Below are 57,671 nucleotides of genomic sequence, written 5' to 3'. Positions count from 1 at the left end.
CGCCCTCGCGCCGAGGCCCCACGGTTCGAAGGCGGGGTCCGAGCCGGTGTCGATGACCTGGACCGGGCGGTGCGTCAGAAAAGCTCGGCTCGACGGCGCCTGCGTCTCGCCCTCGCGCAGCACGATGGGGTGCTGGGCGTTGACGTTGGCGATGTACTCCGCCGAGAGGCCGTGCGACCCCTCGATGAGCAGGGCGCTTCGGTCGGCATCGGCCAGCAGCACACCGCAGAAGTCGAAGCCCATGAGACGGCAGGCCGTCTCAGCCACCAGGTTCAGCAGTGCGGGCAGGGATACCGGCTGGTTGACAGCGGACGCGATCTCGGCGACGCCGTGCAGCCAGTCCTGAAGTTCGAGGCGAGGGATCGACACGATCGGCACTGTGCCACGCCCCACGGAGCGCCCTCAACACAGTGACACTAGCCAGGCGGCGTCGACCGCGGGGTGTGGCGTGACACAGTCTGATCCCCCGACACAGTGGCGGCATCCATTGGTGTAGGTCCAACGTCCCGGCAGAGTGGCGTCCTAATCGGTTGTGCGCCGAGAAGGTTCTCGGTGGGTGTTTGTCTGAAGGAGAGCGATGAAGCCCCCCGCACTGGCTTACGGCGGCTCTGCTGTCGAGGCCACCGACGCCCGGAAACCTGGCCCCTGCCGCAAAGGAGCGCGATGAAGCCGTCGGCCTTCGCCTACTACGATCCCGAGACGCTCGACGAGGCGGCCGCGCTCAAGCGTGAGCACGGCTCCGACGCCCTGATCCTCGCCGGCGGGCTCAGTCTCATGCCGCTCATCAGCATGCGCATCACCCGGCCCAGGGTGCTCATCGACATCAACCGAATCGCCGAGCTGCAGAGGGTCGGACGGAACGACGGTCACATGGAGATCGGTGCGGGCGTGCGCCAGCACGCCGTCGAGGTCGACGCCGAGGTCAGGGAGCAGCTTCCCCTGGTGGCGGAGATGGTGACCTACATCGGGCACCCCGAGATCCGCCACCGCGGCACCGTGGGCGGGAGCCTCTCCTTCGCCGACCCCGCCACCGAGCTGCCCTGTGCCTCCGTCACGCTCGACGCCGAGATGGTCGTGGCAGGCCCTACAGGCACCCGCATCGTGAAGGCGAGCGACTTCTTCGTCGGCGCGATGGCCAACGCCATCGGCCCCGACGAGCTGCTCGTCGCCGTGCGGATCCCCGCCGAGCCGCCCGGCCGGCACGGATTCGTCGAGGTCTCCCGCCGCGTGGGCGACCGGCCGCTCGCTGCGGCCGCCGCGCAGATCGCGCTCGACGACGACGGCCGGGTCGTCTCGGCCGCCGTCGGCGTGGCGAATATCGCCGACCGCCCGCTGCGCGCCACGGCCGTCGAGCAGGCCCTGCTCGGTCAGGTGCCCACGGACGAGCTCATCACCGAGGCGGCGCAGACGGTCGCTGAGCAGGTGAGCAACGGCGACGACATCCACGCCACACGGGCGTACCGGAAGCACGTCGCCGCGGTCATCACCGCGCGCTCGATCAGGGCTGCGGTCACCCGCGGCACGAGAGGAGACCAGTCATGACGACGCAGTCCACCGCCCCCGACAGGGCCTACCGCCGCCAGATCACCGCCACAGTCAACGGCCGCGACGTCACCCGCGACGTCGACACCCGCACCACGCTCGCCGACTGGCTCCGTGACGACCTCGACCTGGTCAGCGTGCACCTGGGCTGTGAGCAGGGCGCGTGCGGCTCCTGCAACGTCCTGCTGGACGGGCAGTCCGTCCGGTCCTGCCTCATGCTCGCCGTCCAGGCCGAGGGTCACGAGATCGAGACCGTCGAGAGCCTGTCCGCCAACCCGCAGGACCTGCACCCCATCCAGGAGGCATTCCACGAGGAGCACGGCCTCCAGTGCGGGTTCTGCACGCCGGCGATGGTCCTGCGGGCCAAGGAGATGCTCACCGAGCGGCGCGACCGCACCGACGCGGAGGTGCGCGACGGCATCTCCGGCATCCTGTGCCGCTGCACCGGGTACCAGAACATCGTCAACGCCGTGCAGTGCGCTGCCCGAAAGCTCGCCGCCGACGGACCGGCGCCGATGGCGGCCGGAGTGGGCACGGGCGGCCCGCGTCCCGACCAGGATGGGAAGGCCTGAGACATGACCGAGACGACCCAGGTGACCAGCACGAGCCGGGAGTACCGCAGCGGCACCGAGAGCGTGCCCGCCCCGCCCGGCAGCAAGCACAAGTACATCGGGCGCAGCATGAAGCGGGTCGAGGATCCGCGCCTGCTCGTCGGGCGCGGCGGATTCATCTCCGACCTGCGCCTCCCCGGGCTCAAGCACGCGGCCGTGTACCGCAGTCCCGTCGCCCACGGTCGGATCGTCTCCATCGACGCCACCGAGGCGCTGAACATCCCCGGCGTCGTCGCCGTTGTCACGGGCGAGGACTGCAAGGCGCAGATGAACCCCTGCATGAACTTCGGTCCCACCACGATCCCGCAGTACCCGCTCGCCGTCGACAAGGTCCGCTACTACGGCGAGGCGGTGGTCGCCGTGATCGCCGACAGCCGCTACATAGCCGAGGACGGCGTCGACGCGCTCAAGGTGGAGATTGAGGAGCTGCCTCCGGTGGTCGACCCGATGGCCGCCCTCGAGCCGGACTCACCGCTGCTGCACGAGGAGCACGGCTCCAACCTCGCCTACGAGCGGACCTTCACCTTCGGCGAGGTGGACAAGGAGTTCGCGGAAGCGGACATCGTCGTCTCCGATCGGCTGCACTGGGGCCGCTCGGCCGGCACCCCCATGGAGACCACGGGCGCCATCGCGCGTCCTGGCCTCAATGGGGTGCTGGAGATCTACTGCAACTCCATCAACTTCACCTATTTCTCCTGGCTCATCGCCACGGCCCTGAAGCTGCCGAGCAACCGCATCACCCTGCACCCGGTGCCGGCGGGCGGCAGCTTCGGCTCCAAGTTCACGGCGCACAAGGTGCCGACGCTGGCCGGGTTCCTCGCCCTGCAGGTGAACCAGCCGGTGGCGTACATCGAGGACCGCCTCGACCACACGATGAACTCCGACCACCACGCCTCGGACAGGTACTACGACGCCAGCCTGGCGCTGAAGGCCGACGGCACGTTCGTGGCGCTCGACATCGACGTCATCGACGACTACGGCGCGTACCTGCAGTTCGGCGTTGGGACCCACGGCAACGCGCTCTCGCAGTCCGTCGGGCCGTACCGGATCGGGAACCTGCGCTACCACCTGCGCGCGGTCGTGACGAACAAGTGCCAGCAGGGCGCCTACCGCGGTTTCGGGTCGGAGGTACAGAACTGGGTCCTCGAGCGGCTCGTCGACCTCGCCGCCAAGGAGACCGGCCTGAAGCCCGAGGAGATCCGCCGAAAGAACTTCATCCAGCCCGAGCAGTTCCCTCATAAGATCCCTGGCGGCAACCTCTACGACTCCGGCAACTACGACGCCGTGCTCGACGAGGCGCTGTCGCTCGTCGACCTGGACCACTGGCGTCAGGAGAAGGAGCGGCTGCGCGAGGAGGAGGGCCGCTACATCGGCATCGGCCTGGTTTCCACCCAGGAGCGCAGCGTGTTCAGCTCCACCGAGTTCTGGTACTGGTTCGACGAACCCGGCTTCCCGGTGACCTCCAGCCCGGAGAGCGCGACCGTATCGATCGATCCCACCGGCGAGTTCCAGGTAGTGCTGCACTCGCAAGCCATGTGGGGCAACAGCCCGGAGACCGTCGCGGCCATGGTCGTCGCGGAGGAGTTCGGCGTCGACCCGGCCAAGGTCAACATCCGCTACGCCGACTCCGCCCACGCCCTGCCCGGCACCGGGCCCGGCGGCAGCCGCTTCACCGTCATGGTCACCGGAGCCATCCGCGGCGCGTCGAGGAAGCTGCAGAAGAAGGTGATCGAGATCGCCGCGCACACCCTCGAGGTGCCGCCGGAGGACATGGAGATCACCGACGGACGCGTGCAGGTCAAGGGCGCACCCGAGGTGGGGCAGGCGCTCGCCGAGGTGGCCGCCACCGCGTACTTCTTCGCGCTCAACCTCCCGCCGGGCGTGACGAGCGGCCTGGAGGAGCAGTACACCTACGACCACCCGATCACGACGATGCCGGCGCCGGACCGCAGTGACCTGGGCATCTTCTACCCGATCATGGGGCACAACTGCCACATCGCCGTCGTCGAGGTCGACCCAGACACCGGGATCATCAAGATCCTTGACTACGCCGCCGTCCACGACGCCGGCACGATCGTCAACCCGATCACGTTGGGTGGGCACGTCACCGGCGGCACCGCCCAGGGCATCGGCACCGCCCTGCTCGAGGAGCTCCCGTACGACGAGAACGGGCAATTCCAAGCCACCTCCTTCCGCGACTACCTCGTCCCGACGGCGCACGAGGTGCCGCCCATCAAGCTCGGCCACGTCGAGACGCCCTCGCCCTACACCGAGTTCGGTATCAAGGGCGGCGGTGAGGGCGGCCGGATGGCGACACCCGGGGTGCTGTCGGCGGCCATCGACGATGCGCTGGCAGAGTTCGGCATGCGGGTGCGCGAGCTGCCGATCAAACCGTCGGCGATCGTCTCGACCGTGGTCGAGTCGAGGGCCCAGCAGTAGGGGATTGAGGCAATGACAGAAGCTCTCGGCCCGGCCGCACGCGCGGGCGTTCCCGCCACCGCGGCAGAGCTGCAGGCGAGCCTGCGCGGCGTCGGGTATCTCGCCGGCGACGACCTCGCGATGGCGGCCTTCCTGGCGCTCCGGCTGGGCCGACCCCTTCTCCTCGAGGGGGAGAACGGGGTGGGCAAGACCGAGATCGCCCACGCGTTCTCCCGGCTCCTCGGCCGGGAGCTCGTCCGTCTGCAGTGCTACGAGGGCATCGACGCCAGCCAAGCGCTCTACGACTGGCACTACCCCCGGCAGCTCTTGGCGGTGCGGGAAGGTCAGGGGCACCGCGACGTCTTCACGCGGGAGTTCTTGGTTGCCCGACCCTTGCTCCGGGCGCTGGAGCAAGGAGCGGGCGCCGTCCTGCTCATCGACGAGCTCGACCGGGCCGACGATGAGTTCGAGGCGTTCCTGCTCGAGCTGCTCTCTGACTTCGCGGTCACGATCCCGGAGGTAGGGCAGGTCCGGGCAGCGGAGCCCCCGCTCGTCATCCTCACGTCCAACCGCACCCGCGAGCTGCACAACGCGGTCCGCCGGCGTTGCCTGTACAGCTGGGTGGCCCACCCGGACCCCGAACGCGAGCTGGAGATCCTCAGGCTCCGGGCGCCGGAGGTGCCAGAGCCGCTCGCGGTCGAGGTCAGCGACGCCGTCGCGCGGATCCGTGGCCTCGACCTTGCTCACCGTCCGGGTGTCGGCGAGGCGCTGGACTGGGCGAGCGCGCTGCACATGCTGGACGTCATGTCGCTGGACCGCGAGACGGCGCGCTCGACCTTGGCGGCGCTCGTCAAGGACGTCGACGACCAGCAGACGGTGCTCGACAACCTCGAGAGCGTCCTCCCCGCGGAGACGTAGATGGTCGGGCTGGTCGCGGAGAACGGCCGACACGAGGGGGATGCGACACGAGCGGGCACGGCTCAGATGTGCGCGGACCTCTCCGCGGCGCTGCGCCGGTATGGCGTCGAGGTGGGTACGGCGCAGAGCTTGACCTTCTACGCGGCCGTCCACGAGCTGGGTGACTTCTCCCTCGCCGAGCTGTTCTGGGCCGGCCGGGCCGTCCTCGCCTCAGATCCCGCCGCCTACGCGCCGTACGCGCTGGCGTTCGCCGAATGCTTCTCTGGCGTGGGGGCGGGGGAGGACTTGCCACCGGCCGCCCGCCCACCCCTGGCCGTCTTCGCCGAGGAGGCGGACCAGAGTGGCCGGCCCCCCAGGACGCTGGCGGTCGGCGAGGAGGTGCTCGAGCTCCCCGAGGAGGCCCGCGTTATCGCCAGCGCGGCCGAACGCCTGCGCGCGAAGTCGTTCGCGGCGATGACCGCGGAGGAACGCCGCGAGGCCGCGAGGATGATCCGGGAGATGCGGCTGCGTCTCGACCGCCGGCCGAGCCGGCGGCGGACCACGGCACGGACCGGCCCCTTCCTCGACATGCGCGGGACACTGCGGCTGCTGCTGTCCACGGACGGCGAACCGACGCGGCTGGGGCGACGCCGTCGGCGCATCCGGCAGCGGCCCGTCACCTTCCTGGTTGACGTCTCCGGGTCGATGGCGGCCTACGGGCAGGCGATCTTGCGGTTCGCCCACGCGCTGATGCGCGTGGGCGAGCGGGTGGAGGTCTTCACGGTGGGGGTGCGCCTGCACCGGGTCACCGACGCGCTCCGGTCCTCCTCCGCGGACCGGGCGCTGGAGCGCGCGGGCCAGGCCGTCAGCGACTGGGACGGCGGCACCCGCCTGGCCAGCTCGTTCTCCGCGCTGCTCCGCCGCCGTCACGGTCAGAACGCCCTGCGCGGCGCCGTCGTCGTGATCTGCTCCGACGGGCTCGACCACGACGACCCCGTCGAGCTCGCCGCGGCGATGGCTCGCTTCCAGCGCCTATCCCACCGGCTGGTGTGGCTCAACCCGCTCAAGGCGGACCCGCGCTACCGGCCGCTGGCACGCGGCATGGCCGCGGCACTTCCCTACATCGACGACTTCCGCGCCGGCCACAACATCGCCAGCCTCGAGGGGCTGACCCAGGTGCTGGCCGGTCGCGGCTCGAGCAGCAAGAAAGGCGGCCGTCCGTGAGAGACATCCTTGACGAGGTGACTGCTTGGTACCGCGCGGGCACACGGTTCGCGCTGGCGACGGTGGTGCAGACCTGGCACTCCTCGCCAAGGTCCGCGGGCGCGGCCATGGCCGTGTCCGAATCCGGCGAGGTCGTCGGGAGCGTCTCCGGAGGATGCGTCGAGGGCGCCGTCTTCGAGCTCGCCCAGGAGGTCATCGCCACCGGCGTCCCGGCCCGGGAGACGTACGGGGTGTCCGACGGTGACGCCTTCGCCGTCGGGCTGATGTGCGGCGGCACGCTCGAGGTCTTCGTCGAGCTGGTCACCGTGGACCGGTTTCCCGATCTCCTCGACGTGGCCGACGCCGTGAGCCGCCGGAGTGCGATGGCCGTCGCCACCGTCATCGGCGCCCCCGGCGCCGTCGGTGCGCACATCGTTCTCACCGAGGACGCCGCGACGGGGTCCGCGGGAGCAGCGGCCCTCGACCACAGCATCGCGGAGATGGGACGCGGAATGCTCGCCCAGGGCCGCAACGGCGTCATCCATCTCGGCATGAACGGTGAGCACAGGATGGACGACGTCAGCGTCTTCGTCGAGTCCTTCGCCCCATCACCGGAGATGATCGTCTTCGGCGCCATCGACTTCGCTGCCGCCGTGGTACGCATCGGCAAGTTCCTCGGCTATCACGTCACCGTCTGCGACGCCCGCCCGGTGTTCGCGACGCGGCGGAGGTTTCCCGACGCCGACGAGATCGTCGTCGAGTGGCCGCACCAGTACCTCGCGCGCCGGACGGTCGACGAGCGAACCGTCCTGTGCGTCCTGACCCACGACCCGAAGTTCGACGTCCCGCTGCTGGTGCAGGCCCTGGGGACGAAGGCGGGCTACATCGGGGCGATGGGGAGCAGGCGCACCCACCTGGACCGACTCGAGAAGCTTCGGGAGGCCGGGGTGGGGGAGGCAGCGCTCGCCCGGCTCGCGTCCCCGATCGGCCTAGACCTGCGGGGCCGGACGCCGGAGGAGACAGCGGTGTCCATCGCGGCGGAGATCATCGCCTTGCAGTGGGGCGGCACCGGAAAGCGGCTGACGGAGCTGTCGACGCCCATTCACGCCTGATGCGACGTCTGGGCGGTCGCGCGGACAGGGGAGGGACTTTGGATCAGGTGGACCACGCTGAGTGCTGCTCCGATGAGATCGGACAGCAGTACACGATGATGCGCAAGCCCGCGCTCAGCTGGAGCCCGCCGTCCCACCAGCACACCCCAGATCGGGCCTGCACCGGGGAGCCGCTCTCGTGAGCGGCGGAGACCTGGTTGGCACGGCGGGAATCGTGCTCGCGGCTGGCGCCGGCACGCGGTACGGCTGTCCGAAGATCCTCGTCCCGGGCTTCCTCGATGCCGCGCTCGGAGCGTTCGACGGCGCCGGGGTGACGAACGTCCGCGTCGTAACTGGGGCCGCCCGTATTGATCTGCCGTTCGACGTCGGCGAAGTCTTCTGTCCGCGTTGGCACCGTGGCATGGGTGCCTCCCTGCGCGCCGGCCTCGAGGCTGTGGAGCCGGAGGTTGATCGCGTCCTCGTCCACGTCGTCGACTGCCCAGATGTCGACGCACGCGTAGTGGCCCGTGTCTTGGCGCAGGACGCCACCCTACCGGCCAGAGCCGTCTTCGAGGGGCGGCCGGGACACCCGGTGTCTCTGCCTCGGCATCACGTCGCCGCGCTGCTGGCGGTCCTCGACGACGCGGCCGGTGCCGGCCGCTACCTCGCTGCTCTGCCAGACCTTGTGCGTGTCGAGTGCGCAGATCTGGCATCCGGCCGCGACATCGACGTTCCGACGGCGGGCGCGCCGATGTGGCGCAACTAGGTCGCTCTCGTCGACGACACGCTTACCGGGCTGCCCTTGCGCCACTTTGCGGACCCAACTGAAGAGGGTCCGTGGCTGCGGACGACCCGTGCTCTGTAGAGATTCCGGATGGTGGGTGCTTGCCCACCCGAGATCAAGACGTGACCGTCAGGGTCTCGCCACCTTCAACTCGGCGGGGGAGCGCGCAGGCGTCCTCATTCCCAATGGTGGTTCCCCGCAGCCTCCGGGCTCACGACGATTCTGCAGGTCCGGGTGAGTTCGAACAGTTCAACGTCTGACTCGCTCGGGGGAAGCCTCGCGCTGAGTGGAGTCCACGCGAGTTCCACGCGTGAGCCCAGATTCCACGCGAGTTCCACGCGTCTGCCGCCACCGGATGACCGCGATTGACGATGTTCACGAGCGGTGCGACCCTGGAGTCGGCCCGCTGAGAACCGTTGATATTCCGCTAATTGTGGAGGTCACGATGTCGGCAATGGGCGTTTCAGACAACGGACTCCGGGAGTGCCGGGACTTGTGAACCAGCGGGAGAAGGTCGGGGGTTCGAATCCCCCTAGCTCCACTTCCGGAAGGTCCTTGACCGGGTGAAAGCCCAGGTCAGGGACCTTTCCGATTTCCGGAGGGCACCGACGCGGAAGCCGGTGACCAGGTGTCCTCACGAATGTCCTCACGAATGCGCAGCCTCACGGTGGCCACGGTTGGGATCGGGTGCCTCGCTCTCGAGGTGGGCCCGGCACACCTGAGGGGCATGGAACCCACCTCGGAACCCCCTTTGGACCACGTGCCGCTGTGGACGATGGACGACCTGGCGGAGAAGCTGCGGATCTCCAAGGCGACCATCCACACCTGGCGCAAGCGCGGCACCGCCCCCAGGGCGTACCGCATCGGCCGGCACCTGATGTTCGCCGAGGCCGACGTGCGCGCCTGGCTCGCCGAGCAGGAGGCGACCCAGGTCGAGCAGCGTGGCACCGACTCGGGCTGGTGATCGCGATGCAGCCCCTCAAGCCCGGCCAGCAGGGCGCCATCTCCTACCGCGCCACGAAGTCCGGCGGCTGGGAGGCTCGGGCACGGCTGAAGCTGTTCAGCGGCGCCGAGACGCAGATCTCCCGGACCCGGAAGACCAAGGCGGCCGCCCGGCTCGCCCTGCAGGACGCCGTCGCCGAGCAGCTGCAGGCCCCCACCGGCTCGGCCGAGCTGAAGTCCGACAGCCGGGTCGGGCTCGCCGCGCGGCAGTGGATCAACGAGCTGCGCGCGCAGTCGGAATGGCCCAACCCGCCCATCCGCGCGCAGACCATCGACGAGTACGAGCGCCTCCTCGGCAACCACCTCGTGCCCGCGCTGGGCAAACGGCGGCTCCACGAGCTCTCCCCGTCGGTGTGCCAGGCCTGGGTCAACTCCATCGTCGCGGCCGGCAAGGGCCGCAAGCGCGACATGGTCGTCACCGCCAACCAGGCCGGCGCCGTGTTCAGGCGAGTGCTCGACCGCGCCGTCGTCCACGACGCGCTGCGCATCAACCCCATGCTCGCGGTCAAGCTGCCCCAGCCCGCCTCCCCGGTGCCCCGGGCGCTGACGGCGATCACGGTCTACCGGCTGCGGCGGGCGGTGCGGGACTGGGAGGCATCCCGGGCCGACAGCCGGGGCCGAGGCCCACCGGCATCCTGCCCGCCGCGGTCGACGTCATGCTCGGCACCGGGCTGCGTATCGGCGAGGTGCTCGCGTTGTTGTGGGAGAACGTCGACCTCGATGCCGTCCGGCCCACGGTGACCGTCGAGGCCACCCTGGTCGACGTCAAGGGCAGGGGCACGCTGCGGCAGGAACGGCCCAAGACGGCCGCGGGGGAGCGGACGATCATCATTCCGCCGTTCACCGTTCAGGCGCTGCTCGCGCTGCGACCGGCCGGGGGGGGGGGGGGGGGGGGGGGGGGGGGGGGGGGGGGGGGGGGGGGCCCCTATCGGGTTCGTCAAGCGGCGAGCGGTTGGGGTGCGTCGTAGAGGGTGCCGTCGCGGAGCATGGCGAACAGGACGTCACAGCGGCGGCGGGCGAGGGCGATGAGGGCCTGGTTGTGTCTCTTGCCCTCGGCGCGTTTGCGGTCGTAGTAGCGCCGGGAGATGGGGTCGCTGAGCGAGGCGAAGGCGGCGAGGAAGAGCGCGCGTTTGAGGACCTTGTTGCCGGCCCGGTTCGGGTGCTCGCCGCGGATGGAGGTGCCCGAGCGGCGGGTCACCGGGGCCAGGCCGGCGTAGGAGGCCAGGTGGGCGGCGGAGGTGAAGTCCTTGCCGGCGAGCTCGGTCAGGAGCCGTGCGGTGGTCCTGATGCCGTTGCCCGGCATCGACATCAGGACCTGGTGAAGAGGGTGGTCACGCACCAGTTCCTCGACCTTCAAGGCGACGTCGGCGCGCTGGGCGCGCAGCTCGGCGAGCTGGGCGGCCAGGCGGGGCAGCACGATCCCGGCGGCGGAGGTGCCGGCGACGACCACGGTCTGCTCGGCCAGGGCGGCGGTGATCTCCTCGGCCAGACGCTTGCCCAGGCGCGGGGCGCGCTTGGTCAGGCGTGCCGCGATCCGCTTGGTCCCGGCGGCCTTGAGGTCGGCCGGGGTGGGCCAGGTCTGGATTAGGTCCAGCACGGCCGGGTGGTCCAGGTGCCTGCCGAGCACCCGCTCGAGGGCGGGGTGGATCTGCGTCAGCAGCCCGCGCAGGCGGTTAGAGGTGGCGGTGATCTGCCCGCGCAGGTCGTCGTCGAACCCGCAGAGCATGGTCAGCTCGGCGACCTGCTCGTCGGCCAGCTCGATCGAGCGCAGCGTGTGGGGCATCGTCCGGGCGGCCTCGGCGATGATCAGCGCGTCGCGGGCGTCGGTCTTGGCCTGGCCTGGGTGCAGGTCCGCGATCCGCCGCATCGACAGCCCGGGCAGGTATCCCACCAGGGCGCCGGCGTCCCGGGCGACCGCCACGGGCAGGGCGCCGATCGTGGCCGGCTGGTCCACGACCACCAGCACCGGCCCGTGCGCGGCGAGCTCGGCGAGGATCGTCCGCAGCTTCGCCTCATCGTTGGGCAGCGCCTTGTCGAACAGGACCTTTCCGGCCCGGTCCAGGGCGACCGCGTGGTGCTCGCTCTTGCCGACGTCGAGGCCAACGAAGACCTCGACCTGGTGGTGTTCTTGGATCACCCATGACCTCCCTAGCCGCTACGAACGGGACGCTGGACTGTCCGCGGTGGCTGGATGTCGGCATCCACGTTACGAAGGCGACTCCGCACCCCGATCAGGGTGTCTGGCCCGGCCCCTATCAGCGATCACCAGCCACCTATGGGCCTCGGCGGCAACACCCCCCGGATCATCGATGACTGGGGGCAAAGAGCCATACCGAGCCCGACAGGCCAGCACCCCCGATCCAACACGACCCCGAGGGCTGCGAAGAAGGTAACGGGGCCGGGCGGGTGGCCGGTGTTCCCGGCCCGGCAGTTCCAGAACGCCGACGGCCCGCCGCCGCCGCGGACCACCAACAACGTCCGCAGCAGCCTGCGCCAGGCCCTTCAGGCCGCCGGGATCGAAGACAACATCTACCCGCACCTGCTGCGCTCGACCGTCGCCACGTTCGTGGCCCGGAGGATGTCGGTCGCCGACGCCGGCGCCCTGCTCGGCCACCGAGCCGACTCGAGCGTGACGACGCGGCACTACATCGAGCGGCTGCGGCTCGCGCCCGACACCTCGGCGGTGCTGCAGGCCCTCATCGAGATCGGGGAGGCCGAGGCGCGGGCGGAGGAGTCCGGCGGCTGGGAGGAAGTCCCGCCGGACGACGGCGAGTTTCGTGCGGATCAATCAGCCGGCCTCAGTGCCAGACGTGTGGCCGGCGAGAACGACGCCTCCCAGACTGCCAAAGCCCGTCGCAGGGAGCAGCGCCGAGCAGCCGCCCGAGCCGACGACCACGCCGCGCCGGACCATCCGCCGTCAACGACCCCGCCCGCACCCTCCCCGCCGCCGGTCGACGCCGAGAGCCCGCCCGCCTCGCGCACGACGGAGCGGCCATCTGGCGGAACGTCGGCCGGGGAGCGGGTGGCCGCACGGTGGACGCAGGGCGAGCTGGAGTGGGGGTAGGTGATGTTTCCATGGGTCCCCACTCGTCTGGCACCAGAGTCGCTGGTTTCGTCCGCACGAAACTGGGGTGGTCGCGATGAGGGACGTTGAGATCGTCGAGGTCACCGGGCGACGCTGCCCCCGGTGCGGCGAGCCCGTCCCGGCCAAGCGCACCGGCCGACCCGCGAGGTGGTGTTCAGAGCGCTGCCGGCGCGCCGCGTCGGAGGAGAAGCGCGCCGCCGAACGAGGCGCGATCGCCAAGGAGGTCGTGCCACAGGTCCAGATGCTCCAACCGGTCCTGCGCTGCGACCGGTGCTACTCCCACGACACCGGCGAGAAGTGCGTCCACACCGTCACCGGCTCGCCCGCCTCGATGGCCTACGTGCTCGAGAACCTGCCAGAGAGGGCGTCCATGCACCTCTTCGACGACGCTGAGAGATGGGGCGAGGTCCTCGACGCCTTCGACGGGCTCGCCGAACAGATCCGGCGCTGGCGGGCCGGACGCAAACAACCCACTGGGCTCGCGCAGCGCCTGGCATTGGCTCCGTCGCCCGTCGGGCCTCGGATCAGGACGGAGCAGAACCGTCCCACCGTCCGCATCACCGACCGGGTCCAGCACGCGATCGTGGACCAGCTGCAGGGCAGGACGGCCGATCACCAAAGCAGGCTTCACGGCATCGACGACTGCGTGGACCGCGTCCTGGCCACGCCCACGGCCAGCGCCCGGGTGGTCCAGGGCCTCGTCGGCCGACTGTTCATGGCGGGTGAGCGCTTCGACCCGCGATGGTCGAGGGTGACGAAGCTGTTCGAAGAGATCGCCGCCTTCCAGAGCCGCAAGGGGTAGCGCGTCCAGCCGCGAAGGATCTCCGCCACGCCGAGACCACGCGAATTGCGCGGAGCGGACAGGTGATCATCGGCTGTGGCGGTGTTGCCCGCCGTCGCTTCCCGCCGTGCCCCGATCGCGGCCGTCTTGTCAGGGCTCGGGTTGATTGCCACGGTGCTGTCATGCCCAATCCGCGACCCTTGCCACAGGAACGGGGAAGCAACACCGTCGAGGCTGGAGGATGGCGCGGCGGAGCGACTACACGGCTGGGGCGAATCGCCCCAGCCTGAAATCTTCATGTCCCCGTAGATCCTTCTCACCCTCGCCCAGATGGGGGGGCGACGAGCCCGTCGATGCGGACCGCAACTACCCCGTGTACGCCGGCGCCGCCCGCTTGCACCGCCTCGACGGCGTGGGCTGTGGCTGTACGGGCCGTTTCGTCGTTGCTCCCGCCAGACATCTTCCAGGAGACGCCGCTGCAGCGGATGGAGGTCGTCGGTGACCTCAGTGCGGTCACGCCCTTCCAGGAGGTGGCGCGCACCGTCGAGGGGCAGCGGGCCTCACGGTGACCACGGAACTCGATCGAGCACCACGCCGTTTACGAGCGCCCGCTCGGCCTTCGCGGTCCTGACTGCTTTGTGATTGTCAAGGGCGTTCTGCCTGAGTTCACGTCCTGACATCAACTGGTGCCTTAGCGCAGGGAGCTGGGTGCGGATGATCGAAGCACCCATCCCCACTGCTGTCGCGCTGTCCAATGCGGCTCCTTGGGCGGGCGAGACCCACACCTGCAAGCGCCTCGCCGAGACATTGAACAGAGGTGCGGGACACGAACCGGGCATGGAGGCCCAAATTGAATCCGATTAGGAGACACGCCATAGTATCGGGTGGTGACGGAAAGTAGCCCGGGCGGCAAGGGCGGGGAAGGTTCGCCGGCCAACCAGATCGGCGTCCAAGTGCTTGCGGGCATCTTGCCTTCGCTCGCAGTCAATTTGGTGTCCGCGGAGCTTCAGTTGCCGTTCGTTTGGACCTTCGCGCTAGTGCTTGCCTCCATCGTTCTTCTCGTGGTGGCTGCAACGGCACACCCAGGGCAAGGCAGGGATCGTCGCCTACCGGCTGTTCATAAGGAATCGCTGGAGTTGGCGCAGTTCGCTCTCGTGTCCCTCGTGATTGGAGGTGTTGTCGCCGGGCTCTCTTTGATTCCTATGGGCACGGCACGGCTGTTCGAAATTTCAGGCTTGGGACTATTCACAAACTACGAGCTTCTTACTGTCGTGATCTTGACGCTCATGGCGAGCGTCTCCGCCCACCGAACGCGAAGACTGATTTGGTGGGTTACCTTCCTCGTCGCAGCAATTACGGGTGCCACGACAGTTTTCGTCCAGTTTGGACCAGATGTGAGCGCGCCGTGGGGTTACGGGCCAGCGCCTATGGACCCATGGCGCACTTTGTTCGGGTGGAGTGTGGTATCGGCCCTGATCACCTCTGCGATCGCGTATTTTCGGCGCGCACTCGCCCTATTCGCCAAGTTCTGGAACTTTCCGAATCCGCACGCTTCGACGGCGAACCAAGGGTTCGGTTCGTCCGATGAGCTCCGCCATGATTCGGGAGCCGAAGTGTCCATGGCAGACGACGAGCAATCGCTGTCGCCAGGCGAGTCAACTGCTGATCAGACTCAGTGAGGCTCGGCGTCTGATCACCGAACGTGGGAGGCACCGCGCCCGCACCATCCCGGAAGGGCTTTCTGCATGAGGTGATCGGCCATGGGTGCGGGGTCCGGCTACCGCTCTCCATGCCCAAGGTTGTACAACGCCTGCTGAATCTTCGTGATCGCTTCTTGGTCTCCGTCGATTTCCGCGAGCTTCTGTGCAATTCGCCTTACGGACCATCCCGTGTGGCTTTGGAGGAACGCGGTGTGATCCAGCATTCCTGCTATCAGCCGCGACCAGGCATCGGGTGCCAGAGCGAGGCTCGCTTCGTCGAGGTAGACGCGTAGCGGGTGGCTCGTTTGGGCGAAGCCGACTTTTGCCTTCAGGAGAAGGTCTGCAGCCTCGTTGAGGTCCTGAGGTTCTGGAAGCGTCGCGACCCATGAGAGGAGTGCTGTAGCTTCGGCCGAAGCGAGCTTTTTCGGCAGGCCCCCTACTCGGTTGATTAGGTGTGGACGCATCCAGCGCTTCCACAACGAGGTACGCGCATCCCGCGTGCGTCGCGGTCGTGCGCAGCCTCAGGGAGCCGCAATCGCGCTCCGTGTCAGCGACACCAGAGCGGCTGCCATCTCGTCGTTGCTGAATGACTTGCCCGAGCGGGACGGCCAGAAGCGAATGTTGTTCAGGGCTCCCAGTACGAACCGCGTGAGCAGGCGCTGGTCCATGTCGCTACGGACGTCGCCGTCGGTCTGGGCGGACGTCAACAGTTTCGCGATGTGCTTCTCGAACGCCCGCCCCCAGGCCTGTGCCTCGGTCAGCCGATCGCCGGTCAGCTGATTGCGCTCGCTGAAAAAGATGTTGGCCCGGTCGATGTTGGACAGGTACCAGGTCGAGGACCGGCGCACGTACTCCAGGAGCTCCTCGAATGCGGACAGGTCCAGGGCCGCGACCTCGTGCTCGATCTCCACAACCTGCTCGTGCGACTCCTCGAGGATGCGGAAGAGCAGTTCCTCCTTGGACCGAAAGTAGTGGTACAGGCTGCCCTTGAGGACGCCCACACGGTCAGCGACTTCCTGGATGGACGTCGCCGCATACCCCTTCTGGGACATCACGGTGATCGCGGCAGCGATGACTGCACTGTCCCGGTTCCGCCGCTCGGTGGGTGCTGCGCCATTGGGCCGCCGGCTTCGGCCGGCCGTCGTTGCCGTCATCGTCTGTTTCCCTTGCCGAGAGTGCGTGGTGCCTAGCGCCGTGCGCGACGGTATCGACCAATCGCTTGTTTGATTCTATCATCCGGATGTACGCGACCTGCCGACGGGGGCAGTCACGTCGTGCCAACGATAGGGAATCCCTTGGAAACTGTCTCGATCACCATGGTGGAAGACGTCGCCGTCCTGACCATCGACAATCCACCGGTCAACATGGGCAACGCGACGCTGCGTCGTGACCTCTACGATGCGCTCGGGGCGGCCGGCCCGGACGTCGTCGGCGTAGTCATCATCGGCGCCGGTCGACACTTCTACGCGGGCTCGGACATCTCCGAGTTCGACGGACCGCTCATCGACCCTCAGTTGCCCGCCGTGATCGAGGTGATCGAGTCGCTGCCGGTGCCGGTGGTCGCCGCAATCTCCGGGCTGGCGCTCGGAGGGGGCCTGGAGCTGGCGCTCGGGTGTGATGGTCGGATCGGAGCGACGAGCGCCCGACTCGGCTTTCCGGAGGTGACGCTGGGCATCCTTCCCGGGGCGGGCGGAACCGTCCGCGCGGCCCGCCTGCTAGGCGTGCCCACCGCCATCGACCTCGTCGCCAGCGCGCGGCAGGTCGACGCCGACGAGGCCCTCGAGCTCGGCCTCCTCGACCACGTGGTTCCGGCCGAAGACCTGCTCGCCCGGGCCGTTGACCTTGCCCGGTCCCTCGCCGGGAAGAGTCGACTCCGTGACCGGTCAGTCCCGCACGCGAACCCCGAGCAGGTCGAGGAGGCCGTCGCCCGGCACGCCCGGAAGGCACGGCCCAACGTCCTCGAGGCGGTCGGGATGGTCCGCCGCTCCGCCGAGGTGGACGCCGGTCTGGCGCTCAGTGAGGAGCGCGCGATCTTCGAGCGGCTGCGGGTGAGCGAGGAGGCGGCCAACCTGCGGTACCTGTTCTTCGCCAAGCGCGCCGCCGCCAAGGCGTTGCGCGGGAAGGTGGCGCCCCGCCCGGTACGCACGGTCGGTATCGCCGGTGCGGGCACGATGGGCGCCGCGCTCGCGCGTGCCTGCTCGGGGGCCGGCTATCGCGTCGTCCTCTTCGACACCAACCCTGCGGCCCTTGCGCGGGTGGCCGGCGCGATGCCGGGCCTGACGACGACCGAGACGGTGGGCGGCCTGGCTGGCGCCGACCTCGTGGTCGACGCCGTCTTCGAGGACATGGACGTCAAGCGCGACCTCTTCGCCGAGGTCGAGCGACACGTCGCCCCGGGCGCCGTGCTCGCCACCAACACCTCCTACCTGGACATCAACGAGATGTCCCGCTCGCTTGAGTATCCGCGGCGCTTCGGGGGCCTGCACTTCTTCAACCCGCCGGACCGCAACCCCCTCGTGGAGCTCATCCGGGCGGAAACGACCGACGACGTCACCGCCGCCACCCTCGCCGACGTGGTGAAGGCGCTGGGTAAGACCGGCATCCCCGCCGGCGTGGGAGACGGGTTCGTCGCCAACCGCGTCTACGCCGATTACCGCACGCAGGCGGAGTTCCTCGTCGAGGAGGGCGCCACCCCCGAGCAGGTCGACGCCGCCATGGTCCAGCTCGGCCTCGCCATCGGGCCCTTCGCGGTGGCTGACATGTCAGGCCTAGACATCGCCTGGGCCCGCCGGAAGCGCATCGCACCGACCCGCGACCCGCTCCAGCGCTACGTCGACATACCCGACCGGCTCTGCGAGGCCGGCCGTCTCGGCCGCAAGACCGGTGCCGGCTGGTACGGCTATCCCGATGGGGCGCGGCGCGGCCTCCCCGACCCCGACGCCGTCAGGATCATCGAGGAGGCCCGGGCCACCAAGGGCATCGCCGCCCGCAGCATCGACGACGGCGAAATCCGTGCGCGCATCCTGGCCTCCATGCTGTGCGCGGCCGTACAGCTCATGGAGAGCGGCGTCGCGCAACGCGCCTCGGACATCGACGTCGCCCTCACCGAGGGCTTCGCCTTCCCCCGCGCAACCGGCGGTCCCCTGCGCCTGCTCTCGCGCTGGGAGGAGGACGACGTGATCGCGGCGCTTACCGCGGCCTACCGCTCCTGCCGCGTGACCTTCGCCCTTGCCGAGCCGGCCACACGCGGGGAGCTGCCCCAGGCTGTCCGCGCGGTGCTACGGCAGGTGGCTCCGCACGAGATGTTCGAGCGCGCGGCATCGAGATGACCGCGCGCGCCCGGGCCCGCCCCGGTGCGCCACGGCCACGATGCCGGCGAAGAAGACGACCGCCACGAGGCCCAGAGCGCGACGACCGTGACGCCGCCCCCGAGACACAACCAGGGGCGCGTGCCAAAAAGACGCCAGGAGAGGAACTGAAATGACGCAACAGGATGTCGCCGTCAACTGGGGCGGCAAGACGTGGTCAGGCGAGACCGCTTGGCCGCAGGAGCCAAGCGAGCGGACCTACGACCTCGCGGTACGGCTCGAGCACGGGATGACCCACCACCCGGCGCACCCGCCCTACTCCTACACCCTCGTCAAGAAGCACGGTGAGCATCCGTACCCGGGCGGCATCTCGTCGGCGATGGAGCTGCTCACCATGGGGGCCCACGTGGGCACCCACGTCGACGCGCCGGGACACATCTCGCTCGACGGCTGTATCTACGGCGGCCGCCCCGTCGCGGAGCGCCAGACCCCGCATGCCGGTGTCGAGGTTGGCTCGGTAGAGGAGCTGCCTCCCCTTGTAGGGCCGGGCCACCTGGTGGACGGCCCGGCTTTGTTCGGCCGGGAGATGACGCCGGCCGACGGCTTCGGCGCCGAGGAGCTCCAGTCCTGGTTCGACAACCGGGAGACGCCCGGTCCTGGGTCGATCGTGCTCTTCCGGACCGGCTGGATGCGGTACTGGGAGGACAGCGACCGGTACCTCGGGCTCGCCACCGGTCTGCCGGGGGTCAAGCTCTCCGGAGCGCGCTGGTTGACCGAGCGTGGCGTCCGAGCGGTCGGGTCCGACACCGTCAACTTCGAGCACAAGCCACACGTGAGCGTCCCGGCGCTCGACGTGCACGTGCATCTGCTCGTCGAGCAAGGAGTCCCCATCATGGAGTCGGTCAACCTGGAGGGGTTGGCGGCCGACGGGGTGTACGAATTCTTCTTCACCGCAGCCGCGTTGCGAATCAAGGGCGGCACCGGCTCGCCGATCCGGCCGCTCGCCTTTGCCCGGTGAGGTCCGCCCGCTCGTGAGGTGAGGTCCGTCCCTTCGCGCGGTGAGGGCCGGTTCCCCGCGCCGGAGTAGCGTCCGCGCGGAGGGAACAGGAGGCACTCACCTGGGCTCAGCGTCCCTTGCGGTGCAGTACTGAACCGGCTAGCATTCGACCAACCGATTGTTTGATTCCGTCGCCGCTTGCGCCACGATCTGCAAAGGAAGCCAAGGTTGTCTCTCTCGTCAGCAGATATCAAGAACATCGTCGAGACTCTGCAGGAGTCCGCCTGGGACGAGGCGGTGGTGGTCGTCGGTGACGTGCGGATCGCGGTTGCGCGCAACGGTGCGACGCTCGCGGAGCAGAACGGCCATGCGTCCGCAGCGCACGGTGCGGCACCTGCGGCAGTGCCCGCCGGGGCACCCGCACCCGCCGCAGCACAGGCACTGGCGGCCGCGCCGGTCCCGGCACCGGCGGCCGCGCCCGCGCACCCCGCCGGCGCCCCCGCCGCCCCGAGCGCTGGGCCCGCGACCCAGGAGGGGCACGTCATCACGTCGCCGAGCGTGGGGGTCTTCTGGCGCTCGCCCGAGCCGGGCGCCGCACCGTTCGCGGAGGTCGGTGATCATGTCGAGGTGGGGGACACCCTCTGCATCATCGAGATCATGAAGCTCATGAGCAACGTCAGCTCGGACGTTGCGGGCGTCGTCACTGCGGTCCATCTGGACAACGCCGCAGGCGTCGAGCACGGCACGCCGCTGTTCACGATCCAGCCGGATGCCTGAGATGCGCCGGGTCCTGGTAGCCAACCGCGGGGAGATCGCGGTGCGCGTGGTCAAGGCGTGCTTCGACGAGGGGCTCGAGAGCGTCCTCGTCGTCTCCGACGCCGATCGCGACACCCTGGCCGCACGGCTGGCCGACCGAGTCGTCGTCGTCGGCCCCGCACCCGCGATCGAGAGCTACCTCTCGATCGACCGGGTGATCGCCGCAGCGACCTACGCCGACGCGGACGCCGTCCACCCGGGGTACGGGTTCCTCTCCGAGCGCCCCGAGCTCGTGGACGCCTGCGAGGAGTACGGACTGACATTCGTCGGCCCACCGGCAGACGTCATGCGCCGAGCCGGCTCAAAGCTCGGGGCGCGGGAGGTCGCCGAGTCTGTCGGGATCCCCACCGGCCGGGGAACCACCGGGCTGCGCACCGTCGACGAGGCGATCGACGCCGCCGAGGCGCTCGACAACTACCCCCTCCTGCTCAAGGCCTCGGCCGGTGGTGGCGGCCGGGGGATGACCATCATCCGGAAGCCCGAGGACCTCCTCGAACACTTCACGCGAGCGAGCAACGAGGCCGAGCGGGCGTTCGGTGACGGCACCGTCTACATGGAGCCGTACATCGAGAACGCCCGGCACATCGAGGTCCAGGTCATCGCCGACACCCACGGGAACGTCGTTCACCTGGGCGAGCGGGACTGCTCGGCCCAGCGTCGCTACCAGAAGATCGTCGAAGAGGCCCCTAGCGTGGGTCTGCCAGCCGCACTGGTCGAGCAGATCCGCCAGGCTGCGGTCGACCTCGCCCGGGCGCTGAACTACGTCGGCGCGGGAACGGTCGAGTTCCTCGTCGACGTGGAGAAGAGCGCGTTCATCTTCCTCGAGGTGAACGCCCGCGTGCAGGTCGAGCATCCCGTCACGGAGATGATTTCCGGGATCGACATCGTCCGCGAGCAGCTGCGCGTCGCCCGCGGTGAACCGCTGTCCTTCACCCAGGATGACGTCTACTTCCGCGGCCATGCCATCGAGGTGCGGATCAACGCCGAGGACGCGCAGAACAACTTCGCGCCAACCCCAGGGACGATCGAGGAGTGGACCGTGCCGCAGGGCGCGGGGATCCGGGTGGACACCTACGCCCACCCCGGCGCCCGGGTCAGCCCGTACTACGACTCCCTCGTCGCCAAGCTCATCGTGCATGCAGAGTCGCGCGACGAGGCCGTGCGCCTGATGTCCCGCGCGCTGGACAAGGTCGCCATCACCGGCATCAAGACCACGGTCGACGTCCATCGGGCGATCATGGCCGACGACGAGTTCGCCACTCGGCCCATCACGACCAAGTGGATCGAGGAGCGGTTCCTTCCCGCCTGGCAGCCCTCGTGACCGTGCCACCACCCAATCCGCGCTGCCCGCGGCAGCGAGCCCGGCTGTGACCGCGGGACCGGCGAAGCGGCCGGCCCGCCACGCAAGGAGACAATGATGCACATCGATTTCGTCGACCAGAGCCTCCGCGACGGGCAGCAGAGCCTGTGGGGCATGCGGATGCGTGCCTACGAGGGCGCCGAGGCTCTACCCCACCTCGCACGGGCCGGCTACCGGACCATCGACCTCACGGGCGCCGGCATGTTCACCGTGCTGCTGCGCGAGTACTACGACGACCCCTGGGCCACCCTGGACTTCCAGGTGAAGAACCTTCCCGGTAACGAGCTGCGTTCCGGCCTTCGGACCATCAGCGCCGTGGGGTTCGCCCCCACGCCCCAGGCGATCCTGGACCTCTGGATCCAGACGCTCATCAAGCACGGGGCGACGAGCTTCTGGCTCTATGACTGCCTGTTCGACATGCCGACCATGCGGCACATGGTAAATGTGGTCCGTGACGCGGGCGGTCAGCCGGTGCCGGCGATCATGTACGGGCTAACCGACGTGCACGACGACGCGTTCTTCGCTGACCGCGCCCGCGAAATGGCCACGTGGGAGGGCGTGGAGTCCATCTACGTCGAGGACGCCGCCGGCGTGCTCAAGCCCGAACGTGCGCGGACGCTGCTCCCGGCGATCAGGGCCGCGGTGGGGGAGATGCCCCTCGAGATGCACGCGCACAACACCACCGGGCTTGCCCAACACAACTACGTCGTCGCGGTCGAGAGCGGCTTCAACCGGCTGCACACCGCCTCGCGGCCGCTCGCCAACGGGGCGTCGCTGCCCTCCACGGAGATGATGGTGGCGATCATCGAGCACATGGGCCACACGCACGGGCTCGACACCTCGACGTTCGCGCCGGTCGCCGAGGCGCTCACCCGGGCGGCCCAGGCGGGCAACCACCCGCTGGGCGTGCCCGCGGAGTTCGACCCGCGCATCTACGACCACCAGCTGCCCGGCGGCATGACCGGCACCCTCATCAACCAGCTCGAGCGCCACGGGATGGGGGACAAGCTGCCCGAGGTGCTGGCCGAGATCCCGCAGGTGCGCATCGACCTCGGCTCGCCGATCATGGCGACGCCCTTCTCTCAGTTCGTCGGGATCCAGGCGGTCCTGAACATCATCACGGGCGACCCGTACAGCATGGTCCCCGACGAGGTCGTCCACTACGCGCTCGGCCACTACGGTCCCCTGCCGTCCCCGATCGCGCCCGACGTGCTCGACCGGATCCTCTCCACCCCGCGCGCCAAGCAGTTCGCGGACTGGACCCGGCCCGACCCGTCGCTGACCGAGATTCGCAAGAACTTCCCCGCGGGCATCTCCGACGAGGAGCTGCTCCTGCGCTTCATGATGTCCGACGAGGAGGTCGACGCGATGCTGGCCAAGGGCCCGATCCGGACCGACCCGCGCCGCAGCGCCAGCAACATCGTCAACGCGATCACCGACCTGATCGCCGACCCGGGCGGCAGCACCTCCTTCGCCGTCTCGACGCCGGAGTACAGCGTGAAGGTGAGCAAGCGATGACCGTGGACGTCAGCAACGAGACCGTCCTGCTCGAGCGGGAGCGCCACGTCGCCTGGGTCACGCTGAACCGGCCGGAGCGCCTCAACGCGATGAACGACGCCATGCTCGACGAGCTGGAGGCCGTTCTCGCCGACCTCGCGGCGTCGGACAACCGGGTCGTCGTCATCCGCGGCGCGGGCCGGGCCTTCAGCGCCGGGTACGACGTCGCCGCCGACTCCGCGGAGGTCGGCTACGCCGCCGAGCGCACCCCGGTGGAGGACCGGGACCGGCTCGTGTCCAACATCGAGCGGTTCACCCAGGTCTGGCGGCACCCCCAGCCGGTGATCGCCGCCGTGCATGGCTACTGCGTGGCCGGCGCCACCCAGCTCGCCTCGCTGGCCGACATCACCATCGTCAGTGACGACGCGACCATCATGGCCTCGCCGGCGCTGCCGCTGGGCGGCGGCTACCTCTCGCCCCTGTGGGTGCACCTCGTCGGCCCCAAGCGGGCGAAGCTCATGTCCTTCGACGCCGGACGGAAGATCTCCGGCAAGCAGGCGGCGGAGTGGGGCTGGGCCGCGGAGTCCGTGCCGCCAGAGCTGTTCGACGAGCACGTCGCCCGCACCGCTCACTCGATCGCGCGCACCCCGGCGCCGCTGCTCCGTCTCAAGAAGGAGGCGATCAACCGCGCCGCCGAGCTGCAGGGGCTGCTGACCTATGCGCGGATGGGCGCCGAGACCGACGCCCTGCTGCACCTGACGCCGGAGGTGCAGGCGTACCAGGAGTCGATCAAGACGTACGGGCTGAAGGGTGCGATCGCCCGGTTCAACGCCGAGGACGCCCCATGAGCAGCCGAACCCTCGACGACGTCCCGACCGCCGCACCCAACCAGGGATCGGCACGCCAGCTCCCCGCCTACCGAGACCTCCCCGCGCTCGGGGCGCTGGACATCCGCCATTCCTGGGGGCTGCTACCCCCGGAGGAGGGGACCCTCTCCTTCGCGGGGCCGGCGGAGGTGGCGGCGGCCGCCGGGCTAGTCACCACCGGCGAGACCATCCCCCTGAACCTGCCCGTCGACGCGTTCGACCCGCCGCTGTTCGGCCGCAAGCAGCTCGACCACCAGGTGCTGCAGACCGGGCGGAACGAGTGCGAGGACGTGCTGAGCACGTTCAACCCCCAGGCGTCCTCCCAGCTCGACGGCCTGGCGCACGTCCGCGCCCGCGAGTTCGGGTACTACGGCGGCGAGACCGACCTGGCCGCGGCACGCAGTCGGCTCGGCATGCATCACTGGGCCCGCCGAGGCATCAGCGGCCGAGGCGTGCTGCTCGACGTCGAGCGGTTCCACCGAGAGACGGGGCGTCCCTCGGAGCCGTTCGAGGGAGCGGGCTACGAGCCCGAGGAGCTGCAGGCGACCGCCGAGCACCAGGAGGTGCGGCTGCGTCCGGGCGACATCGTGCTCGTCCGGACGGGCTGGGTCGGCCGGTACCTCGCGCTCGACCCGGAGCAGCGCACGGCGCACACCGGGTGGAACGGCCTGGCCGCCCACGCGGGCATGGCCGAGCTCGTCTGGGACGGTCGGTTCGCGCTGGTCGGCAGCGACAACCCGGCCGTGGAGAACGGCCCCGGTGACCCGCGGCTCGGTTCGCTGCACCGGCGGCTTCTGCCCGCGCTGGGCGTGCCGCTGATGGAGCTGCTCGAGCTCGACCGCCTCGCCGAGCGCTGCGCCGGGCTCGGACGGTGGGAGTTCTTCTTCGTGTCCGTGCCGCTGCACGTCCAGGGCGCGGTGAGCTCGACCGCCAACGCGATGGCGATCCTCTAGCCGCCTCCTGGCGCATCTGCGCCGTGGTGGCGTCCGAACGCAGGGTCGCTCCCCGGCGCCAGTCGCTCGCGGTCGGCGGTGTCCACGGCCGGGACGTGGGGCCGTTGACATCTCGCAGAGACCTGAATATGGTCCGGACACGGCAACCAAACGACCGATTGGTTGCAAGGCCGAGGCAGCGACGCAGGCGTCGCGCCGGAACTCAACGACGAGGGCGATCTCTCATGGTGATGAAGAAGGCAAGGAGTGCCGTGGCGCTGGGGGTCGGCGCGGCACTCATGTTGGCCGCCTGTGCGAGCGGCGCGGCGGAGGACAAGGCGGACGACCAGCCCGCCGGTGGCAGCACCGGACCGGTCGTCGCCGGCGAGGCGACGCCCGATGCGTTCAAGGGCAGCAAGTTCGCGTTCTCCGGTCACGGCGGGACGAGCCAGGAGGCACAGGACGCCATTCTCAAGGACTTCGCCGAGATCGTGGGCGCGAACTATGCGCCTGACGGGCCTCCGGAGCTCGCGAAGATCCAGGCGCAGGTGGAGTCGGGCCAGGTGAGCTGGGACCTCGTCGTGCTCAGCGACGTGGTCGCCAACGACCCCGAGCTGTGCGGGACGCTCGTGGAGAAGATCGACACGTCGAAGATCGACACCAGCAACCTGCCAGAGGTCGCCCCGCTCGTGGAGTGCGGCGTCCCGATGAACGCGAACGGCTGGTCCTTAGCCTACAACACCGAGGCGTTCGCCGGTGCCGACGACATGACGTGGGAGCGGTTCTTCGACACCGAGAACTACCCGGGCAAGCGGGCAATCTACTCGGCCATCCCGCAGCTGCAGCTCGAGATCGGTCTCCTCGGTGACGGCGTCGCCGTGGACGACCTCTACCCGCTCGACGTCGACCGCGCGCTCGCGAAGTACGACTCCATCCGCGACGACCTTCTGTTCTACACCACCGGGTCGGAGTCCCAGCAGATGATGGAGAGCGACCAGATCGTCGCCTGCCTGTGCTGGTCCGGTCGGGTCTACACGATCATCGACAACGGCGGGCAGTGGGCGCTCTCCGACGAGGCGCCGCCGCAGCTGCGGATCGACTACTGGGGCATCCCCAAGGGCGGCAAGAACGTCGACCTCGCCCACGCCGCGATCAACTACTTCCTGGGCAAGGAGCAGCAGGAGCTCTGGCAGACGGAGACCGCCTACCCGTCGATGAACCGCGAGACGGACGTCGAGCTCAGCGAGGCGGCCGACGCCGTCAACGTGCTCGACGAGCGCTTCAACGCCAACCGGGTCGACATCGACTTCTGGGTCGAGAACCAGGCCACGCTGACCGACCGCTGGACCACCTGGGTCTCCCAGTAGGACCACGGCGAGGGGTGGGCCGCGTCCGCGCGGCCCACCCCGGACGAGAGAGGTACCCATGGTCGCTTTGACCGAAATCACCGCGGCTCCAGGCCGCCGCCAGCGGGTGCTCGACGCGGAACCGGCCAAGCGCCGGAGCAGCACCTGGGTGTCCATCGCCATGGTGGTGCCGGGCGTGATCCTGGCGGTGCTGGTCGTCGCGTACCCGCTGCTGACCAGCGCGTGGAGCGCCCTGACCGCGCAGGACGAGGGGCAAAGCGCTTTCCGGTGGCTGGCCGAGAACCCGGTCTACATCGACATCCTCCGGCAGACGCTCCTCACCGGGGCACTCACCGTGGTCATGGCGCTGGCCCTGGGCTACCCCTACGCCTACCTGATGGTGCTCGTCAGCCCCCGGTGGCGCACCGCGCTGCTGGTGATCACGCTCATCCCGTTCTGGGTGAGCGGGCTGGTCCGGATCTTCGCCTGGGTGATCCTCCTGCAGTCCGGGGGACCCGTCTCGACCCTGCTGCCCTTCCTGGGTGGCGAAGGCCTCCTGCGCACCCAGCTCGCCGTCCAGATCGGCCTGGTGCAGGTGCTGCTGCCCTTCATGATCCTTCCCCTCTACAACAGCATCCGGACCGTCGACCCGCGGCTCATGCAGGCGGCCGAGAGCCTCGGGGCGCGCCGCAGCGTCGCCTTCTTCCGGGTCTTCGTCCCCCTGTCCCTCCCGGGCGTCCAGGCCGGCTCCCTCGTGGTGTTCATCCTGACCCTCGGGTTCTACGTCCTGCCGCAGATGCTGGGCTCGCCCTCGACGGCGATGATCGGCAACGCGATATACACGCAGGCCAGCTCCCTGGGCAACCTCGGGCGCGCCGGCGCGATGTCCATGCTGCTCATCATCTCGGCCATGGTCCTGGTGGCAGCGGTGGTCGGAGCCGGCCGGCTCCTCGGTCGGATCGGAGGCCGGCGATGAGGCGTCCCAGCCACCTCACGGTGAAGCTCATCGGCTTCTTCGTTGCCCTGCTGCTCATCCTCCCGACGCTCGTGGTCATCCCCATGAGCTTCACCGGCAAGGCGTCGTTCGTCTTCCCGCCGGAGTCCTGGTCACTGCGGTGGTATCGCGAGTTCTTCGAGGACTCCGCCTGGTACGGGTCCCTGCAGCGCTCGCTCCTGATCGCCGTGCTCTCTGCGGCGGTGGCGACCGTGGCGGGCACCATGGCCGCGCTCGGCCTAGTCAAGTGGACCAGGGCGCGCGCCGTCGCCGGGGTCCGCGCGATCCTGCTGTCCCCGATCGTCGTGCCCGGCATCGTCCTGGCCATCGGCGTCTACACGGCGTTCCTCAAGTTCGGCATCGTGGGGACAACCGGGGCGTTCGTCCTAGCCCACGCCGCGCTGGGGCTGCCGTACGTCCTGGTCTCGGTGTCGGCGACGTTGGCCTCGGTCGACCCCAACCTCGAACGTGCCGCCGTCATCCTCGGGGCGACGCGCTGGTCCGTGATCCGCAGCGTGACCTTGCCCCTCGTGATGCCTGGTGTGCTGGGAGGTGCGCTCTTCGCGTTCGTCACCTCGTTCGACGAGATCCTCGTCTCGCTCTTCATCAAGTCGCCGTTCCTCGAGACCCTGCCCGTCCGGATGTACGTCAGCGTCGTTAGCGACACCGACCCCACCATCGCGGCGGCCTCGACGATCGTCCTCGCCATCACCACGGCCGTGCTCCTGCTCGGTGCGTGGGGAGTCTCCGGTCGGCTCCGTCTCATGAAAGGTAAGGCCGCGCGATGACACTCACGCAACAGGCTCCCGCCGGGACCATCCACGGCAAGGGATCGCGCCTCGTCCTGAGGGGGCTGCGCAAGCGGTACGCCAGCCAGACCGCCATCGACGACGTCTCCCTCGACGTCGAGCCTGGCGAGTTCATGACGCTGCTCGGCCCCTCCGGCTCCGGCAAGACGACCACGCTCAACACCATCTCCGGGTTCACCGAGCTGGATGCGGGGTCGATCCTCATGGACGGCGTCGACATCGCGAAGGTCCCGCCCCGGAAGCGCGGCATCGGGATGGTGTTCCAGAACTACGCCCTCTTCCCCCACATGACGGCGGCACAGAACATCGCGTTCCCGCTGGGGCAGCGGAGAGTGCCCAAGCGGGAGCGCGACGAGCGGGTCGAGGCCGCCCTGGAGATCGTGCGGCTGGCCGGGTACGGCGGCCGCCGGCCTGCCGAGCTCAGCGGCGGCCAGCAGCAGCGGGTCGCCCTCGCCCGGGCGATCGTCTTCGAGCCCGGCCTGCTGCTCATGGACGAGCCGCTCGGCGCTCTGGACCGGGGGCTGCGCGAGTCGATGCAGGCCGAGCTGCGCCGGATCCACCGCGACCTCGGCAGCACCGTCATCCTCGTCACGCACGACCAGGAGGAGGCCCTCGCGCTGTCGGACCGTATCGCGGTGTTCAGGGACGGGCGCATCGAGCAGGTGGGCACCGGGCAGGACCTGTACGCCCGGCCCGAGTCCCTCTTCGTGGCGAAGTTCCTGGGGGAGTCGACGATCTTCGCGGGCCCGGTCACGCGCCAGGGCGGTGCAGCGGCCCTGGACTACGCCGGACAGGCCCTGCCCGCACCGGTCAGCCCCACGCCCGTGCAGGGCGCCGGGGCCCTGGTGATCCGCCCGGAGAACGCCGTCGTCGCGCCCGAGGGGTGGGCGGTGCCCGACGGGCACGTGTCGATGCCCGCCCGGGTGATCGACGACGTCTACCTCGGCGCCAGCCGGCGGATCTCCGTCGCGTTCGCCGACGGCAGCATCGGCGTCGTGCGCGCGACGGAGTCCGGGGACGCCCCGCTGGCGTCCGGCGCCGCCGTCAGCTTCGCGTGGCGTCCCGAGCGGGCCGTCCTGGTCCCGGCCGACTGAGCCTGACGCGGACCTGCCCCGGTGTCCCGGGCACGGTCCACCGCCGACAGAACTGAGCATGATCGCGAGGAGGGGTTGCAAGTGATCACCGAGCAGGTGACCGAGGAAGTTGAGCAGATCCAGGCCTTCGCCGACAGGGCGCGGGCATGGCTCGAGGAGAACGTGCCGGCCCGGTGGCGCAAGCACCGGGGCAGCCTGAGCCCCGAGGAGTCCGACGCGATCCGCCGCGAGTGGGACCGGCAGTTGTGGCGCGGCGGGTTCGCCGGTATCACCATCCCGCGCGAGTTCGGCGGGCAGGGACTCGGCCTGGCGGAGGAAGTCGTCTTCGCCGTCCTGGCCGCGAAGGCCCAGGCGCCAGACGGGTTGGCGCGCGTGGGCAAGATCCTCACCGCTCCCATGCTGATCGCGAGCGGCACCGAGGAACAGCGCGCGAAGTACCTGCGCCCCATCCTCAGCGGGGAGGACGTGTGGTGCCAGGGCTTCTCCGAGCCGGGGGCCGGCTCGGACCTCGCCGGCGTCCAGACCCGCGCCACCCGCGTCGAGGGCGGCTACCTGGTTAACGGCCGCAAGACCTGGACCTCGTTCGTCCAGCACGCCAGCCACTGCTTCGTGCTGGCCGTGACCCAGCCCGACGCGCCGCGGTACCGCAACCTCAGCATGTTGCTGGTCGACATGAACCAGCCGGGTGTCGCCGTCAACGACATCAAACAGATCTCGGGCGCCGTCCACTTCGCGGAGGTGCAGTTCGAGAACGTCTTCGTCCCGGACAGCGACCGGGTCGGTGAGGACGGCGGGGGCTGGAAGGTCGCCATGCGCGTGCTCGGCGACGAGCGCGGAGGCGCCGAGACCGCGTCGCGCTACGTCGAGATCCGCGCCGACGTCGACCTCCTCCTGCGCACCTGCCGGGACCGGCCCGACCTGGCGAACGAGCTCAGCGACCTGGACGTGCGCACCGAGCTGCTGCGCTGGCAGCTCTTCAAGGTCATCGACCGGGCACCGCGGGAGGACGCCACCTTCTGGCGGGCGGTCTCGATCCTGAAGGTCATGTGGAGCGAGCTGTGGCAGGACGTCACCCGGCTCGGCATCAAGGCCGCGCTCCCGACCGACCGGGAGCACTGGCGCTACCAGTACCTCGAGTCCCGGGCCGTGAGCGTCTACTCGGGTACGAACGAGATCCAGCGCAACATCATCTCCGAGCGAGTTCTGGGGCTGCCGAAATGAGCACGATGATCACGACCACCGCCGGTGAGATCGGGGAGCTGGGCGCCGAGGCCATCCGCGACGTCCTCGACCGCGCGACCAACGGTGCCAACATCGCCACCTTCGCCGAGGGGGCGCCGCCCCTGGCGTGGGCGGACCTCGCCGACGGCGGGTGGGACGAGATCGGCATCGCCGAGGACGAGGATGGCGCCACGTTGCGCGACCTCGTCGAGGTGGCCCTTGCCTGGGGCTACAGCTGCGTCCAGCTCCCGCTCCTGCCGACCATCCTGGCCAAGCGGCACTCGGCGGCGGCGCGGCAGGCCGACGGCCCGGTGACGTACGCGCTGCCGTCGTCCCTGCAGCCGGAGGACGTCTCCTACGTCCCCTTCGGGCAGCACGAGGGCATCCGCGTGGCGCTGGGCCTGGGAGCGGGCTCCGACGACCTCGCCGCGGTCCCGGACGGCGAGGCCGACGAGCTCGCCCTGACCATGCGGGGCGTCGTGGCCCCCATCCGGACCACGCTCTCCGCGGTGGCGGCTCGGGAGGTCGCCGTCGTCCTGGCGGCCGAGGCGGCCGGTGCGGCCCGGCGTCTGCTTGACGACGCGGTGGCCTTCGCGAAGGAGCGGGAGCAGTTCGGCCGGCCCATCGGGTCGTTCCAGGCCGTCAAGCACCACCTCGCAAACGCGCTGATCGCCGTCGAGCTGGCCGAGACCGCGGTGATCCGGGCCAGCCAGGAGGAGGACGCGGCGTTCCGGAGCGCCGGGTTCGCGGTCGACCGCGCCGTCGAGGCCGCGGAGATCGCCATGCAGGTCCACGGCGGTCTCGGGTTCACCTGGGAGATGGGTCTGCACTTCTACCTGCGTCACATGCTGATGGCTCGTGAGCTGGTCACCGGTCTGGGCGCGAACCATGCCTGAGGCGGTCATCGTCGCGGCGGTCCGCTCACCGATCGGGCGTGCCTTCAAGGGGTCCATGGTCGACCTGAGGGCGGAGGACGTCCTGGCGCAGATCACCCGGTCCGCGCTGGCGGCGGTCCCGCAGCTGGACCCCCACACGATCGATGAGGTCTTCCTCGGCACCGGGCTCCCGGCCGGCGAGCAGGGCGGGAACCTCGCCCGGGTGCTCGCGGTCATGCTGGGGCTGGACGGCCTGCCGGGCTGCACCGTGAACAAGTACTGCGCCTCCAGCATGCAGACCACCCGCATGGCGGCCCAGGCCATCCGCGCCGGGGATGGGGACGTCTTCCTCTCCCTCGGGGTCGAGATGGTCTCCCGGATCGGGGAGAGAAGTCCCGATCCGACGCCGGCGGAGCGTCACCCGATGTTCGCGCCGGCGGAGCCCGGCAACGGCACCTGGACCGACCCGCGCACGCAGGGCCGGGTGCCTGACGTGTTCGTCTCGATGGGGGAGACGGCCGAGAACGTCGCCTCCCTCCTCGGCGTCTCGCGGGAACGGATGGACGAGTTCGCCCTCCGCAGCCAGACGCTCGCGGCCCAGCGGCAGGAGGAGGGCTTCTGGGACGTCGACATCACACCGGTGACGCTTCCGGACGGCACGGTCCTCGCGCGGGACGACAGCCCTCGGCCGGGGACCTCGCTGGACAAGCTCGCCGCGCTGGACCCGGTGTTCCGGCAGGGCGGCCGGGTGACAGCGGGGAACGCCTGTCCCCTCAACGACGGGGCGGCCGCCCTCGTCATCATGAGTGACGTCCGCGCACGCGAGCTCGGCATCACCCCGCTCGCCCGGATCGTGTCCACGGCCGCCTCCGCCCTGTCGCCCGAGATCATGGGGCTCGGCCCGGTCGAGTCGAGCCGGCGCGCCCTGCGCGCAGCAGGCATGAGCGTCGACGACCTCGACCTCGTGGAGATCAACGAGGCCTTCGCCGCGCAGGTCATCCCGAGCTACGAGGACCTCGGCGTCCCGCTGGAGAAGGTCAACGTCAACGGTGGGGCCATCGCGCTCGGGCACCCGTTCGGCATGTCAGGTGCCCGGATCACCACCACCCTGCTGAACTCCCTGCGCTGGCACGACAAGGGGATCGGCCTGCAGACCATGTGCGTCGCCGGCGGGCAGGGCATGGCTATGGTCCTCGAACGGCTCAGTTGATCAATCAAACGGTCGTTTGACTAATCGTGAATCAGGTGCTGTACTCGATCCCGACGCGGGGACGACCCGCCAGCACCGCAAGGACGAGGTGCCAGACGCGCCGAGGGAGTGGACGACGTGAAATTGATCGTGCTGGTCAAGCAGGTCCCGGACACGGGGGGCGAGCGCGCACTGGACCTGACCACCGGACGGGTCGACCGCGAGGCCAGTGAGCCCGTCATCGACGAGATCGTCGAGCGGGCCCTGGAGGTGGCGCTCGGCCACAAGGACGCGAACAAGGGGACCGAGGTCGTCGCGCTGTCGATGGGCCCGGACACCACGGTCGCCGCGCTGCGGCGCGCACTGGCGATGGGGGCGGACTCCGCGGTCCTCGTCCAGGACGACGACCTGCGCGGATCCGACGTCGCCCGCACCTCGGCGGTGCTCGCCGCCGCACTGCGGAGGACCGGCTTCGACCTGGTGGTGGCCGGCAACGAGTCCACCGACGGGCGCGGCGGCATGGTCCCCGCGATGGTCGCCGAGCACCTCGGCGTGCCGCACCTGACCTTCCTGAACGCGGTCGAGATCACCGGCAACGAGGTGGCCGGGGTCCGGGCCGGGGATGACGGCACCGAGGAGGTCCGTGCCCCGCTGCCCGCCGTGCTCTCGGTCACCGAGCGTGCCGCCGAGCCGCGGTACCCCAGCTTCAAGGGCATCATGACGGCCAAGCGGAAGCCGCTCGAGGTCCTCACGCTCACGGACCTCGATGGCCAGGCCACCGCGTCCGCGAGCCGCACCACCGTCGTCTCGACCAGTGAGCGACCCCCGCGCGCGGCCGGCACGAAGATCGTCGACACGGGCACCGCCGGCGCCGAGCTCGCCGACTTCCTGGCCGCGGCCCGCCTGATCTGACGGAGGAACTTCCGATGGCACACATCCTGACGCTGATCGAGCTGTCCGCCTCGGGCGGGCTGCGCAGCACCGCCCCGGAGCTGCTCTCCGCGGCTCGTCGCCTCGGCACGCCCGTGGCGGTCGTCGTCACCCGGCCCGGCGACGGCGACGCTCTCGTCGAGCAGCTCGGCAACCTGGGCGCCGAACAGGTCTACCTGGTCGAGAGCGACCAGGTCGGCACCGTCCTCATCAAGCCGCAGGTCGAGGCGGTGATGTCCGCCGTCGCCGCGCTCGAGCCGGCCGCGGTGCTGCTCGCCCACTCGGTCACCGGCCGCGATACTGCGGCCCGGCTGGCCGTGCGCACGGGCGGCGCGCTCCTGGTCGACGTCGTCGACGTCCGTGCCGAGGGTGACGCGGTGCGGGCCACCCACTCCGTGTTCGGCGGGGCCTACGTCGTCGAGTCGACGGCGCAGGCGGGCCTGCCCATCGTCACCATCCGTCCAGGTGCGATCGAGGGCGAGCCGTCCCCGGCAGAGGCGACCGTCGTGCGGGTCCCGCTCGACGTCGACCCGGCGGGCGCGGCGGCGATCGACCGTGTCACCGCGGCGGTCGCATCGAGCCGGCCGGACCTGGGCGCGGCGACCACGGTGGTCTCCGGCGGGCGCGGGCTCGGCTCGCAGGAGAACTTCGAGCTGGTCGAGCGGCTGGCCGACGCCCTGGGCGGTGCGGTGGGCGCTTCGCGGGCGGCCGTCGACGCCGGCTACGTGCCCCAGTCCTACCAGGTCGGCCAGACCGGGATCACCGTCTCGCCGCAGCTGTACGTGGCACTGGGGATCTCCGGGGCGATCCAGCACCGCGCCGGCATGCAGACCGCGGGGACCATCGTGGCGATCAACAAGGACGAGGACGCGCCGATCTTCGACATTGCCGACTTCGGGGTCGTGGGCGACGTCTTCGACGTCGTCCCCCAGCTGATCGACGCCATCGAGGCGCGAGGCAAGTGACGGAACCATGCCGACGCTGACCAAGAACAAGCAGGCGCCGACGACGGGGTCGAAGGGCAGACCGCGCGGCGGCTCCTCCCGGCTGTCCCTCCTGCTCAAGGTCGTCCCGGCGGCGCTCGCCGCGCTTGTGGGCCTCGTGCTCCTGGCGCGGTGGCTGCGCGACGTCCCCGCCGTCGCCGCGTTCCTGAGCGACTACCCCGGCGAGTACGACCTGCCACAGGGTGCCCCGGTCGGTTTCCCAGCGTGGCTGGGCTGGCAGCACTTCCTCAACGCCTTCTTCCTGCTGTTGATCGTGCGTACGGGCTGGCTGGTGCGGGCCACCAAGCGGCCCCAGGGACACTGGACCCGCAGCAACACCGGGCGGTTCCGCACCCGGAACGCACCGACCAAGATCAGCCTGAACCTGTGGCTCCACCTCAGCCTCGATGCCCTGTGGGTGCTCAACGGCATCGTGTTCTACGTCCTGCTGTTCGCGACCGGGCAGTGGATGCGCATCGTCCCGACCAGCTGGGAGGTCTTCCCGAACGCGCTCTCCGTCGCGATCCAGTACGCCTCGCTCGCCTGGCCCACCGAGAACGGCTGGGTGAACTACAACGCCCTGCAGCAGCTGGCGTACTTCGTCACCGTCTTCGTCGCCGCGCCGCTCGCCATCGCGACCGGGATCCGGATGTCCGGGGCGTGGCCGAAGGACGCGACGAGGCTCAACCGCGTCTACCCCGTCGAGCTCGCGCGGGCCGTCCATTTCCCGGTGATGCTCTACTTCGTGGGCTTCGTGATCGTCCACGTGACGCTCGTGCTCGCCAGCGGCGCGCTGCGCAACCTCAACCACATGTACGCCGCGAACGACGGCGACAGCTGGGTGGGCTTCTGGTACTTCGCCGGCTCGCTGGTCGTCATGGCCGTTGGGTGGGTCCTCGCCCGGCCGCTCTTCATCGGCCCCGTCGCATCGTTGACGGGGAAGGTCACGCGCTAGCCGCACCAGACGGTGGCGGCTCCGATGGCACTGTGGTCGGCGAATCCTCTGACGGTGCGAGAATCCGCTCGAGATCGTTCGACCTGATGCAACCGCCATTGACTTCCTCGCGCCCCCCACTAGACTGACCAGACGATTGGTTGGTTCATCTCGACGACGAGACTGCAAAGGAGCAATATGAGCATCGCGCCCGCAACGGACCTTGAGAAGCTTGCCGACCGGTACGTGGAGGCCTACAACACCGGGGACTACGACTCCCTCCAGGAGCTGCTGGACGAGAACGTGCGGATGCGTCATTTCCCGCGCGGCGTCGACAACAGCGGCAGCCGGCCGGCGATCCAGATGATGCGCGACTTCACGGCGATCCTCCCGGACAAGGGATTCAGCAAGCGCTCGCTGATCAAGCAGGTTTCGCCTGACTCTGTCGTCATTCGTCACGTATGGGGCGGGACGCCGCTGGCGGACGTCCCCGGGTTCGGAGAGAAGGGCAAGCTGATCGCCCTCGAGCTCGCCACCTTCATGACGTTCGCCGAGGGTCGCCTGGTCGACTACCAGGACTTCGGCTGACGCAGCGGGAAATCGGGCCCCTCGACGTCTCACCGACAAGGCCGAGGGGCCCGCACCCTGTCCGACGTGCACTGCTTCGGTGTCTGAGCGCGACCGGAAGCAGTCGGACCAGGCACGGTCTCGACCGGTGAGAGCGATGCGTCTTCACGTGCCATGTGCAGTGTGCTGGCGCAGCAGGGCGCGAACGAGGGGCACCTCCTTCCTCGATGCGACGCTGCGGCCACCGTGGGCCTGTTCGTATCTCCTGATTCAAACCAGACGGAAGCCTTGACTAGGAGTAGTTCGATGAAGAACTTGGAAAACCGCTTCGCCATCGTCGGCGCCGGACCGAACGGACTGATCGCAGCTCGCGCTTTCAAGCGCGCAGGGCTCGATTTCGACATCCTCGAGCGTCATGACGCGATAGGCGGCATCTGGAACATCGACAACCCCGAGAGCCCGGTGTACGAATCGTGCAACTTCATCTCCGACCGGGTCAGCAGCGCATTCGTGGGGTACCCGATGCCGGAGGACTATCCGGTCTTCCCGACCTGGCGCCACGTTCGCGACTTCATCCAAGCCTTCGCGCGCGACCATGACCTTGAGGGGTCGGTGACCTTCGGCAAAGAGGTGACGAACGCGCGCCCGGTCGAGACCGAGAACGGACAGCGCTGGGTCGTCGAGACCTCGGACGGTGAGCAGGCGATGTACCGCGGGGTGGTTTGGGCCTGTGGCCTGCAGCGCACTCCGTACATGCCCGAGATCAAGGGCCTGGAGGACTTCGAGGGTGAGGTCTACCACAGCCGAAAGTACAAGAGCGTCTCGCAGATCGTCGGCAAGCGTGTCCTGGTCATCGGCGCCGGAAACAGCGGCGTCGACATCGTGTGCGACGCCGCCGTCGCCGGTGAGGCAGCACATCTCTCGACCCGCCGCGGCTACTGGTTCTTTCCCAAGCTGGTCTTCGGTCAGCCGATCCTTCAGATCCTCAGCCGCGCCGGCCGCGTCCCGCAGAACGTGACGCCGCTCGAAGAGTTGACTCCTGCGGAAGCGATGCAGCTCGCGCTTGAGAGCGTCGGCGACCTGAGCGACTTCGGCCTGCAGAAGCCGGACCACGAGGTCGGTGCTACGCACTTCGTCATGAACGACCAGGTCTTGTACCAGATCGCGCACGGGCACCTCGAGCCGCACCAGGACGTGAAGTCGGTCAGCGGCAAGACCGTCGAGTTCGTCGACGGCACGTCCGCCGAGGTGGATGTCATCATCTGCGCGACCGGATACGTCTTTGACATCCCGTGGCTGGACCCGGAGCTGGTGGACTGGGTGGAAGACTCGCCCGCGTTCCACCTCGGCACCATGTCGAGCAAGGTCGAGGGCCTGTACGCCGCCGGTGCGGTCCACTTCCCCGGGCTCACCTACTTCACCTGGGACCGGCTGATCCAGATCGCGGCGTGGGATGCGAAACGCCTGATGACCGGCGAGGGCCAAGAGTTCGTGGACGAAATCATGAGCTACAAGCCGGTGCTGAAGAACGACAACCTCGTCAAGACGCACCGCAACATCAACCAGTACGACATGGAGAAACTCCTAGCGATGACCGAGGAGATGCAGAACCGGTTCGGCATCGAGATGCCGACCTCGCCCGAGGACGACTTCTACAGCCGTCTGCCCGCGAAGAACGAAGCACCGGTACTAGCGGCGTCGTCCTAGCGTCCACGCCACGCCGGCCACGTCGCGCGTCATGTCAGGGCGACGGCGTGGACGTCCCCGAGGTCCCGGTCACCGTGCGCAGGCTCGGTGACCGGGACCTCGGGCTTTGCCGCTACCGGCGCTCTAGCCACTCCCGGCGCCGGTTGGGTGGGAGCCCGACGTACTCGGTCAGCACCTCCACGACCTCGGCACCGCCCTTGGCGCGGACGTTGGCGTCACCGTCGAGCACCAGTGCCGCGGTGAGCGGGGCGTCGGCGCCGGCGTGCAGTGCTCGTTTTGCCGCTGCCACCGCCACGGGCGGCAGCGCCGCGATCTCACGACCGATCGCCACGGCAGTGCGCAGCGCGTCGTCGGCAAGCTCGTCGACCAGGCCGTGCTCGTAGGCATCCTCGGGCGTGAAGACGCGGGCGCGCAGGACCATGTCGAGCGAGCGTCCCAGGCCGACCAGCCGCGTGAGCCGCTGCATGCCGCCGGCCCCGGGCACCACACCCAGCCGCACCTCTGGCAGGCCGTAGCGATAGTTGCCGCGCTGGCCGACCCGAAGGTCGCACGCGAGGGCGAGCTCGTAGCCGAACCCCATCGTGTCGCCGTTCATCGCCGCGATCACCGGGAAGGGTAGCTCGGCGAGCCTGCCCAGCGGCCGGTTCGCCCGCCCGCTGCGGACGGCGCCGGCGCGCACCAGGGCTTCACGGTCGCGGATGCCAGCGAGGATTTCCTCGGGACTGAAGTGGGTGACAAAGGTGCCGGGCGTGCCCCCAGCGAGCACGAGCGCCCGGACCGACTCGGTCGCCAGGCCGTCCACCAGGGCGTCGAGCTCGCCGAGCGCGACGTCGGTGTAGTAGTTCACCGGTGGGTTGCGGTACCGGGCGACGACGACCCCGTTCTCCGTAGCGGTGGACCAGAACGGCGGCATGGTGGAGCCTCCTTCGCTCGGCGGATCTTGTCCCGGGGTCACAGCTGCACGAGCGTCTTGCCCAGGTTCTGCCCGGAAAACAGCCCGGTGAACGCCGCGGGAGCGGCATCGAGCCCTCGGACGATGGTCTCGGGGAAGCGGATCGAGCCCGACTCGAGCCACGAGTGCAGGTCGCGCTGGAACTCCTCGCGCCGGTCGGCGAACATCCGCGCGAGGAAGCCCCGCAGCGTCAGCCCCTTCTCCACAGCCCGGAAGAGGTTCCGCACCGCGGGCTGCGAGGCTCCGGTCTCGTTGTAGCTGGAGATGGACCCGCACAGCGCGACACGGCCGCCGGGGTTCAGATGCGCAAGGGCGGCGTCCAGGTGGTCGCCGCCGACGTTGTCGAAATACACGTCGATGCCACCCGGGGCGTGGGTGGCGAGCTGGTCGGAGAGGTCCCCGTCGCGATAGGAGAAGGCGGCGTCGGCTCCCAGCACGTCGGTGAGGAAGCGGACCTTGTCCGCGCTCCCGGCGCTGGCGATCACGCGGTGTCCCCTGAGCCGGGCGATCTGCACCGCCAAGGTGCCCACGGCGCCCGCCCCGGCGGACACGTAGACCACGTCCCCCTCGCGCAGCTCGGCCACGTGCAGCAACCCGGCCCACGAGGTGAGCCCGCTGGGGCCCAGCGCGCCCAGATACGTCTGCGGCGGACGCGACCGCGACACATCGACCACCCGTGGCGACGTCCATGCGTCGGCGGTGGGCGCGACGACGGCGTGCTCGCGCCAGCCGGCGCTGTGGAAGACGTAGTCCCCGACCTGGAAGTTCGGGTGCTCGGAGGCGACCGTCCTGCCGACCGCCCATCCCTCGAGAGGGGCGCCCACGGCGAAGGACGCGAAGTACGCGGAGTCGCCACCGTGGAGGCGGATCCGCATCGAGGGGTCGACCGAGAACCACTCGTTCGACACGAGGACGTCGCCCTCTCGGAGCCGGGGCAGCTCGACCTCCTCCACGCTGAAGTCGGTGGGCTGCGGGACGCCTGACGGGCGCCGGGCGAGGGTGACCACGCGGGACATGGTCGGCACGGGCGAGAGGTGGGGCATTCGTCTCCTTGCGTGAGGTTTTCGAGGGGGCGTGGTGCGGCAGCCCTCAGGTCTGCTGTCCGGACTGGATGGCGCCCCACCTGAGGGTCGACGGATGCGTCGCCAGGGCGGTGACGGTGAGGTCGGCGTAGGGGAACAGCGGCAGCCCGCACAGGAGAGCGTGGAGCTCGTCATGGTCCGCCGCCTCCCAGATGCTCATCGCGGCGTACCTCCCGGCGATCCGCCAGATGTGGAGCAGGTGGCCGTCTCGGCGCGCCTGGATGCCGTAGTCACTCTCAGCCTGCGCCAGGCGCTGCCAGTCCTCGGGGGTGATCTCCGCCGGTGGAGCCACCCGAGACTCGACGAGGTAGAGCAAGTGCTTGTCCGTCCGTCCGTGGGATCGTCAGGTCGTGCATGGCGATGAGGGTGCCGTCGTGGCCCGATGAGGGGGCGGCGGTCAGATCACGGTGTACCCGCCGTCGACGGTGTACTCGGCACCGGTGACGTAGGACGCCTCGTCGGAGGCGAGGAAGCACACCACGGTAGCGACCTCTGGGGACTGGGCGAGCCGGCCCAGCGGGTGCTTCGCTGCCAGCGCCGCCTTCTGCTCCGGAGTGCGTGGGGAGATCGTAGTGTCGACGTACCCGGGGGTGACCAGGTTGACCCGAATCCCGCGGCCGGCGTACTCCGCGGCGGCCGCCTTAGTCAGCCCGAGGATGCCGTGCTTGGCGGCCGTGTAGGACGACGCCCCCGGCAACCCCACGAGCGAGCCGACCGACCCCATGTTGACGATCGAGCCGCCGCCTGCGGCGAGCATCGCGTTCAGCTCCGCCCGCAGGCAGTAGAAGACGCCGTCGAGGTTGACCGACAGGACGCGCCGCCACTCGTCCACCGGGGTGTCCCCGGTGTCCCGGGCGACCGGCACGCCGACGCCCGCGTTGTTGACGGCGACGTCCAGCCCTCCGAGGGCGGTGACGGTGGCATCCACGGCGGCCGCCACGGATGCCGGGTCGCGCACGTCGATGGCGCAGGCCGCCGCGCGGTCCCCGATCGAGCGAGCCACCGACGTCGCGGCGGCGTGATCGATGTCCGCGACCATGACCGACGCGCCGCGCCCCGCGAGATCGACCGCGCAGGCGGCGCCGATCCCGGTGCCGCCGCCAGTGACGAGGCAGCGCTTGCCGGCCAGGGGGAGGTTCGGCCGGTCCGTCATGCGAGCCTCCCGCCGTCGACCACGAGGGCCGAGCCGCTGACGAAGCTGGCGTCGTCGGACAGGAGGAACAGCACTGCGTCGACCACCTCGCCGACCCGCGCGTACCGGCCGCCGTCCAACGCGAGCGGGTTCGGCGGCGGCTCGGTGCCGGCTCGCTCGCGGCCGCCGTCGATGCCGGCCATCATCCGGCCCTGCACGGGTCCCGGGCTGATAGCGCACACACGGACGCCCCGGCCGGCGACTTCCTTCGCGGCCGCGCGCGTCAGGCCGAGCAGGGCGTGCTTGGACATGACGTAGGGGGCCAGGTGCGGCGCACCGGCAACGGAGGCGGTGCTCCCCGTCTGGACGAGGACGCCGCCGGCCTTCAGGTGGGGGAGGGTGTGCTTGGCGACGGCGAGGGCGCCGAGCACGTTGACCTGGAGCACGCGTGCCACGGCGGCGAGGTCGAGTTCCGTCACCGGGGCGACGGGACCGGTGACGCCCGCGTTGTTGAAGACGCAGTCCAGGCCGCCGCCGAAGGTCACGGCGGCGGCGACCGCCTGCGCCACCTCGTCCTCTACCGCGACGTCCGCCGGGTACGGCCGGACATCGCCGCCGCCGCGAGTGATGGCGGCGGCGACGCCGTCCAGCGCGTCACGGTCGCGGTCGACGAGGGTCACTTTTGCGCCCTCCGCGGCGAGGCGGGCGGCGACGGCGGAGCCGATGTCGCCGCCCGCGCCGGTGACCAGCGCGCTTCTGCCCCGGAACCGGTCCCGGGCCGCTACCACGCCGGCTCCTCAGCCGAGGTGGGACCGGACGAAGTCGCCGATCTCCTTGAGGCTGGCCTCGGCCTGCTCGAGCTTGGGGAACAGGGTCCAGATGTGCACCATGCCCTCGGGGAGCGACAGCTCGGCGGAGCCGCCGGCGGCGCGCACGCTCTCGGCGAAGCGGACGGAGTCGTCGCGCAGCACCTCGGAGTTGCTGGCCAGCAGCAGCAGCGGGGGCAGGTCGTTGTGCTGGCCCCACAGCGGCGAGCAGTATGGCTCCGTGTGCGGGTCGATGTCGCCGATATAGACCTTGCCCATGTCCACGACCATGGCCCGGTCGATGAGCGGGTCCGACTCGGCGTTGGTCGTGGCCGACTGGCCCTCGCCGGCGAGGTCCAGCAGCGCCGAGATGGTGACCCCGGCAGCCGGGCGCGGGGCGCCGCTGTCGCGCAGGGCCAGCAGCGTGGCCATGGCGAGGCCGCCGCCGGCGGAGTCGCCGCTGATCACGATCCTCGAGGCGTCCCACTGCGCCAGGGCCCACCGGTACACCGTGGTGGCGTCCTCAACAGGCGCGGGGAACGGGTTCTCGGGCGCGAGCCGGTAGTCCGGCACGATCACCGGCGCCTGGGTGACCGCGGAGAGGCGGTAGGCGAAGTTGCGGTAGGAGGTGGACGATCCCTGCACGTAGCCGCCGCTGTGGAAGTGGATGATCACGCGATCATCCGCGGCGCCGGGTGCGGACACCTTCAGGCCGGGCACGCCGTCGGCTTCGACGGGCTCGATGACCGCGTCGGCGGGGATCTCGAAGCTCGCGGCCATGTTCTCGAAGCCGGCGCGCCAGTCCTCGATGGGGGCGCCCACCGGCGGGGTGGCGTCGACGAACATCTTCACGACCTCGTCGAGGACGGCCTGCTGGTCCTCGACGAGGACCTCGCTCACTCGGGTCTCGCTCATGATTCCTCACTTGTCCTTTCCACCCGCACCCGTGGGGCTGCGGGAAATCTTCCGCGTCGACCGACGGCGGCTGGCCACCCCGACGGCACGCCGGGGTGGGGTGGCCGGGCGAGGTGCCCGGCCACCCGTCGTCTCAGACGAGCTCGGCGAGCCGCCCGCTGCGCACAAAGCTGGCGTACCCGCTCGCGGCCTCGGCGTCGCACCGGTCCGCGTAGTTGTTGGCGCCACCGAAGTAGACGTTGAACGCCCGCACCTTGCCCTCGATGTTCGCGCCGGTGAACCAGGAGTTGACGGCCTCGCCGTCGCCCGCCGTCGACATCTTCGCGACCTCGTTGAGGTGCGCGGTCCACGCGACCTCGGCCTCGCGGGTGGGCTCCATGAACTCGATGTCGTGCTCCCGCATGTACGCCATGAGGTCACCGATCCAGTCGCCGATCTGCTGCGCCCCGGGGGGCAGGTTGGCGAACGGGCTCTGCGGTCCGGCGACCATGAACATGTTCGGGAACCCGGCGACCGAGATCCCCAGGTAGGTGTCCGGACCCTGGGCCCAGTGGTCGTTGAGCCGCTCGCCGCCGCGACCGCGGATGTCCATCCGCGTGAAGGCCCCGGTGATGGCGTCGAAGCCGGTCGCGTAGACGATGATGTCGACGTCGACGTCCGTGGCGGACGTGCGGATACCGGCCGGCGTGAGCGCCGTGATGGGTGTGGCGTTGACGTCGATGAGGCTCACGTGCGGCAGGTTGAAGGACTCGAAGTAGCCGTCGCTGGCCGGCGGCCGCTTGGCACCGTACGGGTAGTCCGGGCACAGCATCTCCGCGACGACCGGGTTCTTGACGATGGAGCGGATCTTGCGGCGCATGAAGTCGCACGCCAGCTCGTTTGCCTCCCAGTTGGTGGCGAGGTCGTCGAAAGCCTCGTAAAGGATCGAGAACCCGCCACGGTTCCACATCTCCTCGAACAGGCGCTCGCGCTCCTCCTCCGTGGCCTCCAGCGTGAGCCGCCCGGTGGGCTCCCACGGCCAGCCGGCGGGGTGGTTGCGCACGCGGCGCCACACCTCGTCGTAGTTCTCCCGGATCTCCTGCAGTTCCTCCGCCGTCACCGGGCGGTTCCCGGTGCCGGGGCAGTAGTTCGGGGTGCGCTGGAAGACGGTCAGCTCGGAGGCGACCTTAGCGATCTGGGGCACGATCTGCACACCGCTCGAGCCTGTGCCGATGACGGCGACCCGCTTGCCGGTGAAGTCGACGGGCTCCTGGGGCCATCGGGAGGTGTGGTAGATCTCGCCCGCGAACGTCTCCTCGCCGGGATAGCGGGGCTTGTGCGGGTCGGACACCAGGCCCATGCCGGTGAGGAAGTACTTGGCCGAGGCGGTCTGGCCGGTGTCGGTCTCGAACTCCCAGCGGCCCGTGCTCTCGTTGAACACCGCCGACTTCACCGTGGTGTTGAACGTGTAGTGCTGGCGCAGGTCGTAGCGGTCCGCGACCAGGTGGAGGTACTCGAGCACCTCGGGCTGCGAGGGGTGGATCTCGGAGTAGGCCCACTCGTTGAGTAGCTCCTTGTCGAAGGAGAACTGGTACGTGTGGTGCAGGGAGTCGGTCCGGGCTCCGGGGTATCGGTTCCAGTTCCAGACGCCGCCGACGTCGTCGCCCGCGTCGAAGGCCTTAACCGACAGGTCGAGCTGCTTGGCCTTGTATGTGGCGTAGAGTCCGGAGAAGCCGGCACCGATGACGACGACGTCGACGTCGGACCCGCTCTGGGTGTGCTGCGTAGCCATCATGAACTCTCCATTGGGTTCGTGAAGTGGGAAACTGATCCCGGTGTCGTCGGAACCGCCTCTTCCGGGACTGGCGGGAAGAGGCGGCCCCGCATCTACCGAGCGTTTGGTTGCTGAAGGCAACCAACCACCGGTCGCCCCTTCTGTCAACGACCGGTTGGTTGGTGGCTTCAGCGCGCGCGGTCGATCCGTCGCACGGCCTTCCAGCACAGCGGCAGGAGGCCCGCCGCAAGGAGGGCCTTGATGGCCCCGCCGAGGAGGAACGGCGTCACGCCAAGGGCCATGAGCGTGCCGAGGTCGTTGGGCTGCCCGAGGTGGCCGAGCATCAGCCCGAGGTAGGGCACGCCGACCAGGAACGGGATCACGCTGCCGATCGAGAAGGCCGCCAGTGACTTCCAGAAGGTGGCGCCCCAGTTGTGCTCGGCGAACCAGCCGATGGCGTACGCGGCGATCACGAAGCCGATGACGAAGCCGAAGCTCGGCTTCATCACGGACAGCGGACCGCCGGTGAAGTTGGCGAAGATCGGCAGGCCCGCGAGGCCGCCGACGAGGTAGAGCGCGAGCGATGCCGCCCCGCGCCGGGCCCCGAGGCTCGCGCCGACGAGGATGACGCCCAGCGTCTGCCCGGTGATGGGGACGGGCCACAGCGGCACCGAGACCTGGGCGAGGACGCCCACGAGGGCCGTCCCGCCGACGACAAGGGCGGCGTTGGTCGCAGCGCTGCGGGGGAGCAGGTCGGCCAGCACGCGACCGTGCGGCTGGACAGTGATGGCGGTCATGAATCTCCGATCATGATGACGAGTCAGGAACAAGGGCGGCACGCTGCTCGGTGGGAGCCGAGCCTCGCCCGTCGAGAAGGGGAAGGCAGACCTGGTGGCTGAGTGTCTCGAGGTCGACATCGTCGAAGATCTCCAGGACGCGGAGGCCCTCGGGGTCGGGTGCGAAGATCGCGACGTCGGTGTAGACGCGCTCGACGCACTCCGCCGCGGTGAGCGGGTAGGTGCAGTCCTCGACTAGCTTGCAGTCGCCGGAGCGGGTGAACAGCTCCATCACGACGAAGACGTGCTTCGCGCCCACGGCGAGGTCCATGGCGCCACCCACGCCCGGAATCGCCGTGGGGGAGGTGGTGCGCCAGTTCGCGAGGTCACCGCGGGTGGAGACCTGCAGGGCGCCCATGACGCAGAAGTCGAGGTGCCCGCCGCGCATCATGGCGAAGGAGTCGGCGTGGTGGAAGTACGCGGCGCCGGGCTCCTCGGTCACGTAGACCTTCCCGGCGTTGATGAGGTTGGCGTCCTCCTCGCCAGGGGCGGCCGCGCGTCCCATGCCGAGCATGCCGTTCTCGGTGTGCAGGATGACCTGGCGGTCCTCGGGCAGGAAGTCGGCGATCAGCGTGGGCAGTCCTATGCCCAGGTTCACGTAGGAGCCGTCCGGGATGTCCTGCGCCACTCGGGCGGCGATCTGGTGACGGGAGAGTTTCACGAGGACGCCTCCTTCCTGGCGGCGGCCGGAACTGATCGGATGAAGCGGTCCACGTAGATCCCGGGCGTCACGATGGCCTCGGGGTCGAGGGCTCCCACCGGCACGACGTGGTCCACCTCGGCGATGGTCGTCCTGGCTGCGGTCGCCATGACCGGACCGAAGTTCCGCGCGGTCTTGCGGTAGACGAGGTTGCCCATCGGGTCGGCGCTGTGAGCCTTGATGAGGGCGAAGTCGGCGGCGAGTGGACGTTCGAAGACGTAGTGCTTGCCGTCGAGCTCCCGCACCTCCTTGCCCTCCGCCAGCTCGGTCCCGTACCCCGTGCGGGTGTAGAAGCCGCCGATGCCCGCTCCAGCAGCCCGGATCCGTTCGGCGAGCGTGCCCTGCGGGATGAGCTCGAGTTCGATTTCGCCGGCCAGGTACAGCTCGTCGAAGACGGTCGAGCCGATCGCCTTGGGGAACGAGCAGATGACCTTGCGGACCCGACGCGCGGCGAACAGCTGGGAGATGGCTTCGCCACCGGCGCCGGCGTTGTTGTTGATGACGGTCAAGTCCGTCGTGCCCAGCTCGAGGAGGGCCTCGATGAGGTGCACGGGCTGGCCGGGAGGGCCGAAGCCGCCGATCATCAGCGTCGCACCGTCCGGGACGTCAGCGACTGCCGCCGCCGCGTCCGTGACCTCTTTGTCAATCACCGCACACCTTCATCTCGACTCATTGGCACCTGTCGGAGCGTGGTGGACCGCGGTGCCCAGAGGGTTACCTGTCTCACGGGTAATTGAACGACCAGAGACGGTATGGTCACCGTAGCCAAACGATCGTATGGTTGACAAGCGTCAGGGGCTGTTGCCATGGCATTAGCAGTGCCGGGGTCTCCGGAATTCTCCTGTCAGCCATGATGGGCAGCATCGCGGTGTGCCCCCAAAGCTCAACTGAGCATCGGGTGAAGGCGTCGCCTCCGCTTCACTGCAGAAAGAAGAGTGATTGATGCGTATCGGCATTCCCCGCGAGTTGCGGCCCGGTGAGAGGCTGGTGGCCGCGACCGCGGTGACGGCAGGGCAGCTGGCGAAGCTCGGGTACGACGTGGTGGTCGAGGCCGGGGCCGGCCGGTGCGCGGACCAACCCGACCAGGCGTTCCGCGACGCCGGGATCGCCGTTGGTGACGCGGTCGAGGTGTGGTCAAGCGATGTGGTGGTGAAGGTCAACGCCCCGACCGAGGAGGAGATCGCGCGGCTGCGCCCTGGGGCAACGGTGATCAGCCTGATGGCGCCGGCGCGCAGCCCCGAGCTGGTCGAGAAGCTGCGCGCGGCCGGAGTGACCGCGCTGGCCATGGATGCGGTGCCGCGCATCTCGCGCGCCCAGTCGATGGACGTCCTGTCGAGCATGGCCAACGTCGCCGGCTACCGGGCGGTGATTGAGGCGGCGCACGAGTTCGGCCGGCTGTTCACCGGCCAGGTCACGGCGGCGGGCAAGGTCCCCCCGGCGCGGGTCTTCGTGGTCGGCGCTGGAGTGGCCGGCCTCGCGGCGATCGGGGCTGCGGGGGCGCTGGGTGCCGTCGTGCGTGCCTTCGATGTGCGCCCGGAGGTGGCCGAGCAGGTGGAGTCGATGGGCGCGCAGTTCGTGACCGTCGAGGATCCGGCGATGGAGGCCGCGGCGGCCTCGTCCGATGGGTATGCGAAGGAGATGACCGCCGCGCAGGCGGCGGCCACGGCCGCGATGTACGACCAGGAGGCGCGGGCCGCCGACATCGTGATCACGACCGCGTTGATCCCGGGCCGCCCGGCGCCGCGGCTGATCACCGCCGAGACAGTGGCGGGCATGCGGCCGGGGTCGGTGATCGTCGACATGGCCGCGGCAAGCGGCGGCAACGTCGAGCTCACCGTCGCCGATGAGAAGGTCGTGACCGAGAACCAGGTGACGATCCTGGGCTACACCGACCTCGCCGGTCGGCTCGCCGCGCAGGCCAGCCAGCTCTACGGCACCAATGTCGTCAACCTGTTCAAGCTGCTCACCCCGGGCAAGGACGGCCAGCTCGTTCTGGACCTCGGCGACGTCGTCCAGCGGGGCATCACGGTCACCCGTGACGGGGAGGTGATGTGGCCGCCGCCGGTCCAGGTCTCCGCCGCCCCCGCCGTGCCGTCGGCCACCGAGGTCGAGCCCGCCGCCCCCAAGCCACCGGGGGACCCCAGGCGCCGGTTGTACGGCGCGGGGTTGGCCGCGGTGGCCTTCGCCGCCGTGGCGACCGCTGCCCCGCCGGCCTTCCTGAGCCACTTCACGGTGTTCGCGCTGGCGGTGGTCGTGGGCTACTACGTGATCTCCAAGGTCCACCACGCCCTGCACACGCCGTTGATGAGCGAGACGAACGCGATCTCCGGGATCATCGTCGTCGGCGGGATCTTGCAGGTCGGCAGCGACAATCCGGTCGTAGCGGCGCTTGCGGTCGTCGCGGTGCTGGTGGCCTCGATCAACATCTTCGGCGGCTTCTTCGTGACGCTGCGCATGCTCGATATGTTCCGGAAGGCCTGACCCGTGACCGACCTCCTCGCGTCCGAGCGACTGACCGGCCTCGCCCAGGGCGCCTACATCGTCGCGGGCGTCCTGTTCATCCTGGCTCTCGCCGGCCTGTCGAAGCACGAGACCGCCAAGCGGGGCAACGTCTTCGGCATGACCGGCATGGCCCTCGCCCTGGTCGCCACGGTCGTGCTCGCGCTGCGCCAGACCTCCCTGCCCGGCTTCTCCTCCTCCGTGCCGCTCACCCTGGTGCTGATCGGCGCCCCGATGGCGGTCGGCGCACTCATCGGCATCTGGAAGGCACGTACGGTGGAGATGACCGGCATGCCCGAGCTGATCGCCATGCTCCACAGCTTCGTCGGCCTGGCGGCGGTGCTGGTTGGCTACAACTCCTTCCTCGGGTCCGGGGATGCGACCGGCGCCGAGGCCAGCGGGATGGAGACCATCCACGCCGTCGAGGTGTTCCTCGGCGTGTTCATCGGTGCCGTCACGCTCACCGGATCCGCCGTCGCCTACCTCAAGCTCAGCGCCAAGGTGAAGTCCGCCCCGTTGGCGCTGCCCGGCCGGCACTGGCTCAACCTGGCCATCCTGCTGGCCTGCGCCGGTCTGCTCGTCTGGTTCGTGCTCGACGACTCCGGCGCCGCGCTCGTCCCCGTGGCGGTCATGACGGTGCTCGCGCTGGTGCTCGGCTTCCACCTCGTCGCCGCGATCGGCGGCGGCGACATGCCGGTCGTCGTGTCCATGCTCAACTCCTACTCCGGCTGGGCAGCGGCCGCGGCCGGCTTCATGCTGAGCAACGACCTGCTGATCATCACTGGGTCTCTGGTCGGGTCCTCCGGTGCGATCCTCAGCTACATCATGTGCAAGGCGATGAACCGCTCCTTCGTCAGCGTCATCGCCGGCGGCTTCGGCTCCGACGGCGCCGTCGCCGGGGAGGCCCGCGACTACGGCGAGCACCGCGAGGTCCAGGCCAATGAGGTCGCCCAGCTCCTCGCCAACGCCAAGTCGGTCGTGATTACCCCGGGCTACGGCATGGCCGTCGCCCAGGCGCAATACCCCGTCGCCGAGATGACCCGCAAGCTTCGGGACAAGGGCGTCGACGTCCGCTTCGGCATCCACCCCGTCGCCGGCCGCCTGCCCGGGCACATGAACGTCCTGCTCGCCGAGGCCAAGGTGCCCTACGGCATCGTCCTGGAGATGGACGAGATCAACGACGACTTCGACGACACCGACGTCGTGCTCGTCATCGGCGCCAACGACACCGTCAACCCCGCCGCCCTGGAAGAGCCCGGCTCCCCGATCGCCGGCATGCCCGTCCTGGAGGTCTGGAACGCCAAGGAGGTCATCGTGTTCAAACGCTCCATGGCCACCGGCTACGCCGGCGTCCAGAACCCGCTCTTCTTCAAGGACAACACCCGCATGCTCTTCGGCGACGCCAAGGAACGGGTCGAGGACATCGTCAAAGCCGTCTAGTTCACGTAAAGGGCTGCGGGTGAGCGGGCCCCTCCAGTTGGCGCACAACTCACACAGGCGGCGAAGAGGTCCGGAGCACGACAGGAAGGAACGAGAGAGCAGTCGTCGACGAGCTGGCAGGCGATGCTTGGCGTTCGCGAGCGTCATCCACGGTCGTTGCTTCCCTAACCCATGGGCTTGGCCTCGAGCCGCCCGCTCTAGGTGTCTCCTCTCCATCGCAGGCGGCGCGCGTTCGGTGTCGGTCTCGAGCTCAGCAGTCACCTGCTCATCTCCTCGAGTCCTCACGAATGCCCCACGAATGACCCCCGAACCCACGGATGCACCACATTCAGGACCGCTGGCGTTGCCCACGATCCCTGGTTTCGAACGAGCCTGTCGGACAGCCCAGAACCGTTGGTATTGTGCAGTTGTTGCAGGTGGTGACGGGCCTTCCGGACTACCTAGCAACAGCCCTTCCGGAACTGACGAAGTTGAAATCAATCCTTGAGAAGGTCGGGGGTTCGAGTCCCTACACTCCCGTGATGACGCAAGGCAACTAGGTCAGCCCAGACCTTCAATCTAAGGGCGGGCTTTTTCCGTCGGTGGGGGTGGGAGTCGCATTCTGGGACGAGCGGTCGGTGCGCGGGGGATCTCGCCGGCGGTAGCGTCGGCGCTCCTATGCCCGCATTGTGTGGGCCCTGGACGTCACACGGAGACACCGTTCTTGGCAGACGTGCCGGCCACACCTGCCCGGCAGCCACCGCAACGAGAGCTTGAGCCGGACCACCGGGCGGGGTGGGGACGGGACCATCGTCCCCCCGAGCCACGCCGGACGTTCCTAATCTCCATTCATGAGGCTCTCCCGGTGTCGTGAGTGCGCCGAGGTCCGGGTCGTCGGCGTGGCCGGCGGGGCGGCCCTGCCGCCCCTGCTTCACCGCGTCGGGCTGCGCCCCGGGGTGCGCCTGCGGGTGACCGGCCGCGCCGCCTTCGGCGGGGTGGCGGTGGCCGTGGCCGGGGCCCGCATGGTCCTCGACGCCGCGACCGCCCGCCGGGTCGGCGTGGCCCTGGTGCCTCAGCACGTGCGCTGACGCCCGCCCGGCCGCCGGGACCGGCTCGACGGAGCCGTCCCACCTCCCGGGCCCGGCCCCTGCCTGGTCGGAACCCCGTGGGAGACTGGCGGCCGTGACCACGGCTACCGATATCGACGTCGTCGCGGCCCTGCGCCAGGTGGTCGACGGGGAGGTTGACGACTCCACCCGCCGTCGGGCCGAGTACTCGACGGACGCGTCGAACTACCGGGTGCCCCCGCGGGTGGTCGTCGCCCCCCGTGACGCCGACGACGCGCTCGCGGCGCTCGAGGTCGCCCGCCGCCTGGAGGTGCCGGTCACCGCCCGCGGCGGCGGCACGTCGGTGGCGGGCAACGCCGTCGGCACCGGCGTGGTGCTCGACTTCTCCCGGCACATGAACCAGATCGTCAGCCTCGACCCCGAGGCGCGCACCGCCGTCGTCCAGCCCGGAGTGGTGATGTCGAGCCTGCAGGCGGTGGCGGCCCCGCACGGGCTGCGCTTCGGCCCCGACCCCTCCACCCAGAACCGCGCCACCCTCGGCGGGATGATCGGCAACAACGCCTGCGGCCCGCACGCGGTGGCCTACGGGCGCACCGCCGACAACGTCGCCGCCCTGGACGTCGTGGACGGCACCGGGCGCCGGTTCACCGCCGGCGCCGGCAGCCTCGACGCGGTCCCGGGCCTCGACGGCCTGGTCCGGGCGAACCTGGCCACCATCCGCACCGCGCTGGGCCGCTTCGGCCGGCAGGTCTCCGGCTACTCCCTCGAGCACCTGCTGCCCGAGCGCGGCACCGACCTGGCCAAGATGCTCGTGGGCACCGAGGGCACCCTCGTGACCATCCTGCAGGCGACGGTCAACCTCGTCCCCGTCCCGACGGCCCCGGTGGTGGTGGCCCTGGGCTACCCCGACATGCCCACCGCCGCCGACGCCGTCCCCGCGCTGCTGGCCCACGACCCGCTGGCGGTCGAGGGCCTGGACGCCCAGCTCGTCGACGTCGTCCGCCGCCACCACGGCCCGGCCGCCGTGCCGGAGCTGCCCGCCGGCGGCGGGTGGCTGCTGGTGGAGGTCGGCGCCGCGGAGGGCGAGACTGACGCCGACGTGCTCGTCCGCGCCCGGGCCCTGGCCGCCGACGCCGGCACCGACGCCGTGCGGGTGGTCCCGGCCGGCGCGCAGGCCGCCGCCCTGTGGCGCATCCGGGCCGACGGCGCCGGGCTGGGCGGGCGCACCCCGGCGAACGCGCCGGCGTGGCCCGGTTGGGAGGACGCCGCCGTCCCGCCCGAGAAGCTCGGCGACTACCTGCGCGACTTCACCGCCCTGATGCGCGAACGCAACGTTGACGGGCTGCTGTACGGCCACTTCGGCGACGGCTGCGTCCACGTGCGCCTGGACCTGCCGCTGGAGACCCGCGCCGGCATCGGCCCCTCGCGGGAGTTCCTCGAGGCCTCCGCCGACCTGGTGGCCGCCTACGGCGGGTCCCTCTCCGGCGAGCACGGCGACGGCCGCGCCCGCTCGGAACTGCTGAGCCGGATGTACGCCCCGGAGGTCCTCGAGCTGTTCGGCAAGGTCAAGGCCCTCTTCGACCCCGTGAACCACCTCAACCCCGGCGTCGTCGTCGACCCCGCCCCGCTCGACGCCGACCTGCGCAGGCCCTTCGCCCGGCGCACCCCCGCCCGCGGCGGCTTCGCCTTCACCGAGGACGGCGGCGACTTCGCCACCGCGGTGCACCGGTGCACCGGGGTGGGCAAGTGCCGCGCCGACACCTCCGCCTCCGGCGGGTTCATGTGCCCGTCCTACCGGGCCACGAAGGACGAGAAGGACGTCACCCGCGGCCGCGCCCGGGTGCTGCAGGAGCTGACCAACGGCTCCCTCGTGCGGGACTGGAACTCCCCGGCCGTCATCGACTCCCTCGACCTGTGCCTGTCGTGCAAGGCCTGCTCGGCCGACTGCCCCGCCGGGGTGGACATGGCCAAGTACAAGTCCGAGGTCCTCTACCGCGGCTACAAGGGCAAGATCCGCCCGCGCAACCACTATCTCCTGGGCCAGCTGCCCCGCTGGAGCCGGATGCTCACCGCCGTCCCGCCGCTGGCCAGGCTGGCCAACACGGTGCTCAAGGCCCGGCCGCTGGAGCAGGCCGTGCTCTGGGCCGGCGGCATGGACACCCGCCGCCACGTCGTCACCTTCGCCGAGGAGCGCTTCTCCACCTGGTGGAAGCAGCGGGACGACGGCGCCGCCCGGCCGGGCACGACGGCCTCGGCTCCCGCCGACGCGGCGGCCGAGCGGGCGTCCGCCGCGTCGGAGGCGACCGCGGATGGTGCGGTCACCGCGCCAGCCTCCGAGGCGGCGCGCGACCCCCGTGACCCCGCCGCCCCCCGCTTCGTCGTGCTGTGGGCGGACACCTTCTCCGAGACCCTCGACACCGCCGGGGCGCGCGCCGCCGTCGGCGTCCTCGAGAGCGCCGGCTACACCGTGATCGTCCCCGAGGACCCCGCCTGCTGCGGCCTGACCTGGATCTCCACCGGCCAGCTCGACGGCGCCCGCAAGCGCCTGCGCGAGCTGCTCGGCGTCCTGGCCCCCTACGCGGCCAACGGCATCCCGGTGGTCGGGGTCGAGCCGAGCTGCACCGCCGTGCTGCGCTCGGACCTGCTCGACCTGCTCCCCGAGGACCCGCGCGCGCCCATGCTGGCCGAGCAGACCTACACCCTCGCCGAGCTGCTCACCGCCCCCACCCCGGTCGGGCCCGGGCCGGACTGGCAGCCGCCCTCGCTCGAGGGCGTCGAGGTCGTCGCCCAGCCGCACTGCCACCACCACTCGGTCATGGGCTGGGACGCCGACGCGGCGCTGCTGACACGGGCCGGGGCGCGCGTGACCACGCTGGCCGGCTGCTGCGGCCTCGCGGGGAACTTCGGCATGGAGGCCGGCCACTACGACACCTCCGTCGCCGTCGCCGAGAACGCCCTGCTGCCCGCGCTGCGCGAGGCTGGCCCCGAGACGGTCTACCTCGCGGACGGCTTCTCCTGCCGCACCCAGGCCGAGCAGCTCGCCGGCCGCCACGGCGTCCACCTCGCCCAGCTCCTCGCCGGGCAGCGGTAGGGAGGAGCCCGGCGGCCGGAGCGGTGGGCGAGGAGTCCGGCGGCCGGAGCCGGGGCGGGGCGAGGAGCCCGGCGGCCGGGGAGGCCGGGCGCGGCGGCTCGTCCCGACCATGAGAAGATGGGCGAAGTTCCCATCCACTCCTTGCGAGGTCAGGTCTACGTCGCATGCCGTTCTTCGAGTTCGACGAGGGGCGCCTCGTCCCCGCGCAGTTCGGACGTCCGGTCGGTGAGGACCTCGAGCCCGATCTCCTCCAGGCCATCCGCGACCAGGTGCTCGAGGTGGTCCAGCGCCCCCTCTTCCCGGTCTCCTGGCACGGGGAGACCCCGCGCGCCGGTGCCCTGCCGCCCGCCCCGCGCCTGACCGCGATGGACGCCTCCGGCCAGGTCGTCACCGTCGAGGTGGTCGAGCGCCTGGACTCGGCGGCCCTGGTCTCCGCCCTGTCCCTCAGCGCGCGGAACTCCTCCCTCGGGTGGACCCAGCTCGGCGACCTCTACCCCCGCGGCGTCGGCGCCTTCCGCCGGGACTGGAACGTCTTCCGCGAGTCCATGCCGCCGCGTCCGGCGCCGGGCCCGCGGCTCATCATCGTCGCTGGCGCGGTGGCCGACGAGGTGCGCCCCGCGCTGGCCGGGCTCACCACCTCCGGCGTGGCGGTGCACGAGGTCGCCCTGCGGCAGATGAGCAGCGGGCGCCGGTTCCTCGAGGTCACCGAGCTGCGCCCGCACGAGATCGTGGAGACGGGGCGGGTGCTCTCCGGCCGGCCGGCCGCACCGGCCCGGGAGCTGGCGGCCTCGCCGGCCACCCCTGCCTCGCCCGCCACCCCGGCCAGCCCGGCCTCGCCGGCCACCCCGGTCTCGCCGGTCGGCTCCGCGGCGACCCCGGCCGCGCCGGTCTCGCCGTCGGTCGCCTCCCCGCGGACACCGTCGTCCCCCCGGACGCCGCCGTCCCCGTGGACCCCCGGGTCCCCGGGCACCGCCGGCTCCGGCGCGTCCGCGCCGTCGGCGCACTCCCCACTGACCTCGCCCACGTCCCCGGACGGCGCCGCCTCGGCGGCCTCGCCCGCGGCCGCCGGCGCCGGCACGCACGCCGCCGCCCGCGAGCCGCTCCCGCGCGAGCGCGACGACGCCGCGGCCGAGGACCTCGCCCGGATCGCCGGCTCCCTGAGCGCCGACACGGTGCTGACCTGGGTCCAGCTGCGCCGCGGCGTCCGCCACGAGGCCACCCTCACCACCGAGGGCCTGCTCCGCCTGGCCAGCGGCGCCGCCTTCGACGACCCCGACCTCGCCGCCACCGCCGCCTCCGGGCGCGACGACGTCGACGGCTGGCGCGTGTGGCGCTTCGGCGAGGGCGGCCCGAGCCTGGCCGACGCCCGCGCCGAGCTGATGGCGTCGGCCGGCCGGGTCACGGGCGCCGGCCGCCGCCGGGGCTGACCCGCGCGCCCCGACGGGCCCCGCGGCGCTCAGTGCGCCGGCTCGCCCGCCGGGCGCAGCACGTAGGCCCGCGCCCAGCGGCGCAGCTCGGTGTAGATCCGCTCGCGCACCGGGCGCGCGGAGAGCGTGACGTCGTGGATGGCGCCCTCGAACCGGGCGACCGTGACCAGGTCACCGAGCTGGAGCGCGCGCCGGCGCGTCTGCTCGACGTCGAGCACCGTGTCGGCCTCGCGCATCTGCGGCGACCAGCGCGGGCTGAGCACCGTGCGCCCGGAGGTCATCACCAGCACCGGGCAGCTGATCTGCAGGCCCGCCGCGACCTGGGCGTGCCCGGCCAGCACCGCGGCGAGCCAGCCCGGGCGCACCGGCGCGCTGGGGGAGAGGCGCCACGCCGGCTCGGGGGCCCAGCCGGTGATGAACGGGTCGTCCTCCTGGCCCTCGGGCACCGGCCCGTCGGCCTCGGTCCACCCCAGCAGTGTGCGCTGGTAGAAGCCCAGGTCCGTCGTCGGGATGACCGCCTTGGGCTGCAGCTTGGCGAGGCGGCCGATGATCGGCTGGGACACCGCCCGCAGCAGCGCCGAGCCCTGCAGCTCCAGCCACGGGGAGTTGAGCACGAGGGCGCGCAGCGCGCCCGGGTGGCGGTGCGCCCACAGCGCCGCGGTGAGCCCGCCGGTGGAATGCCCCATGAGGACCAGGTCGGTGCCCACCCCGTGCTCGGCGCGCACCACGCGCAGCGCCGCGTGGAGGTCCTCGTCGTAGGTCGACAGGTTCGTCACGTACCCGCGGGTCTGGTGCGGGCGCAGCGACCGGCCGTACTTGCGCAGGTCCAGGGCGTAGAACGCGGCCCCCAGGGCGGCGAGCTGCCGGGCGAGCTCGCGCTGGGAGAAGTAGTCGTTCCACCCGTGCAGGTACAGCACAGCGAATGTGGGGGAGGACGGCGTGCCCGGTAGCGCGCCCGGGTCGTCCGCCGGCACGTGGCGCACCAGGGTCGCCACCACCTCGCCCTCGTCGTCGTCGAGCAATGGCAGCGTGCGCGCCTCGAAACCCTGGCCCAGCACGTCCTCGGCCCACCGGTCGGCCGGCGGCGCCGGCGGGAAGGTGACGGCGTCCTCGGGCACCGTCTCGTCGGGCACGTGCGGCGCGTCGGTCTTGGGGGTCTTGCGGGCCATGGGGTCATCATGCCGTGCGGCACCGACGCCGGACGGCCCCGCCCCCAGGGTCAGCGCGCCGCGCGCACCGGCGCCACGGACCGCAGGAACCGGCCCAGCAGCGCCGCCACCTGGTCGTGCTCGACGAGGAAGCCGTCGTGGCCGTGGTCGGAGCGCACGTAGGCCACCGGGCCGGCGCCCGGCACGGCGGCGGCGATCCGCTCGGACTCGTCGGGGAAGAACAGCCGGTCCGAGTCCACCGCGACCACCAGCGTCGCCGCCCGCACCTGGGCCAGCGCCGCCTCGACCCCGCCGCGGTCGCGGCCGAGGTCGTGGGTGATCATCGCCTGGGTGAGCGTGACGTAGCTGCCGGCGTCGAACCGGACGGCGAGCTTGGAGGCGTGGTGGTCCAGGTAGGACTGCACCGCGTAGCGCCCCCCGCTCAGCGGCTCCTCCGCGTGCTGGGGCAGCCGGCCGAAGCGCTCCTCGAGCTCGGCCGGGCTGCGGTAGGTGGTGTGGGCGATCTGCCTCGCGAGGCCGAGGCCGGCGTGCGGCCCGTGCCCGGGCGGGGCGTCGTAGTAGTCTCCGCCGCGCCAGTTCGGGTCGAGCCGGATCGCGCCGAGCTGGGCGTGGGCCCAGGCCACCTGCTCGGCGGTGGTCTGCGCGGTGGAGGCGACGACGGCGATCGCGTCGACCCGCTCGGGCGCCATGACGGCCCACTCGAGCACCCGGTGCCCGCCCATGGAGGCGCCCACGACCAGGGCCCACCGCTCGATGCCGAGCAGGTCGGCGAGCTCGATCTCTGCGGCCACCTGGTCGCGCACCGTGATGAGCGGGAACCGCGAGCCCCAGGGGCTGCCGTCCGGGGCGGGGGAGGAGGGGCCGGTGGAGCCCTGGCAGCCGCCGAGCACGTTGGGCGCGACGACGAAGTACTTGGTGGTGTCGATGGCCCGGCCCGGCCCGACCACCTGGCCCCACCAGCCCTCGTCGTCCGTCCCGTCGCCGGGGGAGGCGGTCACGTGGGCGTCCCCGGTCAGGGCGTGCAGCACGAGGACGGCGTTGTCGCCCGCCTCGTTCAGCTCGCCCCACGTCTCGTACGCCAGGCGCACGTGCGGCAGCCGGCCGCCGGCCTCGAGCGGGAGGGCGCCGATGTCGGCGAAGCGCCGGGGGCCCGGGTCGTCGCCCTCGCGCCAGGCCCCGCTGGCCGGGATGGTGGCGGGGTCGACCTCGCGGCGCACGTGCCGACGGGCGAGCGGGGCCGCGCCCGGGGCGGCCGCGGCACCCGCCGCGCCCACGCGCGCCGGG

52 protein-coding genes (1 of these 52 running past the window's edge) are annotated in these 57,671 nt (G+C 70.5%); 37 read left to right on the top strand and 15 right to left on the bottom strand.

The window, feature by feature from the left end; all coding sequences use genetic code 11:
- Positions 1-369, bottom strand: partial view of a helix-turn-helix domain-containing protein gene (locus tag GD970_RS07995; protein ID WP_211489658.1) — the 5' end (the start) only. It extends 1,473 nt beyond the left edge of the window; 369 of the gene's 1,842 nt are visible here — the first part of the coding sequence; the start codon lies at positions 367-369; the stop codon falls past the left edge of the window.
- A gap of 294 nt (positions 370-663) precedes the next feature.
- Here GD970_RS07995 and GD970_RS07990 point away from each other — a divergent pair, with 294 nt between their 5' ends.
- The 9 genes from GD970_RS07990 (at position 664) to GD970_RS07950 (ending at position 10,289) form a co-directional block, all read left to right on the top strand.
- Positions 664-1,542, top strand: a complete 879-nt coding sequence (locus tag GD970_RS07990) for an FAD binding domain-containing protein (protein ID WP_152202359.1) — start codon at positions 664-666, stop codon at positions 1,540-1,542.
- Positions 1,539-2,114 (top strand): (2Fe-2S)-binding protein, encoded by a 576-nt coding sequence (locus GD970_RS07985; RefSeq protein ID WP_152202358.1) that lies wholly within the window; start codon positions 1,539-1,541, stop codon positions 2,112-2,114. The genes GD970_RS07990 and GD970_RS07985 overlap by 4 nt, the downstream gene beginning before the upstream one ends.
- A gap of 3 nt (positions 2,115-2,117) precedes the next feature.
- Positions 2,118-4,592: a xanthine dehydrogenase family protein molybdopterin-binding subunit gene (locus tag GD970_RS07980; RefSeq protein ID WP_152202357.1), complete on the top strand. Its 2,475-nt coding sequence runs from the start codon at positions 2,118-2,120 to the stop codon at positions 4,590-4,592.
- A gap of 12 nt (positions 4,593-4,604) precedes the next feature.
- On the top strand, positions 4,605-5,489 hold the full coding sequence (locus GD970_RS07975) for an AAA family ATPase (RefSeq protein WP_152202356.1): 885 nt from the start codon (positions 4,605-4,607) through the stop codon (positions 5,487-5,489).
- A gap of 129 nt (positions 5,490-5,618) precedes the next feature.
- On the top strand, positions 5,619-6,692 hold the full coding sequence (locus GD970_RS07970; protein WP_211489657.1) for a vWA domain-containing protein: 1,074 nt from the start codon (positions 5,619-5,621) through the stop codon (positions 6,690-6,692).
- Positions 6,689-7,783, top strand: coding sequence for an XdhC family protein (locus GD970_RS07965; RefSeq protein ID WP_152202355.1), 1,095 nt, complete (start codon positions 6,689-6,691; stop codon positions 7,781-7,783). The genes GD970_RS07970 and GD970_RS07965 overlap by 4 nt, the downstream gene beginning before the upstream one ends.
- Positions 7,784-7,961: 178 nt before the next feature.
- Entirely contained in the window at positions 7,962-8,528 is a 567-nt protein-coding gene (locus tag GD970_RS07960; RefSeq protein ID WP_226925225.1) for a nucleotidyltransferase family protein, read from the top strand.
- A gap of 745 nt (positions 8,529-9,273) precedes the next feature.
- Positions 9,274-9,510 carry a helix-turn-helix transcriptional regulator gene (locus GD970_RS07955; protein WP_152202354.1) on the top strand — a complete coding sequence of 79 codons (237 nt, stop codon included), beginning with the start codon at positions 9,274-9,276 and terminating at the stop codon, positions 9,508-9,510.
- A 5-nt stretch (positions 9,511-9,515) separates the two neighbouring features.
- Positions 9,516-10,289: a tyrosine-type recombinase/integrase gene (locus GD970_RS07950; RefSeq protein ID WP_152202353.1), complete on the top strand. Its 774-nt coding sequence runs from the start codon at positions 9,516-9,518 to the stop codon at positions 10,287-10,289.
- A 196-nt stretch (positions 10,290-10,485) separates the two neighbouring features.
- Here the strand turns inward: GD970_RS07950 and GD970_RS07940 are convergent, their stop codons facing one another.
- The gene (locus GD970_RS07940) at positions 10,486-11,685 is read right to left on the bottom strand and encodes an IS110 family RNA-guided transposase (protein WP_405002568.1); all 1,200 of its coding nucleotides are present in this window, start codon (positions 11,683-11,685) and stop codon (positions 10,486-10,488) included.
- A 276-nt stretch (positions 11,686-11,961) separates the two neighbouring features.
- Between GD970_RS07940 and GD970_RS07935 the strand changes: the two genes are divergently transcribed.
- The 4 genes from GD970_RS07935 to GD970_RS07925 all read left to right on the top strand — a co-directional run bounded on the left by GD970_RS07935 (position 11,962) and on the right by GD970_RS07925 (position 15,093).
- A complete protein-coding gene (locus tag GD970_RS07935; RefSeq protein WP_170297158.1) occupies positions 11,962-12,612 on the top strand; it encodes a site-specific integrase in 651 nt (216 codons plus the stop codon).
- A gap of 76 nt (positions 12,613-12,688) precedes the next feature.
- Positions 12,689-13,435: a hypothetical protein gene (locus tag GD970_RS07930; protein ID WP_152202351.1), complete on the top strand. Its 747-nt coding sequence runs from the start codon at positions 12,689-12,691 to the stop codon at positions 13,433-13,435.
- Between the two features lie 422 nt (positions 13,436-13,857).
- Positions 13,858-13,983 (top strand): hypothetical protein, encoded by a 126-nt coding sequence (locus GD970_RS22465; protein WP_264372233.1) that lies wholly within the window; start codon positions 13,858-13,860, stop codon positions 13,981-13,983.
- 318 nt (positions 13,984-14,301) lie between these two features.
- Positions 14,302-15,093: a hypothetical protein gene (locus GD970_RS07925; RefSeq protein WP_152202350.1), complete on the top strand. Its 792-nt coding sequence runs from the start codon at positions 14,302-14,304 to the stop codon at positions 15,091-15,093.
- Between the two features lie 542 nt (positions 15,094-15,635).
- Here GD970_RS07925 and GD970_RS07915 read toward each other — a convergent pair.
- Positions 15,636-16,268 (bottom strand): TetR/AcrR family transcriptional regulator, encoded by a 633-nt coding sequence (locus GD970_RS07915; protein WP_152202348.1) that lies wholly within the window; start codon positions 16,266-16,268, stop codon positions 15,636-15,638.
- A gap of 141 nt (positions 16,269-16,409) precedes the next feature.
- On the opposite strand from GD970_RS07915, the gene GD970_RS07910 reads away from it, so the two are divergent.
- The 19 genes from GD970_RS07910 to GD970_RS07820 all read left to right on the top strand — a co-directional run bounded on the left by GD970_RS07910 (position 16,410) and on the right by GD970_RS07820 (position 37,539).
- Positions 16,410-18,443: a 3-hydroxyacyl-CoA dehydrogenase NAD-binding domain-containing protein gene (locus GD970_RS07910; protein ID WP_211489656.1), complete on the top strand. Its 2,034-nt coding sequence runs from the start codon at positions 16,410-16,412 to the stop codon at positions 18,441-18,443.
- A gap of 151 nt (positions 18,444-18,594) precedes the next feature.
- The gene (locus GD970_RS07905) at positions 18,595-19,440 is read left to right on the top strand and encodes a cyclase family protein (protein WP_152202347.1); all 846 of its coding nucleotides are present in this window, start codon (positions 18,595-18,597) and stop codon (positions 19,438-19,440) included.
- A gap of 177 nt (positions 19,441-19,617) precedes the next feature.
- A complete protein-coding gene (locus GD970_RS07900; protein ID WP_226925223.1) occupies positions 19,618-20,196 on the top strand; it encodes an acetyl-CoA carboxylase biotin carboxyl carrier protein in 579 nt (192 codons plus the stop codon).
- On the top strand, positions 20,189-21,556 hold the full coding sequence (locus GD970_RS07895) for an acetyl-CoA carboxylase biotin carboxylase subunit (protein WP_170297157.1): 1,368 nt from the start codon (positions 20,189-20,191) through the stop codon (positions 21,554-21,556). Before GD970_RS07900 ends, GD970_RS07895 begins: the two co-directional genes overlap by 8 nt.
- A gap of 93 nt (positions 21,557-21,649) precedes the next feature.
- Complete coding sequence (locus GD970_RS07890) at positions 21,650-23,113, top strand: hypothetical protein (RefSeq protein ID WP_211489654.1); 1,464 nt, start codon at positions 21,650-21,652, stop codon at positions 23,111-23,113.
- A complete protein-coding gene (locus GD970_RS07885; RefSeq protein WP_152202346.1) occupies positions 23,110-23,940 on the top strand; it encodes an enoyl-CoA hydratase-related protein in 831 nt (276 codons plus the stop codon). Before GD970_RS07890 ends, GD970_RS07885 begins: the two co-directional genes overlap by 4 nt.
- A complete protein-coding gene (locus tag GD970_RS07880) occupies positions 23,937-24,911 on the top strand; it encodes a cyclase family protein (protein WP_152202345.1) in 975 nt (324 codons plus the stop codon). The genes GD970_RS07885 and GD970_RS07880 overlap by 4 nt, the downstream gene beginning before the upstream one ends.
- Positions 24,912-25,162: 251 nt before the next feature.
- Complete coding sequence (locus GD970_RS07875; protein WP_170297156.1) at positions 25,163-26,257, top strand: extracellular solute-binding protein; 1,095 nt, start codon at positions 25,163-25,165, stop codon at positions 26,255-26,257.
- A 58-nt stretch (positions 26,258-26,315) separates the two neighbouring features.
- Positions 26,316-27,212: an ABC transporter permease gene (locus GD970_RS07870; protein ID WP_211489653.1), complete on the top strand. Its 897-nt coding sequence runs from the start codon at positions 26,316-26,318 to the stop codon at positions 27,210-27,212.
- Positions 27,209-28,018: an ABC transporter permease gene (locus GD970_RS07865; protein WP_152202343.1), complete on the top strand. Its 810-nt coding sequence runs from the start codon at positions 27,209-27,211 to the stop codon at positions 28,016-28,018. The genes GD970_RS07870 and GD970_RS07865 overlap by 4 nt, the downstream gene beginning before the upstream one ends.
- A complete protein-coding gene (locus GD970_RS07860; protein ID WP_152202342.1) occupies positions 28,015-29,133 on the top strand; it encodes an ABC transporter ATP-binding protein in 1,119 nt (372 codons plus the stop codon). Before GD970_RS07865 ends, GD970_RS07860 begins: the two co-directional genes overlap by 4 nt.
- 81 nt (positions 29,134-29,214) lie before the next feature.
- Positions 29,215-30,354 carry an acyl-CoA dehydrogenase family protein gene (locus GD970_RS07855; protein WP_211489652.1) on the top strand — a complete coding sequence of 380 codons (1,140 nt, stop codon included), beginning with the start codon at positions 29,215-29,217 and terminating at the stop codon, positions 30,352-30,354.
- Between the two features lie 5 nt (positions 30,355-30,359).
- Positions 30,360-31,250: an acyl-CoA dehydrogenase family protein gene (locus GD970_RS07850; RefSeq protein WP_152202341.1), complete on the top strand. Its 891-nt coding sequence runs from the start codon at positions 30,360-30,362 to the stop codon at positions 31,248-31,250.
- On the top strand, positions 31,243-32,439 hold the full coding sequence (locus tag GD970_RS07845) for an acetyl-CoA C-acetyltransferase (RefSeq protein ID WP_152202340.1): 1,197 nt from the start codon (positions 31,243-31,245) through the stop codon (positions 32,437-32,439). Before GD970_RS07850 ends, GD970_RS07845 begins: the two co-directional genes overlap by 8 nt.
- Positions 32,440-32,556: 117 nt before the next feature.
- Entirely contained in the window at positions 32,557-33,330 is a 774-nt protein-coding gene (locus tag GD970_RS07840) for an electron transfer flavoprotein subunit beta/FixA family protein (RefSeq protein ID WP_152202339.1), read from the top strand.
- Positions 33,331-33,344: 14 nt separating this feature from the next.
- Positions 33,345-34,313: an electron transfer flavoprotein subunit alpha/FixB family protein gene (locus GD970_RS07835; protein WP_152202338.1), complete on the top strand. Its 969-nt coding sequence runs from the start codon at positions 33,345-33,347 to the stop codon at positions 34,311-34,313.
- A gap of 7 nt (positions 34,314-34,320) precedes the next feature.
- Complete coding sequence (locus GD970_RS07830; RefSeq protein ID WP_152202337.1) at positions 34,321-35,286, top strand: cytochrome b/b6 domain-containing protein; 966 nt, start codon at positions 34,321-34,323, stop codon at positions 35,284-35,286.
- A gap of 177 nt (positions 35,287-35,463) precedes the next feature.
- Positions 35,464-35,853 (top strand): ester cyclase, encoded by a 390-nt coding sequence (locus GD970_RS07825; protein WP_152202336.1) that lies wholly within the window; start codon positions 35,464-35,466, stop codon positions 35,851-35,853.
- A 285-nt stretch (positions 35,854-36,138) separates the two neighbouring features.
- Positions 36,139-37,539, top strand: a complete 1,401-nt coding sequence (locus GD970_RS07820; RefSeq protein ID WP_170297155.1) for a flavin-containing monooxygenase — start codon at positions 36,139-36,141, stop codon at positions 37,537-37,539.
- Positions 37,540-37,651: 112 nt separating this feature from the next.
- Here the strand turns inward: GD970_RS07820 and GD970_RS07815 are convergent, their stop codons facing one another.
- The 10 genes from GD970_RS07815 to GD970_RS07770 form a co-directional block, all read right to left on the bottom strand.
- Positions 37,652-38,452, bottom strand: a complete 801-nt coding sequence (locus tag GD970_RS07815; protein WP_152202334.1) for an enoyl-CoA hydratase/isomerase family protein — start codon at positions 38,450-38,452, stop codon at positions 37,652-37,654.
- Between the two features lie 38 nt (positions 38,453-38,490).
- A complete protein-coding gene (locus GD970_RS07810) occupies positions 38,491-39,534 on the bottom strand; it encodes an NADP-dependent oxidoreductase (RefSeq protein WP_152202333.1) in 1,044 nt (347 codons plus the stop codon).
- A 46-nt stretch (positions 39,535-39,580) separates the two neighbouring features.
- Positions 39,581-39,889, bottom strand: a complete 309-nt coding sequence (locus GD970_RS07805) for a muconolactone Delta-isomerase (RefSeq protein ID WP_152202332.1) — start codon at positions 39,887-39,889, stop codon at positions 39,581-39,583.
- A gap of 81 nt (positions 39,890-39,970) precedes the next feature.
- On the bottom strand, positions 39,971-40,726 hold the full coding sequence (locus GD970_RS07800; RefSeq protein WP_152202331.1) for an SDR family NAD(P)-dependent oxidoreductase: 756 nt from the start codon (positions 40,724-40,726) through the stop codon (positions 39,971-39,973).
- On the bottom strand, positions 40,723-41,493 hold the full coding sequence (locus GD970_RS07795; RefSeq protein WP_152202330.1) for an SDR family NAD(P)-dependent oxidoreductase: 771 nt from the start codon (positions 41,491-41,493) through the stop codon (positions 40,723-40,725). The genes GD970_RS07800 and GD970_RS07795 overlap by 4 nt, the downstream gene beginning before the upstream one ends.
- A 9-nt stretch (positions 41,494-41,502) precedes the next feature.
- A complete protein-coding gene (locus GD970_RS07790) occupies positions 41,503-42,426 on the bottom strand; it encodes an alpha/beta hydrolase (RefSeq protein ID WP_152202329.1) in 924 nt (307 codons plus the stop codon).
- A gap of 133 nt (positions 42,427-42,559) precedes the next feature.
- Complete coding sequence (locus GD970_RS07785; RefSeq protein WP_152202328.1) at positions 42,560-44,200, bottom strand: flavin-containing monooxygenase; 1,641 nt, start codon at positions 44,198-44,200, stop codon at positions 42,560-42,562.
- 167 nt (positions 44,201-44,367) lie between these two features.
- Positions 44,368-44,976: a biotin transporter BioY gene (locus GD970_RS07780; RefSeq protein ID WP_193314903.1), complete on the bottom strand. Its 609-nt coding sequence runs from the start codon at positions 44,974-44,976 to the stop codon at positions 44,368-44,370.
- A 10-nt stretch (positions 44,977-44,986) separates the two neighbouring features.
- A complete protein-coding gene (locus GD970_RS07775) occupies positions 44,987-45,676 on the bottom strand; it encodes a 3-oxoacid CoA-transferase subunit B (RefSeq protein WP_152202327.1) in 690 nt (229 codons plus the stop codon).
- Positions 45,673-46,365 (bottom strand): 3-oxoacid CoA-transferase subunit A, encoded by a 693-nt coding sequence (locus GD970_RS07770; RefSeq protein ID WP_152202326.1) that lies wholly within the window; start codon positions 46,363-46,365, stop codon positions 45,673-45,675. The genes GD970_RS07775 and GD970_RS07770 overlap by 4 nt, the downstream gene beginning before the upstream one ends.
- 292 nt (positions 46,366-46,657) lie before the next feature.
- On the opposite strand from GD970_RS07770, the gene GD970_RS07765 reads away from it, so the two are divergent.
- From GD970_RS07765 to GD970_RS07745, 5 genes are all read left to right on the top strand, one after another.
- Positions 46,658-48,196: a Re/Si-specific NAD(P)(+) transhydrogenase subunit alpha gene (locus tag GD970_RS07765; protein ID WP_152202325.1), complete on the top strand. Its 1,539-nt coding sequence runs from the start codon at positions 46,658-46,660 to the stop codon at positions 48,194-48,196.
- Positions 48,197-48,199: 3 nt separating this feature from the next.
- Complete coding sequence (gene pntB, locus GD970_RS07760; RefSeq protein ID WP_152202324.1) at positions 48,200-49,654, top strand: Re/Si-specific NAD(P)(+) transhydrogenase subunit beta; 1,455 nt, start codon at positions 48,200-48,202, stop codon at positions 49,652-49,654.
- Positions 49,655-50,484: 830 nt separating this feature from the next.
- The gene (locus GD970_RS07755) at positions 50,485-50,721 is read left to right on the top strand and encodes a FeoA domain-containing protein (RefSeq protein ID WP_152202323.1); all 237 of its coding nucleotides are present in this window, start codon (positions 50,485-50,487) and stop codon (positions 50,719-50,721) included.
- Positions 50,722-50,806: 85 nt separating this feature from the next.
- Complete coding sequence (locus tag GD970_RS07750; protein WP_152202322.1) at positions 50,807-53,791, top strand: FAD-binding and (Fe-S)-binding domain-containing protein; 2,985 nt, start codon at positions 50,807-50,809, stop codon at positions 53,789-53,791.
- Positions 53,792-53,955: 164 nt separating this feature from the next.
- A complete protein-coding gene (locus GD970_RS07745; protein WP_152202321.1) occupies positions 53,956-55,218 on the top strand; it encodes a restriction system modified-DNA reader domain-containing protein in 1,263 nt (420 codons plus the stop codon).
- A gap of 29 nt (positions 55,219-55,247) precedes the next feature.
- Here the strand turns inward: GD970_RS07745 and GD970_RS07740 are convergent, their stop codons facing one another.
- A complete protein-coding gene (locus tag GD970_RS07740; protein ID WP_152202320.1) occupies positions 55,248-56,387 on the bottom strand; it encodes an alpha/beta hydrolase in 1,140 nt (379 codons plus the stop codon).
- Positions 56,388-56,437: 50 nt separating this feature from the next.
- On the bottom strand, positions 56,438-57,671 hold a 1,234-nt coding region (gene metX, locus GD970_RS07735), incomplete at its 5' end, for a homoserine O-acetyltransferase MetX (protein WP_452179236.1).

This window comes from Georgenia thermotolerans, assembly GCF_009193185.1.
GTDB lineage: Bacteria > Actinomycetota > Actinomycetes > Actinomycetales > Actinomycetaceae > Georgenia > Georgenia thermotolerans.
The sequence above is the reverse complement of the archived record's forward strand: the minus strand, read 5'-3'. Positions and strand labels throughout refer to the sequence as shown.

Excerpts from the sequence above, each read along its gene's own strand:
- GD970_RS07990 (WP_152202359.1), top strand. The coding sequence starts at position 664 with ATGAAGCCGTCGGCCTTCGCCTACTACGATCCCGAGACGCTCGACGAG.
- GD970_RS07905 (WP_152202347.1), top strand. The coding sequence starts at position 18,595 with ATGACGCAACAGGATGTCGCCGTCAACTGGGGCGGCAAGACGTGGTCA.
- GD970_RS07955 (WP_152202354.1), top strand. The coding sequence starts at position 9,274 with ATGGAACCCACCTCGGAACCCCCTTTGGACCACGTGCCGCTGTGGACG.
- GD970_RS07865 (WP_152202343.1), top strand. The coding sequence starts at position 27,209 with ATGAGGCGTCCCAGCCACCTCACGGTGAAGCTCATCGGCTTCTTCGTT.
- GD970_RS07825 (WP_152202336.1), top strand. The coding sequence starts at position 35,464 with ATGAGCATCGCGCCCGCAACGGACCTTGAGAAGCTTGCCGACCGGTAC.
- GD970_RS07860 (WP_152202342.1), top strand. The coding sequence starts at position 28,015 with ATGACACTCACGCAACAGGCTCCCGCCGGGACCATCCACGGCAAGGGA.
- GD970_RS07785 (WP_152202328.1), bottom strand. The coding sequence starts at position 44,200 with ATGATGGCTACGCAGCACACCCAGAGCGGGTCCGACGTCGACGTCGTC.
- GD970_RS07740 (WP_152202320.1), bottom strand. The coding sequence starts at position 56,387 with ATGGCCCGCAAGACCCCCAAGACCGACGCGCCGCACGTGCCCGACGAG.
- GD970_RS07820 (WP_170297155.1), top strand. The coding sequence starts at position 36,139 with ATGAAGAACTTGGAAAACCGCTTCGCCATCGTCGGCGCCGGACCGAAC.
- GD970_RS07890 (WP_211489654.1), top strand. The coding sequence starts at position 21,650 with ATGATGCACATCGATTTCGTCGACCAGAGCCTCCGCGACGGGCAGCAG.
- GD970_RS07980 (WP_152202357.1), top strand. The coding sequence starts at position 2,118 with ATGACCGAGACGACCCAGGTGACCAGCACGAGCCGGGAGTACCGCAGC.
- GD970_RS07745 (WP_152202321.1), top strand. The coding sequence starts at position 53,956 with ATGCCGTTCTTCGAGTTCGACGAGGGGCGCCTCGTCCCCGCGCAGTTC.
- GD970_RS07895 (WP_170297157.1), top strand. The coding sequence starts at position 20,189 with ATGCCTGAGATGCGCCGGGTCCTGGTAGCCAACCGCGGGGAGATCGCG.
- GD970_RS07950 (WP_152202353.1), top strand. The coding sequence starts at position 9,516 with ATGCAGCCCCTCAAGCCCGGCCAGCAGGGCGCCATCTCCTACCGCGCC.
- GD970_RS07835 (WP_152202338.1), top strand. The coding sequence starts at position 33,345 with ATGGCACACATCCTGACGCTGATCGAGCTGTCCGCCTCGGGCGGGCTG.
- GD970_RS07985 (WP_152202358.1), top strand. The coding sequence starts at position 1,539 with ATGACGACGCAGTCCACCGCCCCCGACAGGGCCTACCGCCGCCAGATC.
- GD970_RS07790 (WP_152202329.1), bottom strand. The coding sequence starts at position 42,426 with ATGAGCGAGACCCGAGTGAGCGAGGTCCTCGTCGAGGACCAGCAGGCC.
- GD970_RS07830 (WP_152202337.1), top strand. The coding sequence starts at position 34,321 with ATGCCGACGCTGACCAAGAACAAGCAGGCGCCGACGACGGGGTCGAAG.
- GD970_RS07885 (WP_152202346.1), top strand. The coding sequence starts at position 23,110 with ATGACCGTGGACGTCAGCAACGAGACCGTCCTGCTCGAGCGGGAGCGC.
- GD970_RS07975 (WP_152202356.1), top strand. The coding sequence starts at position 4,605 with ATGACAGAAGCTCTCGGCCCGGCCGCACGCGCGGGCGTTCCCGCCACC.
- GD970_RS07800 (WP_152202331.1), bottom strand. The coding sequence starts at position 40,726 with ATGACGGACCGGCCGAACCTCCCCCTGGCCGGCAAGCGCTGCCTCGTC.
- GD970_RS07845 (WP_152202340.1), top strand. The coding sequence starts at position 31,243 with ATGCCTGAGGCGGTCATCGTCGCGGCGGTCCGCTCACCGATCGGGCGT.
- GD970_RS07870 (WP_211489653.1), top strand. The coding sequence starts at position 26,316 with ATGGTCGCTTTGACCGAAATCACCGCGGCTCCAGGCCGCCGCCAGCGG.
- GD970_RS07930 (WP_152202351.1), top strand. The coding sequence starts at position 12,689 with ATGAGGGACGTTGAGATCGTCGAGGTCACCGGGCGACGCTGCCCCCGG.
- GD970_RS07755 (WP_152202323.1), top strand. The coding sequence starts at position 50,485 with ATGAGGCTCTCCCGGTGTCGTGAGTGCGCCGAGGTCCGGGTCGTCGGC.
- GD970_RS07915 (WP_152202348.1), bottom strand. The coding sequence starts at position 16,268 with ATGACGGCAACGACGGCCGGCCGAAGCCGGCGGCCCAATGGCGCAGCA.
- GD970_RS07780 (WP_193314903.1), bottom strand. The coding sequence starts at position 44,976 with ATGACCGCCATCACTGTCCAGCCGCACGGTCGCGTGCTGGCCGACCTG.
- GD970_RS07810 (WP_152202333.1), bottom strand. The coding sequence starts at position 39,534 with ATGCCCCACCTCTCGCCCGTGCCGACCATGTCCCGCGTGGTCACCCTC.
- GD970_RS07765 (WP_152202325.1), top strand. The coding sequence starts at position 46,658 with ATGCGTATCGGCATTCCCCGCGAGTTGCGGCCCGGTGAGAGGCTGGTG.
- GD970_RS07815 (WP_152202334.1), bottom strand. The coding sequence starts at position 38,452 with ATGCCGCCGTTCTGGTCCACCGCTACGGAGAACGGGGTCGTCGTCGCC.
- GD970_RS07880 (WP_152202345.1), top strand. The coding sequence starts at position 23,937 with ATGAGCAGCCGAACCCTCGACGACGTCCCGACCGCCGCACCCAACCAG.
- GD970_RS07850 (WP_152202341.1), top strand. The coding sequence starts at position 30,360 with ATGATCACGACCACCGCCGGTGAGATCGGGGAGCTGGGCGCCGAGGCC.